Raw genomic sequence first — 56,433 nt, 5'->3', positions numbered from 1 at the left:
GCATCGGAATCGTCGATCGACTGATTCTGGCAGACCATGCAGCGCAGCTCGCGCGACAGCGCGCGGGCGCGCTGCTCCTTGGCGGCATCAGACATGACCTCGTCGGGCTGCACCGCGTGCGCCGCGGGGGCCGCGAGCAGCAGCAGCGCGAACGCGAGGGCGCTGAGAACGCGTCGCATCCGCCCTACTCCGCCGGCTGCATCGCGCGCAGGCCGCGCGCGGGCTGCGGGGCGCCGACACGCAGGCGGCGATCCGACAGCGACAGCAATCCGCCGAACGCCATCAGCACCGGGCCGAACCAGATCAGCAGCACCAGCGGCTTGTGATAGATGCGCACGGCGAGGCCGCCGTCGGCGGTGGTGTCGCCGAGCGAGACGTAGAGCTGGCTGACGCCGCGCGTCATCAGCGCCGCTTCCGTCGTCGACATGCCGCGGGTGGCGAAGCTGCGCTTGCTCGGCGTCATCACGGCGAGCTGCCGGCCGTCCTCGCTGATGACGAAGGTGCTGACGACCTCGCTGAAGTTCGGGCCCTGGCGCTGGGTCATGCCGTCGAACTTGATCTGGTAGCCGGCGAGGTTGCGGACGTCGCCCGGATGGAGCGTAGAGATCAGCTCGCTGTTCCAGGTGGTCTCGCAGACGATGCCGAGCAGGGCGATGCCGAGCCCGGCATGCGCGAACGCCGTGCCCCACACCGAGCGCGGCAGGCCGCGGGTCCGATGCAGCGCGGTCTTGAACGGCACGCGCGCGAGGCCGCTGCGCTCGACGAGGTCGACGATGGCGCCGGTGATGACGAACACGCCGAGACCGATGCCGAGCGGCGCCAGGGCGCTGCCGCCGCGCGCCCACGCCCAGGCGATCGCGATCGCCACCAGCGCGGTGATGCCGGCCGCCAGCAGCCGCTGCATGGCGGCGACGAGATCGCCGCGCTTCCACGCCAGCATCGGGCCGAACGGCACCATCAAGAGCAGCAGCGCGAACAGCGGGCCGAAGGTGAGGTTGTAGAAGGGAGCGCCGACCGAGAGCTTGAAGTCGAGCGCCTCCATGATGACGGGATAGAGCGTGCCGAACAGCACGGTGGCGCAGGACACGGTGAGCAGCAGATTGTTGAGCACCAGCGCGCCCTCGCGCGAGATCGGCGCGAACAGCCCGCCCTGCTTCAGCGCAGTGGCGCGGCCGGCGAACAAGGTCAGGCTGCCGCCGATGAACAGCACGAGGATGCCGAGGATGAACACGCCGCGGGTCGGATCGCTGGCGAAGGCATGCACCGAGGTGATCACGCCGGAGCGCACCAGGAAGGTGCCGAGCAAGGACAGCGAGAAGGTCAGGATCGACAGCAGGATGGTCCAGACCTTGAGCGCGTTGCGCTTCTCCATGACCACGGCGGAATGCAGCAGCGCGGTGCCGGCGAGCCAAGGCATCAGCGAGGCATTCTCGACCGGGTCCCAGAACCACCAGCCGCCCCAGCCGAGCTCGTAATAGGCCCAGTACGAGCCCATGGCGATGCCGAGCGTCAGGAAGATCCAGGCCATCAGGGTCCACGGCCGCACCCAGCGCGCCCAGGCCGCATCGATGCGGCCCTCGATCAGCGCGGCGATCGCGAACGAGAACGAGATCGAGAAACCGACATAGCCGAGATAGAGCATCGGCGGATGCACGGCGAGGCCGATGTCCTGCAGGACGGGATTGAGGTCGCGGCCCTCGATCGGCGGCGTGGCGAGCCGCGCAAAGGGGTTCGAGGTGGTCAGGATGAACAGATAGAAGGCGCTGGCGACCCAGGCCTGCACCGCGAGCACGCGGGCACGCAAGGATAGCGGCAGGTTGTTGCCGAAAGCCGCGACCATCGCGCCGAACAGCGCCAGGATCGACACCCACAGCAGCATCGAGCCTTCGTGGTTGCCCCAGACGCCGGTGATCTTGTAGAGCAGCGGCTTCATCGAATGCGAGTTCTCGAACACGTTGGCGACGGAGAAGTCCGAGGTCACGTGCAGCGTGATCAGCGCGATGAAGGAGAGCCCGGCGAACAGCAGCTGCGCCAGCGCGGCGGAGCGGCCGACATTCATCAGCGCGACGTCGCGTTGGGCGGCGCCGAGCATCGGAACGGTCGACTGGATCAGCGCCAGCGCGAGCGCCAGCACCAGGGCATAATGTCCGCTCTCTGCAATCACTGCGTCGCTCCTGCGGCGGTCTTCTCGCCCTCGCGCATCGACACCGGGCTTGGCGTGGCTGCGCCGGCTGGCGTGGCTGCGCCGGCTGGTTTCGCGCCCTGCGGCTTGCCGTAATCGTCCTTCCAATGGCCCTGCTTCTTCAAGGAATCGGCGACTTCCTTCGGCATGTAGGTCTCGTCATGCTTGGCGAGCACGGTGTCGGCCTTGAACACGCCGCTAGCATCGAGCGCGCCCTCGGCGACGACGCCCTGCCCTTCGCGGAACAGGTCCGGCAGGATGCCCTTGTAGGCGACCGGGAGCTTGGCGCCGCCGTCGGCCACTTCGAACGTCACCGCGAGATCGTCGCCGCGCTTCAGCGAGCCCGGCTGCACCAGGCCGCCGAGGCGGAAGCGCTTGCCCGGCGCGACATGCTTCTCGGCGACCATGGTCGGCGTCGAGAAGAACACGATGGAGTCGCGCAGCGCATTCAGCACCAGTCCGGCTGCGACCGCGAGCACGAACAGCGCACCACCGATGATCGTCAAACGCCTCTGCTTGCGTGTCATCCCAACATCCCCGCGGCGGAAGCGCCGCTCATCCATCCAGCCCGAACGTCTTCACGCCCTCGTTGAGCTGCCGCAACCGCTCGGCATCCTTCACGGCCTGCCGCGCATCGGACAACGCCGATCTGGCCTTGTCGAGATCACCCATCACGACATAAGCGCGCACCAGCCGCAGCCAGCCCTCGGCGTCGTCGCCATTCTGCTTCAGCCGCGTCGCCAGCCGCTCCACCATGCCGCGGATCATCGTATCGCGGTCGTCAGCGCTCATGTCCTTGGCGGCCGCCATCGCCTCGCTCGGCAGCGCCGGCACCTCGCCGCCGCCGACGCGGGCGAGCGCGGCGCTGACCAGCGGCCGCCACGGCGCATCCGCCGGGCCCTTGCCCAGCATCCCCCGCCAGATCCCCGCGGCGTCGTCCTTGCGGCCGTCCTGCTCGGCGGCCAGCCCGAGATAATAATTCGCCTTGGGCTCGTCGGCATCGAGCGCATGGGCGCGCTCGAACTCGGCCTTGGCCTCGGCGGTGACGACGCCGCTGGCCGCGGCCGTGATCATCTCCCCGAGATCGGCGCGCTTGGTGGCGCCGTCGCCGGCATAGGCGATGACGTTGCGATAGGCGCGAATGGCGTCCTCGGTGCGGCCGAGCCGCGCCAACACCGGGGCGAGCACGGTCCAGCCGCGGGCGTCGGTCGGGTTCTTCTGCAGGTGCTGCTCGACCTGCGACACCAGCGTCTCCAACGGCTGCGAGCCGTCGGCCGGCTTGGCGCGGGCGGTCAGCGGAAAATCCGGCAATCGCGGCGAGCCGAGCGGCAGATAGACGGCGAGCGCCACGACCGGCAGGCCGATCAGCGCCAGCACCGCGGCGGCGCGGCGCAGCCTAAGGCTCGGCTTGGCCGAAGCCTCGCTTTCCTGGTCCGCCGCGGCCAGCAGCCGCCGGCCGATCTCGACCCGGGCCGCCTCGGCCTCGACCTTGCCGATCAGCCCGCTCTCGACGTCGCGCTCGATCTCGGCCAGCTGGTCCTTGTAGACGGCGACCTCGCGGCCGTCCGAGGGCGTGCGCGCGCCCATGCCGAGCGGCAGCAGGACGGCGAAGATCGCCGCAGCCGTCATCACGGCGAACACGAACCAGAGAGTCATCGGACCCAACGCGTCATCGGACAGAGTTCCAGTCAGCGCCCACCGGCAGGCGTGCGTCGGGGCCGCTTTTAACCAGCACCGTTCCCGGCGGCAATTCACAATTGCCCCCTGGTAGCCCAGCCGGTCGGGCCGAAAAACTCAGGACGATTACGTAACTTAGGACACCTCGAACTCGGCGCTCTTGGCGAGGTAGCTGCCGTGACCGTTGAGGGCAACCAGGAAATAGGTCCCCGGCCTGACACGGTCGGTGAGCCGGATCCGCAACGATCCGACCGGCACCGGCGAGGCAATGGTGGTGATGGTATCCGTCAGCTGTGCCCCGCTCGTCTTGTCGACGAGCACGACCTTGGCCTTGATCATGAGGTTGCGATAGGTCGCGCTGACGACGCGATTCTCGACCTCGACGAAGTTGATTGTCGAAATCATGGTCTTGATGAAATCGTCTGGAACCTGGCGACGGGAACCTATGCGTGGTTCCCGGGTGGGGTCAACCTAAAATTGCGTACGAGAAAACGAGCCTAAGATAACAAAAAATCTAGCCGGCGCGCGAGGATTTTCGCTCGCCGTTCATGGCGTTTTCGGCCGACCTACTCATCAATTGGGCGTAGTCGTTGCCGAACAGCACGTGGCAAAAGCGGATCGCCGCCGACACCTGCGACTGCCGATAGGCGCGCGCCCGCGCATCGCCCGACCGCAGCGACTGCACCAGGGCCTCGGTCGCCTTTTCGACATATTGCTGCAGGTCGGTATAGGTCCGCAGCGTCACCTCGTTAATCGCGAGCTCGCTGGCATAGTTGCGGCACACCGCGACGAACTCGATCAGCGCCGCCACCTCCTCGACCTCGCCGCCGTCGACGCCGGCGCCGGCCGGAATGTCCTTGTCGGCGCGCTGGCGCAGGATGCGGCGGGCGCGGCCGGGCACGCTGTCGATCTCGGATTGCAGCGCGTTGGAGATGTCGGCGCGGATCGCCGTCAGCTGCTTGCCCCAATTGGATTCGGAGCGCAGGTCGAGCTCGGTGCGCAGGCCGCGGACGCCGTCATGCAGCGTCTTCAGCGTGTCGCCGAGATTGGAGAAGTGCCCGCGGCGAATGTCGGCGCGCAGGCTTGCCGCGAGGTTCGCCAGGTCGTTGAGCGCGATGGTGACGGCGACGCCGAACGGCGTCGCCGCGACGCGGATCTCGTCGTCGGAGGCCGCGATCTTGGTGGCCAGGCGGATGATCTGCCAGGGCGCGGCGAGCCGCTGCATCACCAGCGACAGCGCAAAGGGCAGCATCGAGGGCGTCTGCAGCGACGGCACGTTGATGGCGTCGGTGACGGAGGCGATCTGGGAATCGCCGAGCACGCGAATGATACCGGGCAGCCGGCCGTTGAGGCCGTCGAGCGCCTCGCGGTTCTGCAGCACCAGCGCAATCGGCAGCAGATCCTCGATCACGCTGGGCGCCCCGATGCGGGCGAGCAGGCGCTGGCGGTCGCCGGTGGCGTTGGGGCCGACCAGCTTCATCAGTGCCTCGGCGGCGGCGAGCTGCAGCTTGCGCGCGGCGACTTCGACCTCGCGCGAGCTGTCGCTTCCGACCGACATCGCGGCATCGAACTCGGCATAGCGCTCGGGCGCGCCTTCGCGGCCGAGCCACTGCCAGACCGCGAGCAGCGAGGCGCGGCGGATCTGGCCGGGACGCAACGGGCCGGTGGAATCGGTGAGGAATGGCTCCAGCGGCCGGAACAGCCGGCGCGGGCCGTCGCCGCTCTGGCGGCGCTCCTCGCGCGCCTGCGGGCGGGCCTCGATGGGTTGCGGCGGACGCGCCGGCGGAGCGGCCGGCGGCGGTGCAACGGCGGCTGCCGGACGGACCACCTTGCGCAGCTGCTCGAGCACCAGGGTCGCCACGGCGACGTCCTGGCCGCGCTCGATGGCGCGCTCGAACTCGCGCATCAGGAGCGACTGCGCGTTCGGCGGCAGCTGCCCGAGATATTCCCTCAATCGCTCGTGAGCTGTCTGACCCATGCGCCGGCGTGCAAATTTCCACGGCGAGAGCGCACATCGCGCACCCCGGCCCCGACCATAACGTCCGCGGTATTAAGAACACCTTTAGGATGGCGAAATTCGCCGCCCCCGTTAAACGCCGGGCAGCCGCAGCTCGGCCCGGAGCCCCCCGACCGGCGCATCGCCCAGGGTCAGCTGGCCGCCATAGAGGGCCGCCAGATCGCTGACGATCGACAGGCCGAGCCCCGATCCCGGCTTGGACTCGTCCAGCCGCTGGCCGCGCCGCAACACCTGGGCGCGTTCGACCGCCGACAGGCCCCGCCCATCGTCGTCGACGACGATCCGCAGCATCGAGGTGGCCCCCGCCTGGGCCGGCGGCTGCACCGTGACCTCGACCGAGACCCGCGATGCCGCCCATTTGCAGGCATTGTCGATGAGATTGCCGACCATCTCCTCCAGATCCTGGCGCTCGCCGCGAAACCGGGCGGCGGGATCGGCGGTCGCCTCCACGGTCAGGCTGCGCTCGCGGTAGATCTTCTCCATGGTGCGGCGCAGCGCCTCGATCGCCGGCGCCACCTCGGTGACCGTCGAGACGATGGTGACGCGGGCGGCGATCCGCGCCCGCTCCAGATGATGGGCAACCTGGTCGCGCATCACATCCGCCTGCTCCATGACCTTGGCCGCGAACGGATCGGCCGCATGGGTGGTGGCCTCGTTGACGATCACCGACAGCGGCGTCTTGATGGCGTGGGCGAGATTGCCGACATGGGTCCGCGCCCGCTCGACGATCTCGCGATTGGCGTCGATCAGCGCATTGGTCTCGCGCGCCAGCGGCGCGATCTCGACCGGAAATTCGCCCTCCAGCCGCTCGGCCCGGCCGGAGCGGATATCGGCGATCGACTCCGAAATGCGCTTCAAGGGCGCGAGGCCATAATTGACCTGGAAGACCGTGGTGAGCAGCAGCACGATGCCGAGCGCCGTGAAGGTGCCACCGAGGTAATAGTCGAAGCTGCGGGTCTCGTCGAAGATCTCGGTGGCATCGCCGGCGACGCTGACGAGGAATTTGCCGTCGGAGCCGAGATCGACCGGCCGTTCGACCATGCGCAGATCCTGGTTCTCCGGTCCCTCGACATAGCCGATCCGGATACCGGCGGCGGTCAGCTCGATCCCCTGCTCCTCCAGCTTGGGAAGCTTCTTGTCCCACAGCGAGCGCGACGCCCGCACCTCCGGCTTGTCGGCGTCGGTGCGGGTGATCTGCCAGTACCAGCCGGACAGCGGCAACTCGAACAGCGGCTCGCCGAGCGACTGGAATTGCCGGTCGGGCGGATCGTCGGGGGTGGCGACCTCCGCGATCAGCGTGCGGAGATAAAGATTGAGCCTACGGTCGAACGCACGCTCGGTCGCGTTGCGATAGACCGAGGACAGCACGATGCCCGTGATGGCGAGGATGACCACGAGCCATGCGGTCGCGGACAGGAACAACCGGGTGGCAAGTGAACTCTGGCGCATGACCGCAAACTAGCGAAACGGCCGGCGCCCGGCCACCTCAATGGCAGGCGCCGGACACCGATCAGGCCCCCGCGGCCGGCGGCGGGGTCAGCAGATAGCCGAGCCCGCGCACGGTCTGGATCACGTCGCAGTCCAGCTTCTTCCTGATACGGCCGACGAACACTTCGATGGTGTTCGAGTCGCGGTCGAAGTCCTGGTCGTAGAGATGCTCGACCAGCTCGCTGCGGGAGACGACGCGGCCGGAATGGTGCATCAGATACGACAGCAGGCGGTATTCGTGTGAGGTCATCTTGACGGGATTGCCCGACACGCTGACTTTACCCGTACGGGTATCGAGCGTGACGGGCCCGCAGGTCAATTCGCTCTGGGCATGGCCGGCGGAGCGGCGCAGCAGCGCGCGGATGCGCGCCAGCACCTCCTCGAGATGGAACGGCTTGGCGACGTAGTCGTCCGCGCCTGCGTCGAAGCCCTGCACCTTGTCGCTCCAGCGGTCGCGCGCGGTCAGGATCAGGACCGGCATCGCCCGGCCATTGCGCCGCCAGGCCTCCAGCACCGAGATGCCGTCCATCTTCGGCAGGCCGATGTCGAGCACCACGGCGTCATAGGGCTCACTGTCACCCAGGAAATGCCCCTCCTCACCGTCGAACGCACGGTCCACGACGTAGCCGGCGTCGCTCAGGGCCGTGGTGAGCTGACGGTTGAGATCCGGATCGTCCTCGACAACGAGCAGACGCACGCTTGCCTCCAAAGCTGAACTGCACGATTTCCGCCCTCAAGATGAACCGGAGGGCCGTGAACCGCGCATGAACGGAACCCGACCGACCAAGTTACATTTTGGTCATCTCGATCGGGGCCGCCGGCAAGGGCCGGCAGAATTGGGGCGGATATAAGCTCTGGGGAGTGACGATGAAAAGCCCGGCCATGCGGCCGGGCTGGGTCGTAGGGAAGCGGCAGGCTCGGGCGGGTGACGCGGGCTACGACCGGTCATTCCGCGCCGCCCCGCTCCGGGTATCATCAGGTGTGGAAGAACACGAACCACACCAGACCCAGGACCAGCAGCGCCAGCCCGGTGGAGATGGCCAGCATCGCCAGGACTGACGGGCCCGGCTCACCCTGCCTCGCTTCGGTGGGAGTTTCGACGATCTGCGACTGTCGTCTCGTGGCCATGGCGCCCTCAGCTCGCTGGTATTCACATTCGAACGCGGTATCGCGCTCTCTTCGTTGCTCCCGTTGGCAACGTCGGCCGCCACATGATGTTCCGGCGGCCGGCCCGGCTGCGACCAGTTAACGCCGCTCTCAGAATCTCTGGGCACACTTGTTGAATCCGCAGCCTGCGATGTTATCCTCGCGGCCGCCGCGAGAACTACATGCGCAGCAGCCCGGTCCGGGGAGCACGCCCGTCAGTTTGCAGTTGAGTGGAGTAGATCATGGCCCCGCGCGCCAATTGGAAGGGTTTTCTGCGGCTGTCGCTCGTGACCTGTCCGGTCGCGCTCTATCCGGCGACGTCGGAGTCCGAGAAGGTCTCCTTCAACCAGATCAACCGCAAGACCGGCCACCGCATCAAATACAGCAGGGTCGACGCCGAGACCGGCGAGGAAGTCGCCAATGACGACATCGTCAAGGGCTACAAGGTCGACACCGACACCTATATCGAGGTGACCAAGGACGAGCTCGACGACATCGCGCTGGAGTCCACGCACACGATCGAGATCGACGAGTTCGTGCCGCGCACCGACATCGACAGCCGTTATCTGATCCGTCCCTACTACCTCGTGCCCGACGGCAAGGTCGGTCACGATGCATTCGCGGTCATTCGCGAGACCATCCGCAGCATGGACAAGGTCGCGATCGGCCGCGTGGTGCTGACCAACCGCGAGCACATCATCGCGCTGGAGCCGCTCGGCAAGGGCCTCATGGGAACGCTGCTGCGCTACCCCTACGAAGTGCGCAATGAGCAGGACTATTTCGACGACATCCAGGACGTGAAGATCACCAGCGACATGCTGGATCTCGCCAAGCACATCGTCGAGAAGAAATCGGCCGACTTCCAGCCGGAGAATTTCGAGGATCACTACGAGGAAGCGCTGATCGAGCTGATCAACAAGAAGCGCAACGGTGTGACCATAACGGCCAAGGCGGCGCCGAAGTCGAGCGGCAACGTGATCAACCTGATGGACGCCTTGAAGCGCAGCCTTGCCAGCGAGGGCGACAAGGCGCCCGCCGCCGCCCCTGCGCCGAAGGCGAAGGCCAAGAAGCCGAAGAAGCGCGTCGAGGGGCAGCGTGAGATGCTGCTGCCGATCAGCGGCAAGAAGGCCAAGGACGAGCCGAAGAAGGCCGAAGAGCCGAAAAAGTCCGAGAAGCCGGCCAGAGCGCCGGCCCGCTCGCGCAAGGCGAGCTGAGGCCGGGTCCGTCGAAGACCTCCGGCCACGTCGAGCGGCGCACGAGTTCCCTTGGCCCCCCTCGACCTTGGCGCGGCGGGCGAGTTGGCCTCATGCGCACTTCGCACCCGACGCCTGTGTGCATCAGGTGAGTCGAACCGGGAAGCGCCGATCCCGCGATCAGGCGCGGATTTGTGATCGCCCAGACGGGGTTTCGATGCTTGCGGAATGAGCAGGACGCGCCTAGCTCTCCGGCGCGGGTAACGATCCGGTATGGCCTCCTGCGGGACAGGGGAAATACTCGATCGACGATGGTGGGATCGACATTGGCGGAGTGGTCCCTTCTGCGCGACATGACGTTCAGGGGGATGTGGATGTTTCAGTACGACGTGAACCGACGCCCGGTGCAGCGCGCCTAGCGATGGCACGGGTTCAGCTGTCTGAGCTCTCCGCGTTCGCGGCCGTCGCGGATTCGTTGAGCTTCACCAAGGCTGCCGCTCATCTCGGCTGCTCCTTGCCCACCATCAGTCAAACCATCAAGAGCCTCGAGGAGAGGCTGGACGTCAGGCTGTTCAATCGCACGACGCGCAGCGTGGCCCTCACGGAAGCCGGCGAACGCCTGCTGGCGGAAATTCAGCCGATCCTCGAACGTGTCGACCAGGCGATCGAGAGCATCAACGCGTTCCGCGACAAGCCGATGGGCACGTTGCGCCTGACCGTATCACGCGTGTTCGCCCTGCGAGGGCTTGGCCCCTTGATCAGGTCGTTCCTGGCCGAATATCCGGACATCCACCTCGAGCTGGCTGTCGACGACACCAACAGTGACATCGTGCGCAATCGCTTCGATGCCGGCATCCGAGCCGGCCACCGGGTAGAGCGCGACATGAAGGTCATCCGCGTGTTCGACGAGTGCAGCTTCGTCGCGGTTGCCGCGCCGGCCTATCTCGCGTCACATCCCGCGCCGGCCGTTCCCGAGGACCTCCAGATCCATAATTGCATTCGGCATCGGGTCCCTGCTGACGATACGCTGCAGCCATGGATCTTCGACAAAGGCGGCGAGCGCACCGAAATTGCCGTGGACGGCTCCCTCATCGTCAACGATTTCGATCTCGCCCTGAACGCCGCACTCGACGGCATCGGTGTCGCCTACCTCGTCGAGCCGATGATCGAAGAGCATCTTGCCGAAGGACGGCTGGTGCGGCTGCTGCCCGATTGGGGCTACGCCACGCCCGGGCTGTTTCTGTATCATCCGAGCCGCCGCCAACCGCCGATGCCGCTGCAGGTCTTTCTCGATTTCGTCAAGCGCTGGCGCAGTGGTGCCACTCTGGATGCCATCTCGCGCGCGGCAGAGTACGGCACAAACGGATTGGTTGCGGCGACGTCACATCGACCGCCCATCCACGCCGAGCCCAACCGCCGCTAGTTCGTCAGGCGCAACTCGGAAACTCATCGCGCGGCGCCGACGACGGCGACCGCACGATGACGTCTTGATCGTGAGACCGGGATTATTCGGGATTCCCACCTACCCTATTCACGATTGGCACCATTAACAGAACGACACGCAGAGGCCAAAACGGAGGCGTGCCCACGGCAGAGTCGGGTCGAGCGAGAGCGCGTTAACGACGATCGCCCGGAGCACGCGCGAACCAGAGCACATTCATCAAATTGAAATCGGCTCATGCACACCTTGTTCAATCGTTCCGCCAGCCGAGCCGATCGGCCGGAAATCAGACGCGGGTGTGAGAGCAGCAGCGATCTGGCGAAGCCAGAGGCGACACGCGGCGGGGACCGTGTGAATCGTCGATCAACCGGAGAAACGGACATGAAGACGTTGAGGGGCCTGCTACTCGGATCGGGAGCAGTGATACTGTCCGCCGTGGCGGCTCAGGCCGCAGACCTTCCCTTGAAGGCCAAGGCTGTCGAATATGTGAAGGTTTGCTCCCTGTACGGCACGGGCTTCTATTACATTCCGGGCACCGACACCTGCATCAAGCTCGGCGGCTATCTGCGCGCCGAGACCGCGATGTGGACAAACAGCAACTATGGCGGCGCCTATAGCGGCGTGGCCGGCGCCGACAATCGCCTGAGCAACCGCTATCAGACCCGAGCACGCCAGGACGTCAACATCGATACGCGCACCGCGACCGAATACGGTGTGGTGCGCACCTATTTCGATGCCGTCTTCAGCTGGACGGGGGGATCTACTGCGGGGACCGGCTCCGGCACCGGCGCGACCTCCTACACCGGCGACGCCATCTCGGGCGGCATCGTCGGGGTCTACTACGCCTTCATTCAGTTCGCCGGCTTCACGATGGGCAAGGCGGTGTCGACCTTCGACGCTCCCTGGACCAATTATCCCGGCAACAATTTCGACGGTCTCGTCGGCGGCAGCGGCTCCAACAACGGCGTCAACCAGCTCACCTACACGGCCGATCTCGGCCAGGGCATCACCGCCGCGGTCTCGCTGGAGGACCAGACGCAGTTCTTCACCACCAACATCTGGAACACGTCCGGCATCACCGCATCCGGCGTGCTCGGCGGCAACTACGGCTCGAGCGCGTTCGGCGGCACGGTCGCGCCCGACATCATCGGCATGGTTCGCGTCGACCAGGCGTGGGGCATCTTCCAGGCGTCATTCGCCGCGCATGACAATCACGCCGCCTATTACGGCGCGAGCGAGACCTCGGGTCACCCCTCGGACAAATGGGGCTGGGCCGCGCAGCTGGCGTTGTCGATCAAGAACATCCCGACCGGTCCGGGCGACGTCATCAACCTGCAGGCGGTCTATACCGACGGCGCGAGCCGCTACAACTTCCAGAGCCTCGCCAACACGACCTATTCGATGTATGGCGGCACCAACGTGGCCGGCGCCTATCAGAGCATCGGCTTCGCAGGCGTCGGCGACGCGGTGTTCGGCACCGGCACGGGCCTGTCGACCGTGCAGACCTGGGGCATGCGCGGCGCCTTCACCCACAATTGGGATCCGCGCTGGAATTCGGCGTTGTACGGCGCCTACGCCCAGGTGCGCTATGGCCAGACGGGATCGAGCCTCATCTGCGCCGGCATCGCCGCGACCGCGATGCTGACCGCAGGTTCCACCTGCAATCCCGACTTCAATCTCGGGCAGATCGGCGTCATCACCCGCTGGACTCCGGTCAAGGGCCTGACCTTCTCGGCCGATGTGACCTACAGCCATCTCGACCAGAAATATTCGGGGGCGGTGATCGCTCCGGCCGTCGCCAGCACGGCCAAGCCGGCCGCGATCTACCAGCTCAAGGACCAGGACACGGTGAGCATGCTGCTGCGCGCCCAGCGCAACTGGTGACGCCGATCCGTTGAACCTCCGACGGCTCCACGAGCTTCCGGCGATGCCCCCGCCGGAAGCTTCGTTCGTGGCGGCAGGCGACACGCGACATACGGCAAAAAGGGAATGGGGCGGAGGAACGGGAGCAGACTGCAGCAGGCGTCGTGCAGCATCACGACGCCTGTGACTTGATCGATCGGTGACGATCGACTGGCCGATCCGATCAGCCGGCTACTTGATCGAGCTGTTGATCGAGCTGAACTTGCTGCTCAAGCCGGAGCCGAGACCATTGACGGCCGCAAGGATCACGATGCTCAATCCACCGGCAATGATGGCGTATTCGATCGAGGTCGCGCCAGCCTGATTCTTCAGGAAGCTCGCAATCAACTGCCGCATCTACCACTCCGGTCGGGCTCGATCAGCTGACGCGCCGGACGGCGCGCGCAAAGGCCGGGACGGACGCCCCACGGAAACCCTGGGCCATCGGCTTGAACAATCGGTTAACCCGATCAGGGAGCCGCAGAGCTCGAATTCGGACAGCGCAGCTGAACGCGCGCCTTCCCCGGCGCTCAGCCGTTGTGATCAAAGCAGACCGCAACACCATGATTCCCCTACTCTTTGTTGTTCGTTGCCCCCCGGGCCCGCGGCCCGAGGACGGATGCGCCGCGTCCGAATTTCCGCCTAACACATTCAGAAAAAATTCGGCTTGTCCGGCAGATGGCGCGGCATGATCTGGGTCAACCATCCTGGCAACGGCCGGCATAAGCTTTATCGTGCCGACCATGATCATTGCAGATTCTGCCCGCCCTCAGCTCAAGATCCGCAGCGTTGCGCTCGATACGGGCCGCGAGAACGTGGTCGTGATCTCGCGCCGTTCCAAGGCGTTGCGGCCCGAAGTGTTCCGCGGCTTCAGCCGGGTCGAGCTGCGCTGCAACTCGCGAACGCTGCTGGCGACCCTTCTGATCACCGACGACGATGCGCTGGTCGGTCCCGACGAGATCGGCCTGTCGGAGCCGGCGATGCGCCGCTTCGCCGAAGCTCCCGGCACGCTGGCGACGGTGTCGCCGGCCACCCCGCCCGAAAGCCTGGAAGCGGTCCGCGCCAAGATCCGCGGCGAGACCTTGAGCGACCAGGCGATCGCGGCCGTGATCGACGATCTCGCCCATTACCGCTATTCCGACATGGAGATCGCGGCCTTCCTGATCGGCTCTGCGAGCTTCATGACCTCGGGCGAGCTGCTGGCGCTGACCCGCGCGATGGCCAATGCGGGCACTCAGTTGAAATGGCCCGAGCCGGTCGTGGTCGACAAGCACTGCATCGGCGGCATTCCCGGCAACCGCACCTCGATGGTGGTGGTGCCGATCGTCGCCGCGCACGGCCTGACCATTCCGAAAACCTCCTCCCGCGCGATCACCTCGCCGGCCGGCACCGCCGATACGATGGAGGTCCTGGCGCGGGTGAATGTCGGCGCCGACGAGATGAAGTCGATCGTTGCCGCCTGCAATGGCTGCGTGATCTGGGGCGGCCACGTCAATCTGTCGCCGGCGGACGACATCCTGATCTCGGTCGAGCGTCCGCTCAGCCTCGACACCCGCGAGCAGATGGTCGCCTCGATCATCTCGAAGAAGCTCGCCGCCGGCTCGACGCATCTGCTGCTCGACCTGCCTGTCGGCCCGACCGCCAAACTCACCAGCGGCGCGGAGGCGATGCGCCTGCGCAAGCTGTTCGAATTCGTCGGCGACCGGTTCGGCCTCAAGGTCGAGGTGATCACGACCGACGGCCGCCAGCCGATCGGCAACGGCATCGGTCCGGTGCTGGAAGCGCGCGACGTCATGGCCGTGCTGGGCAACGAGCCGTCAGCCCCGGCTGATCTGCGCGAGAAGTCGCTGCGGCTTGCGGCGCATCTGCTCGAATACGACCCGAAGCTGCGCGGCGGCGCCGGCTACAACAGGGCGCGCGAGCTGCTCGACAGCGGCGCGGCGCTGAAGCAGATGCAAAAGATCATCGATGCCCAGGGGCCGTCGGAGTGCCGCAGCGAACTCGGCGATCTCGCTTTCGACGTCCGGGCGGAGCGCGACGGCGTCGTCTCCGCGATCGATTGCCTGCGGCTGAACAGGCTGGCGCGGACCGCCGGCGCCCCCGTCAACAAGGGCTCCGGCATCAGGCTGTTCAAGAAGATCGGCGACCGCGTCGACCAGGGTGAGCCACTTTATCGCGTGTTCACCTGCGACCCGTCGGAGCATGATCTGGCCGCGGCGGCAGCCGGCGCCAATCACGGCTATTCCTTCGCCGGCGTGGCAAACGGTCCTCCGTGATCGGCCATTGCCGCACATCGATGCATCGTTCATGGGAGACCGCCGCATGAGTGTGACCGTTCGCTTCTGCGGTGCCGCGCACACCGTCACCGGGTCCTGCTATCTGGTGCGGAGCGGCAAGAGCCAGTTCCTGATCGATTGCGGCCTGTTCCAGGGCCAGAAGACGCTGAAGGAGCTCAACTATGGTGACTTCCCGTTCCGCCCTGAAGACATCGACGCGGTGCTGCTGACGCATGCGCATATCGACCATAGCGGCCTGCTGCCGAAGCTGGTTCGCATGGGCTTCGACGGCAAGATCTTTGCCACGCGCGGGACCATCGATCTCTGCTCATGGATGCTGCCCGATGCCGGCAACATCCAGGAGCAGGAGGTGCTGGCGCTGAACCGCCGCAACATCGCACGCGGACGCGACGAGGTCAGCCCGATCTACACCCAGGCCGACGCGATCGCATCGCTGCAATATTTTCAAGCCGTTCCCTACGAGACCTGGACCGACATCATCCCCGGCGTTCGCGCCCGCTATTGGAATGCCGGGCATCTGCTGGGCTCGGCGTCGATCGAGATCGAATTCGCCGGCCAAGGCGCCGATGGCACCCCGCTGCGGCTCCTGGCCTCCGGGGATGTCGGGCCCGATGCCAAGCTGCTGCAGCCGGACCCGAAAGCGCCGGAAGGCTTCGACTACGTGATCGCGGAGGCGACCTATGGCGACCGCATCCGCGAGCCGACCACGCCGGAGCTGCGCCGCAGCCGTCTCGCCGGCGAGGTGCGCGACGCCGCTTCCGCCAAGGGCGCGCTGCTGATCCCGGCCTTTGCGGTGGAGCGGACGCAGGAGCTGATCGTCGATCTCGTCGGCCTGATGGAGAAGGGCGAGATTCCGGCCGCGCCGGTGTTCCTCGACTCGCCGCTCGCCATCCACGCCACCGAGGTGTTTCGCGCGCATACCGAGAGCCTCGATGGCGGCAGCGATGTCGGCCGCCTGTTATCGTCGCCGCATCTGCGCTTCACCGAGACCGTCGACGAGAGCAAGGCGATCGCGAAGCTGACCGGCTTTCACATCATCATCGCGGCCAGCGGCATGTGCGATGCCGGCCGCATCCGCCATCATCTCAAGCGCTGGCTGTGGAACAACCGCGCCACCGTGCTGCTGGTCGGCTACCAGGCCAACGGCACGCTGGGGCGCTTCCTGCAGGACGGCGTCAAGGCGGTGCGCATCCAGGGCGAGGAGATCAAGGTCGCGGCGCGCATCCGCATGATCGACGACTATTCCGGCCATGCCGATGGCGCCGAGATCGCGCGCTGGATCGCGGCCCGCCGTCCGATCGCCCGCGGGCTGTTCCTGTCGCATGGCGAGGAGGCCGCAATTGCAGCGCTGGCAGAGCGCGTCGCCGAGCGCATCGTGCCGGCTGCAAAGGTGTTCTCGCCCCTGCTCGACGACGTCTATGAGCTCACGCAGGCCGTGCCGACGCCGCTCGACGTGGCACGCCGGCGCCGGCTCGCACCGGAAGCCGTGACGCGGCTCGACTGGCACAACGACATGTCGGGCCTGCTGCTCGACATTCACGCGCGTATCGAGCAGGCGGCCGACGACCGCGCCCGCGGCGTCATCATCCGCCGGCTGAAGCGGGCGCTCGAGGAGTGAGGAGACCGACGTCCCCCGCTAAGGCGACGTGACGTCGCGTCCGCCGTCGTCGAACGGTCACACTTTGATCCCACCCTCGACGGATCGGCCATCTGCCGGAAGGCGACCCGAGGAGCACGGCTGCCGAAAATGGCGCCATCTCCGCTTGTGCATAGTCAAGGACACAACGCGCAGACGGCTGGTCTCCAAAGGTGATTCTGTTACGCTCGATCTTGCGGTTCGCGGTGACTGATCGATCCGGGTGAACCGGGCGCAGGTGGGGAAACAGGGGCTCTCACATGCATCAACCATCGAAATGGTGGACGGGACTGATCGCCGTGGCCGTGCTGTGGCTCGTCGCCATCGGCTTCAAGACAACGAGTGTCGAAGAGGATATTGCACCGCGAGCGCGCGCTGCGGTCGCGGCCGCCGCACCCGATACCGCCACGGCGCTGAAGGTCTCCGTCGCCGGGCGCGATGTTCGCATCGAAGGACCGGAGTTCGGGGCCGACCAGTCCGACCGGCTGGAGGAGGCGGCCGCCGTGGACGGCGTGCGGCTGGTCGACGGCAGCTACGACAAGCTGCCGACACCGAAGCCCTACGCATTCCGGGCTGCCCGAAACGCCACGCAGCTGGTGCTCGAAGGCGGCGTGCCGACACCGGCCGCGCGCGATGCACTGCTCAAGGCGGCCCGGGCTGCGTCGGCCGGCGAGGTCGTCGACCGGCTCGGCTATGCGCTGGGTGCTCCGACCGACTACGCCACCATCGCGGCGCATGGCCTGGCGCAGGCCGGCAAGCTCAATGGCGGCACGTTCTCGCTCGCGGACAAGGCCTACTCGATTGCGGGCGCCGCGGCATCTTCGGACATCTATGAGGCGGCGATCGCCGCGACGCGACAGCTGCCCGGCGGCGCCGTGCTCGACAAGGTGGCGATTCTTCCGCCGGAGGCGAAGCCCTTCATCTGGAGCGCGGTGCGCGACGGCAAATCGGTCGTGATGTCCGGCGTCGTTCCGACCGACGAGATCCGGCGCGCGCTCGAAGCGGCCGCGGCCAAAGCGTCGCCTGGCACGCCGGTGATGCATCACATGCAGATCGCGCGTGGTGCGCCGGCGGGCGATTTCAACGCCTACACCGCCTACGCGCTGGCCGAGCTGGCCCGGCTGACCACCGGTCGCGTCATCATTTCCGACGCGACCTACACGATTGCGGGCGAGGCGCCCTCCTCCGCCGCCTATGACGAGGCGATGGCGGCCGTCGGCAAGCTGCCCGCGGGCCTGACCTTGGCGAAAGCCGACATCCTGCCGCCGGAGATCAAACCATATCGCTGGTCGGCAGAGTTCGACGGCACCGGCCTGAGCCTTTCGGGTCTCGCGCCCAGCACAGCCGCACGCGAGGCGATCCTGGGCGCGGCGGGCGGACAATTCGACGGCAAGCCGATCAAGGGCGAGATCGGCATCGCACGCGGGGCGCCCGACGGCGACGTGGCGAAGGCGGGCGCGGGTCTGCTGCAGCAGCTCGCCAGGCTTGCGAAGGGGCGCGCCGAGATCAACGACACGAAGGTCTCGATCAGCGGCGTCGGGCTTGCCAACGTCACCGGCGCCTCGGTGCGTGAGACGCTGGCCGGCGCGCTGCCCGCGCCGTTTGCGCTCGCGGCCGTCGACGTGCGCGACGGCCCGGTCTCGCCCTACGCATTCGCCCTGCAGAAGCAGAACGGCCGCGTCCGGCTGAGCGGCTACGTCCCCGACGACGCGGCGCGCCGCGATCTCGTCGGCGCGGCCAATGCGGCCTTCGTCACCGAGACGGTCGAGGACGGGCTGAAGATCGCGGACGGCGCGCCCAACGATTTCGTCAAGTCGCTGAAGGCGACGTTTCCGGCGCTGGCGCGGCTGTGGTCGGGATCGCTGACCGCGAAGGACGCGACCATCTCGATCGACGCGCTCGCCATCTACGACAAGTCCGCAGAGCAGGTGCGCAAAGAGCTTGCCGACGCGGCCGGCGATCTCAAGCTCGATGCGGTCAAGATCGGGGTCAAGCCCGAGAGCCCGCCTCTGCCCGTCGCAGAATGCCAGCCGGCGTTCGAAGGCCTGCTCGCCAAGGGCCGGATCCGCTTCAGCACCGGGAGCGCCGAGCTCAGCCGCGAGTCGCTGGCGCTGCTCGATCACATCGTCGACGTGGCGCAGCGCTGCAAGGAGGCGGAGATCGCGATCGAAGGCCACACCGACAATGTCGGCAGCGAAGAGGACAACATGGACCTCTCGAAGCGGCGCGCGGCGGCGGTGGTCAGCTATATCAGCGAGGCCGGCATCGACACCTCGCGCATGACCTCGGAAGGCTACGGCCAGACCAAGCCGGTCGTCACCAACGACACGCCTGAAGGCCGCGCGCAGAACCGCCGCATCGAATTCGTCGTGAAGTGAGGCGCTGACATCATGATGTACGACCTGACGACGTTCCTGTTCTGGATCCTCCTCGCGCTCGTGATCGGCGGCGTCGTCGGCTGGAGCACCTGGTCGAATGCCAAGCGCCCCGACTGGCTGCGGAGCTGGCTGTTGCCGGCCACGCTGGCCTTCGCGATCGGCGCGCTGATGGCGATGCTGAGCGTGCTGCCCGGCCGCGCCGGACTATGGCTCGAGGTCGCGCTGCTGATGGTCGGCGCCTATGTGCTCGGCTGCCTGGCCGGCGGCCAGCTGAAGGAATATGCCGGGCTGGGTGACACCAGCGCGATGTCGCCGGGAGGCCCTGGAAACAGCGTCGCCTTCGCCGGCGCGACCGCGGCGGCGAGACCTTGGGCCGACAGCCCATCGCCGGCTGCGCAAGCCGCGGCCAGCATCGAGGCTGATCGCCTCGATGCCGAAGCCGCCGCAAAGGCCGAGGCCGATCGCCTCGCTGCGGAAGCTGCCGCGAAGGCCGAGGCTGATCGGCTCGCCGCCGAAGCTGCCGCAAAGGCCGAGGCCGATCGCCTCGCCGCGGAAGCCGCCGCGAAGGCCGAGGCCGACCGCCTCGCCGCGGAAGCTGCCGCGAAGGCCGAGGCCGAGCGGCTTGCCGCGGAAGCTGCCGCGAAGGCCGAGGCCGATCGCCTCGCCGCGGAAGCTGCCGCGAAGGCCGAGGCCGATCGCCTCGCCGCCGAAGCTGCCGCAAAGGCCGAGGCCGATCGTCTCGCTGCCGAAGCCGCAGCGAAGGCCGAGGCCGAGCGGCTTGCCGCAGAAGCGGTCGCGACAGCAGAAGCGGAGGCCGCCCGCCTGGCGGCTGAGGCCACCGCGAAGGCCGAAGCCGAACGTCTGGCCGCAGAAGCCGCGGCGAATGCCGAGGCTGATCGTCTGGCCGCGGAGGTCGCCGCCGTCGTCGCGGAGCCTGCGTCGCAATCGGCCGCTGCCGAGGATGGCCGTCCACCGGCCCTGCCCGCTCCCGACGGCGCTGCTGACGATCTCAAGCTGATCAAGGGCATCGGGCCGAAGAACGAGGCCATCCTCAACGACATCGGCGTGCATCATTTCAGCCAGATCGCGGATTGGTCGCCGGCCCATGCCGGCTGGGTCGGCCATCACATGGCGTTCCCCGGCCGCATCGAGCGCGAGCATTGGATCGCGCAGGCCAAGCTGCTCGCAGCCGGAGTCGATACCGTGCATTCGACCGCGGTGAAGTCGGGCGCGCTGACGATCGACGAGCGGGCCGACGCGCCCCTGAGCGAGCATGAGGCGAACGATCTCATCGCGCAGCTGCCCGCGCTGATGCCTGCGGTCGAGAACGAGGAGGCCCACGCCGGCAGCCGGCCGCTCGGCCTGGCGTCCCCGCGCGGCGGGCAAGCCGACGATCTCAAGCTGATCAAGGGCATCGGCAAGCAGAACGAGGCGCGGCTGCATGGCCTCGGCATCTGGCACTTCGCGCAGATCGCAGCGTGGAGCGCCGATCACGCCAAATGGGTCGGCTCCTATCTGGCGTTCGCCGGCCGGATCGAGCGCGAGCAATGGGTATCGCAGGCGAAGGAGCTGGCGAGCGGCGGCAGCACCGAGTTCGCCCGCCGCGTCGAGGCCGGACTCGTCAAGTCATCGCTCGACGACGGCTCGCATGGCCAAGACAATGTCGAGGTGGTGCAGCCGCGGGACTAGACGGATGCCTGCGGAGAGCCCTATTCGGCCAGCTCGATCGTCTTGTCGCGCGACGGCCCCGCGAGCGGACGCTCCTCCATCAGGATCATGCTGACCGCGGCAACGGCCAGCATCACGGTGGCCGCGCCATAGACGTAGCGGAAGGCATGGATCATGTCCGCTTCGGCGATGCCGCTGACCGCGCCATGAGCGCCTTCGACGAGCGAGACGTCCGTCCCCAGCGCCATCAGCAGGATGGCGCTGAAGGCCGCAACGGCGAAAGATGACATCATCGAGCGGAAGAAGTTCATGGCCCCCGTGATGGTGCCGATCTGGGCGCGGTCCACGGCGTTCTGCAGCGACACCACCGAGATCGGGAACGCCGTTCCGAGGCCGATGCCGAACACGCAGAGCAACAGCAGCAGCCCCCATAGCGACGGCGTCGTCACGGTCATCGCGACCGAGGCGATGGTGCCGATGATGGTCCCGGCGATGGCGACACGCTTGTAGTGCTTGACCCGGGCCATCGTCCGGCCGGCGAGCGCGGCGCCAAAGGTCGAGATCGCCGCCAGCGGAATGAGGCCGAGCCCGGCCTGGCTTGGCGTGAGGTGATAGACCACCTCGTAATAGAGCGGCAAATGGACCGTCAGCCCGATCATGGCGCCGAGCGCGCAGCCGCCGGCGAGCATGCCGTAGGGCACGACGGTGCCGCCGATCAGCGCCAGCGGCAGGAATGGCTCGTCCGCCCGCTTGGCGTGCCAGACGAAGGCGAGCCCGAGCGCCACGGCGCTGCCGATCATCGCCAGGATGGTCGGCGACAGCCAGGCCAGCTTGTGGCCGCCCCAGGTCAGCACCAGCATGAACACGACGGCCGAGGCCATCAGCAGCAGGCCGCCGGCCCAGTCGACCTTGCGGAGCCGGTGAAAGACCGGCAGCCGGCCCATCTTGGGCAGCAGCAGCGCCAAGGCTGCGACCGCCAGCGGAACGTTGATCCAGAAGATCATCGACCAGTGCAGATGATCGGCGAAGAAGCCGCCGATCACGGGCCCGAGCAGGCCGGCCAGCAGCCAGACGCCGCTGAAATAGGCCTGGTATTGGCCGCGCTCGCGCGGGCTGACCACGTCGGAGATCACGGTCTGCACGACCGGCATGATGCCGCCGCCGCCGAGCCCCTGCAGGCCGCGAGCGAGGATCAGCACCGGCATGCTCGGGGCGAGCGCGCACAGCACGGAGCCGGCCACGAACAGGCTGAGCGCCGCAATGATCATCGAACGCCGGCCATAGATGTCGCACAGCGTGCCGAATACCGGCGCCACCGCGGTGGAAGCGAGGAGGTAGGCGGTGATGACCCAGGAGAGATTGGTGACGTCCTGAAACTCGCGGCCGATGGTCGGCAGCGCCGTCGCGACGATGGTCTGGTCGAGCGCGGCCAGGAACATCGTCAGCAGCAGGCTCATCAGGATGGTGCGCACCTCGGCCGGGGTCAGCGGCACCGGTGGCGCCATCGCAGGCGAATCCTCGATCGCCTGCACCTGCGGCGGGATCGCCGGCAGCTCGGCGGCAATCTCTTCAGGCAAGGATTGGGACACGGCAGGGTAATGGCTCTGCCGATCAAACTTGTTCATGGGAATATTGCTGTGCCGGGCGCGACGCATGCCGCGCGGATTCGCTGAGTAGCGAACTACTTAAGGCATAATTTTCCCTTGTGGCAGCGGGTCCGGCGCATGGGTGCATCCCAACAGCGCCAGACCCGTCGCGCCGAATTGAATTGCTGCGAGCGCGAAGTGATCGACGCCGACAGCGTCTATTTCGGCCGGCGCTTGAGCTTGGCGCGCCTCGGCAGCAGCACCGGCCATTGCACGATGTGATCCTCGAGCTGATCATCCGGCACGTCGTCCTCGGTGCCCTCGACCCGGCCGCGCACCGAGACGCCGGCTTCATGCACCGTCTGAGGATCGCCCGAAATCAGCGGATGCCACCAATAGAGATCGCGTCCTTCGGCCACGAGGCGGTAGCCGCAGCTCGGCGGCAGCCAAGTCAGGGTGCGCACGTTCTCAGGCGTCAGGCGCACGCAATCCGAGACTTGGGCGGAGCGGTTCGGATAGTCCTTGCAGGCACATAGGCCGGCATCCAGAAGCTTGCAGGAAATGTGGGTGAAGTAGATGTCGCCGGTATCTTCGTCCTCGAGCTTCTCCAGGCAGCAGCGTCCGCAGCCGTCGCACAGGCTCTCCCATTCCGCCTCCGACATCTCCTCCAAGGTCTTGGTTTTCCAGAACAATCCCTCCTGACCCGAGGGACGTTTGAGCGGTGCTGTCATGGTTCGATTCCCATCGGGGGCGGCGTGGCTGCCATCTAGGTGCCCGGCCCCGAGCGGCGCAAGGGCCTCGCGCCGGCGGCAGCGCCACGTTAGCTTTGTGCATCAAATTGTGAGCGGAACCATTGGTTTGTGCCCCCCGCTCGGCTAGATAGGTGAGTGAGTCACTGCGGCGCCGGCAACGCGGCTTGGGTGCAGGCATCTCCGGTCGAGATGCCCGAAACTCAGCAGTGCCAACTTTGCGGTGCCTTGGGTTTGCCGCAACAATCGCGCAAGACCCTTCGATGGCCCAGCCGGCGTGCTGAGTGCTTTCGAAGCCCGCTGACACGCTTTCGAAACGACCAGGGTTCCCGTGCGGCAGATCATTCCAGACGATTGGAAGAAGCGGATCAACAATTTCCGCCTGGATCTCGACGCCCGTTTCGATTCGGCGCTGTTCTCCTCGCTGCGTGGCACCCGCGAACTCTACGAGCGCTATTCGGCCTTCATGGACCGCTTCTATGTCGGCGGCTGGAAGCGCTGGGTGTTCGTCGAGCCGTTGTCGGAGGCGGCCACGATCGGCCTTGGCGGTCTGGTGCTGATGCTGGCGCTCGCGATCCCCGCATTCCGGGAGACTGCCGACGAGGACTGGCTGAAGAAGTCCGACCTCGCCGTCACCTTCCTCGACCGCTACGGCAACCCGATCGGCAGCCGCGGCATCAAGCACAACGACTCGATCCCGCTGGAAGACTTTCCGGACAACCTGATCAAGGCGACGCTCGCCACCGAGGACCGCCGCTTCTACGACCATTTCGGCATCGACATCGCCGGCACCGCGCGCGCCCTTGTCACCAACGCCCAGGCCGGCGGCGTCCGCCAGGGCGGCTCCTCGATCAGCCAGCAGCTCGCCAAGAACCTGTTCCTTTCGAACGAGCGCACCATCGAGCGCAAGGTCAACGAGGCGTTCCTGGCGATCTGGCTCGAAACCCGGCTGACCAAGAACGAGATCCTCAAGCTCTATCTCGACCGCGCCTATATGGGCGGCGGCACCTTCGGCGTCGACGGCGCGGCGCATTTCTACTTCAACAAGTCGGTGCGCGACATCAACCTGTCGGAGGCGGCGATGCTGGCCGGCCTGTTCAAGGCCCCGACCAAGTTCGCCCCGCACATCAACCTGCCCGCCGCCCGCGCCCGCGCCAACGTCGTGCTCGACAACCTGGTCGACGCCGGCTTCATGACCGAGGGTCAGGTGTTCGGCGCCCGCCGCAACCCGGCCTTCGCCGTCGACCGCCGCGACGAGAGCTCGCCCAACTACTTCCTCGACTATGCCTTCGACGAGATGCGCAAGCTGGTCGACACGTTCCCGAAGTCCTACACCGAGCGCGTGTTCGTGGTGCGGACCTCGATCGACATGAACGTGCAGCACGCCGCGGACGAGGCGATCGAGAACCAGTTGCGACAATTCGGCCGCGACTATCACGCGACGCAGGCGGCGACCGTTGTGGCGGATCTCGACGGCGGCATCCGCGCCATGGTCGGCGGCCGCGACTATGGTGCCAGCCAGTTCAACCGCGCAGTCGACGCCTACCGGCAGCCGGGATCGTCGTTCAAGCCCTACGTCTACACCACCGCGCTGCTGAACGGCTACAAGCCGACCTCGATCGTGGTCGACGGCCCGGTCTGCATCGGCAATTGGTGCCCTCAGAATTATGGCCATTCCTATTCCGGCTCGGTGACGCTGACCCAGGCGATCACGCGCTCGATCAACGTCGTTCCGGTGAAGCTGTCGATCGCGCTCGGCGGCAAGGACGGCCCGAAGGCCGGCCGCGCCAAGATCGTCGAAGTCGCGCGCCGTTTCGGCCTCAAGGCACCGCTGCCCGACACCCCGTCGATGCCGATCGGCTCGGACGAAGTGACGGTGCTGGAGCACGCCGTCGCCTATGCGACCTTCCCCAACAAGGGCAAGGCGGTGACGCCGCATTCCGTGCTGGAGGTCCGCACCGGCGCCGGCGATCTGGTCTGGCGCTGGGACCGCGACGGGCCGAAGCCGAAGCAGGCCATTCCCGCGTCCGTCGCCGCCGATATGGCGGGCATGATGAGCCACGTCGTCAGCGAGGGTACCGCGCGGCGTGCCGCGCTCGACGGAATTCCGACCGCCGGCAAGACCGGCACCACCAATGCCTACCGCGACGCCTGGTTCGTCGGCTACACGGGTAACTTCACCTGTGCGGTGTGGTACGGCAATGACGACTATTCGCCGACAAACCGCATGACCGGCGGCTCGCTGCCTGCACAGACATGGCACGACATCATGCTCGCCGCGCATCAAGGCGTCGAAGTCAAGGAACTGCCCGGCGTCGGCATGGGCGAGAAGCTGCCGCAGGCCGCGAATGCGGCCATGGCGCAGGCCGGCCAGCCGAAGACGCTCGAGATCAAGCCGGGACCGCCGCCGATCCTGACCCGCCGTGGCGCCGAGGTCCTGGTCCAGGTCGAAAAGATGCTCGACGACGCCGCGCGCGTCGCGGAGAAGGCCGCGCCCGCCGACCCACGCAAGCCGGGCAAGCCGGTATCGTCCAGCGCGCTGGCTTTCCCCGAGAACTACGCCTCGGCGACGGCCGATGGCGTGGCCGCCCCTGCCCTGCGCAAGAACTGACGACAGCGATTTCCCGTGCGGCTGCTCTTCATCACCTTGGTCACGCTCCTGATCGCCACCGGCGTCGGCATCGGCGCGACCTGGATGACCACGACGCGCGGCACCGAATTCGGCACGCTCACGATCGGCGCCTGGACCGCGCGGCCGAAAACCGGCACGGCCGACGTCGACCCCTACGCGCGCGCCACCATTACCCGCAATGGCGAGCTGCCGATCGGCACCGGCGACGGCGTCGCCTTCACCGCCACCACGGACGACAAGAAGAAGCCGCTCGACGGCCGCTGCGACATCCTCGTCAGCGGCGTCACGCCGCCGGCCCGGTTCTGGACGCTCACGCTGTACGACCGCAAGGGCCATCTCGTCGCCAACTCGCTGCAGCGCTACGGCTTCACCAGCCAGGAGCTGGTGCGCGGCGCCGACGGCTCGTTCGAAATTCGCGTGGCCGCGCGCTCGCGCGCCGGCAACTGGCTGCCGACCGGCGGCATCGAGCGCTATGCGCTGATGCTCCGGCTCTACGACACGCCGGTGGGCGTCGCGACCCGCACGCAGCGTGATGCACCGATGCCCTCGATCTCGACCGTGGGCTGTCCATCATGATCCGGCTGTTGTTCACCGTGGTCGTCGGCGTGCTGCTCGGCGGCGTGGTCCACCTCGTCAGCGTGCTGGCGCTGCCGCGGATCTCGACGCAGGACGCCTATTCGCGGCTGACGCCGATGACCAAGCTCAATGCGGTCACGCCGCTGCCGCTCGCCGACCCCGGCAACTCGCCGATGCCGTTCATGGACCCGGCCTTCGCGATGGCGATCTGCCGCTACGATCTGTCCGAGGGCCCGCTGAAGCTCACGGTCCCCGTCAGCCAGGCCTATACGTCGGTGTCGTTCTACACGCGCAACGAGATCGCCTATTACGCCATCAATGATCGCTCCGCGGGCAAGCGCGTCATCGAGCTCGACCTGATGACCGAAACCCAGCACGAGGATCTGCCCGAGGACGAAGAGGTCACGGCTGCCGACCGGCTCATCATCGATTCGCCGACGACGACCGGCTTGATCGTCCTGAAGGCGCTGGCCGCCGAGCCGGGCCTCATGCCGCAGGCGCAGGCCACCCTTGCGGCAGCCAGTTGCGGCTTGCAGGCCGAGACGCCGGCAAAGTCGGAGAAGCCGCGGGGCAAGCGGTAAGGCGCTACGAAGCGCTTGGATGAATTCGACAATGCTCTCTTCATCCTTCGTGGCATAGTAGTCGTCTCGCGCCGCTGCTATGACGTAACAGGACGTCGGAGCTTCGCTCAACATCAGGTCATGCCCCTCGAAATCGAACGGAAGTTTCTCGTCAGGACCGATGCCTGGCGAGATCAGACGACGCACTCAGAACGGCTGCGCGACGGCCTCGTCGCACGTCAGGACGGACTCAAGGTTCGCGTTCGCTGCTACGGCAACCGCACGACGCTTTGCGTGAAGAGCGCCCGTCGCGGCCTGACGCGGGACGAGTTCGAATACGAGATTCCTGCCGATCATGCGGAGGCGATCTTCGCGCATTGCGAGGGGCGCATCCTCGAGAAGACGCGTCACTACGTGCCGGGAGACAGCGGCATCTGGGAGGTCGACGTCTACCACGGCGCGCTCGAAGGCGTCGTCATCGCGGAGATTGAGGTGCCGTCCGAGACGACGAGCGTGACGCTTCCCGATTGGGTCGGCGACGAGGTCACCGGCGATCCGCGCTACAGCAAGGCCAACATGCTGACGGAGCGCTCGCGTGCGGCGACGGTGCGGGAGCTGCGACGCGCCCGTCTTGCAGGCCTGTGATGCGCAGGGTGCGCCGATTGACCCGTGTCAAACCGCCCCGGCAAAGCCCATCTTAAACAGCGCGGGCTTTGGCGGGTCGAAACGTCCGCGCATGGAGTTGGCGGAATGAGCTCATCACAGGTGATGTCGCAGGCGCTGCGCGCCAAGATCATGTCGGCGGATGATGCCGCCGCGCTGGTCGAGCCCGGCAGCCACGTCGGCATGAGCGGCTTCACCGGCTCGGGCTATCCCAAGGCGGTGCCGATGGCGCTGGCGCGCCGCATCGAAGCCGCGCATGCGCGCGGCGAGCCGTTCCGCATCGGCGTGTGGACCGGCGCATCGACGGCGCCCGAGCTCGACGGTGCGCTCGCCAAGGCCAATGGCATCGATCTGCGCCTGCCCTATCAGTCCGATCCGACGACGCGCCAGCGCATCAATGCCGGCAGCATCGAGTACATCGACCTGCATCTCAGCCATGTCGCGCAATTCGTGTGGTTCGGCTTCCTTGGTCATCTCGACGTCGCCGTCATCGAATGCGCCGGCATCCTGCCCGATGGGCGGCTGATCCCCTCGACCTCGATCGGCAACAACAAGACCTGGCTCGACCAGGCCGACCGCGTCATCATCGAGGTCAATTCGTGGATGAACCCGGCGCTGCTCGGCATGCACGATGTCTATTACGGCACGCGACTGCCGCCGCATCGCACGCCGATCCCGATCGTCGCGGCCGGCGACCGCATCGGCGAGACCACCTATCGCTGCAATCCCGACAAGGTCATCGCCATCGTCGAGACCCACGCGCCGGATCGCAACACGACCTTCGCACCGCCGGACGATGTCTCGCGCGCGATCGCCGGTCACATCCTGGAGTTCTTCGCGCACGAGGTGAAGCAGGGCCGCCTGCCGCGCAATCTGCTGCCGCTGCAGTCCGGCGTCGGCAATGTCGCCAATGCCGTCATGGCCGGGCTCGACGAAGGTCCCTTCCCGCATCTGACCGCCTACACCGAGGTCCTGCAGGACGGCATGCTCAATCTCATCCGGTCGGGACGGATGGATCTCGCTTCCGCCACCGCACTCTCGCTGAGTTCGGAGGCTGCGCTCGAATTCAACCGCGAGATCGAGTTCCTGCGCGACCGCATCGTGCTCAGGCCGCAGGAGATCTCCAACCATCCCGAGGTGATCCGAAGGCTCGGCGTCATCGCGATGAACGGCCTGATCGAGGCCGACATCTATGGCAACGTCAATTCGACCCATGTCCGCGGCAGCAGCATCATGAACGGCATCGGCGGCTCCGGCGACTTCGCCCGCAACGCCTATCTGTCGATCTTCATGACGCCATCGACGGCGAAGAACGGAGCCATCTCCAGCATCGTGCCGATGGTGACGCATGTCGACCACACCGAGCACGACGTTCAGATCCTGGTGACCGAACGCGGCCTCGCCGATTTGCGCGGCCTGTCGCCGAAGCAGCGCGCCCGCATCATCATCGAGAAGGCCGCGCATCCGCGCTTCCGCCCGGCCCTGGCTGACTATTTCGAGCGCGCTTGTCGCGATGCGACCGGCAAGCACACGCCGCATCTGCTCGAGGAGGCGTTCAACGTCGTTCGGCCGGATTGAGAGAGGCGGGCCGCAGACCGCAGCGGCACTTCTCGTAGTCGACGGGATCGTGGCTGTTCACGATCGTGACCTGGTCGCCATGATCGCATTTGAGGCGCCGCAGCCGCGCCTGGTTGGCCATGCGCGTCGCACGATCCAGGTCACCCTTGCGCTGAAACAGGCCGAGCAGCAGCGGCATGCGTGGCCGCGCGTCGAGCTGGCCGTGGAAGAAATAAGCGTCGCCCGCGTGCAGCAGCCATGTGTCGCCCCGACGCACGGCAATGCCGCAATGTCCGGGCGTGTGGCCGGGTAGCGGAATGACCAGGATATCGCCGCTGTGCTCGACGGCCGCGCGAACGCCACGGAAGCCGAACCAGTCCTCGCCATCATCGTCGTAGAGCTGCCAGTCGGGGCGATGTCGCCATTGACCCGTCACGTAGCGGCCGCGCGGCGGTGGCGGAGCCCCGTCGACGGCCATCGCGTGCTCCGCACGATGAACGTGCACCTTGGCCTTCGGGAAGTCGCCGATGCCGCCGGCGTGATCACGGTCGAGGTGGGTCAGCAGGATGTGCCTCACATCGTCGGGCGAGAACCCCAGCGCCCTCACCTGCTGCAGCGCCGTTTCAGCCAGATCGAGTTGCGGCGCGGCCTGCCTCACCCAGCGCGGACCCAATCTTGCGGGATCGGCGATGTCGGCGCTGCCGATGCCGGTATCGACCAGCACCAGCCCGTCTTCGTCCTCGATCAGCAGGCAATGGCAGACCAGCCGGGCGCGTGCAAACAGGCCGCCGCTGCCGCTGACCAGCCGGCCTCCTCGCGGACACATCGTGCCGGTGTTGATGTGGTGGACGCGCATCGATCTCCTCCCAGGCTTCAAGCTGCAACATCCAGCGCATGCTTGCGTGCGGGCTTACGATAAGTAAAATATTGTTCTGTGATACCTGGGATAGGCTGTGCCTATGGATATCCGCGAGCTTCGCTACTTCTCCGCCGTGTTCGAGGAACGCAGCCTGACCCGGGCCGCGGCGCGGTGCTACGTCTCGCAGCCGTCGATCTCGCTGGCGATCGCCAATCTCGAGACCGAGCTCGGCGCCGAGCTGTTCCTGCGTCACCGCAAGGGCGTCGTGCCGCTGGAAGCAGCCGAACGTCTGCAGCCGATCGCGCGCCGGATCGTCGACGAGGCCGACGCGGCCCGCAACCTGTTCCGGCATGGCGCACCCAGGCAGGTGCTCAAGCTCGGCCTGATGCGCACCCTTGACGGCCGCCGCGTGACGGCGCTGCTCAAGCCACTCACGGCGCGCGAGGATCTCAGGCTGCACATCGTCGGCCCGACCGAACGGGCCGACGCGCGCATCGTCGCGAGAAGCCTCGCCGGCGATGCCGAGCATTTCCTGTCGCTGTGGAGCGAGCGCTACGTCGCGGCCCTGCCCCTCGCACATCCGCTCACCTTGAAGCCGCGCCTGCGCGCGGCCGATCTCGCCGACGTCGCGATGATCGACCGCTGTCATTGCGAGCACAGCGTGCTGGCCGGCCGCAGCAGCAAGCCGCGCGAGATCGCCGCCATCGCCGAGACGGAAGATTGGGCCCTGGCGCTGGTTGCCGCCGGCGTCGGCGTGGCGATCGTTCCCGAAGGCGTGGTCCAGGACAGACGCGACGTTGCCGTCCGCGAGATCGAGATGACGTTGAAACGTCAGGTCGGACTGGCTTACCCGGCCTCACGCGCGCCGACCGAGGCACTGAGGACGCTGATCGCGACGCTGAGAGCGTCGGCGCTGCAGAGTCCACGCGGGGCGACAAGACCGCCGAAACGAGCACCGGCCAAGCCGGGCCGGCGTCGCAAGGTCGCGCCGGGCTAGCCCCGCGTCGTCAGCGGCCGCTCGATCAAGGGCCGCGCAGCCACCGGCGGATTGGCGGTCTGCGAGGCCAGCTCGGTGATCAGGCGATCGGCCTCGGCGGCCATCCCGTCGGGCGCCTGCAGCACCAGGCGCTCCAGCGCCCAGCGATAGGACGAGACGCGCTGCTCCAGGCTGATCTGCACCCATTGCACGATCAGCGAATTCTCCTGCATGCGCGCGACCGCGTCGGCCTTCTCGCGGGGCGAGAGCTCCGTCATGTATTTCATGCTGGCGTCGCGCTTGCGGTCGAGATCGATGACGCGGATCGCGGAGGCGAAGAACGGCTCGAAGCGCGTGATGTCGTCACGCACGTCGTCGATCAGCTGCGCATAGCGCGAGGCATGCGAGCGATGCGGCTCGTCGATCAGGGCGCGACCATAGGCGGTGCGGTCGAACGCCACCTTCTGGCGCCACGGCGACGGCGACGGCTGATAGTCGCCGAACACCGCCTTCCAGGCGGGGCGCGAATGCGGCGGCTCGATCAGCGGATAAGCGAGGTCGCGCAGCTGGCGCTCATTGTCGGTCAGCTGGAACTGCGATGGCCTGACGCCGACGCTGGCCGTGGCTTCCGCCCCGATCCATTTGTGCATGTCGTCGTTGCGCATGTCGGCGCGCGTGCGGCCGAAATCCCCGCCACTGCAGGCGCCGAGCAACCCGCCTGCGATCAACAATGTCAAGATCGGCGCGGCACGCCAGACCGGAAGCATCATGGCCGGCATTCCCATTCCCCTGAATGTCAGCGGCGACGGCGGCGGCGGCTTGGAGCTGCGCCCTCGCGGGGGCCGCGATCGTCGGTCGTGCTCTCGCGCTCGATCCGAACGACGGGAAGAATCAGGATCGTTCCCATGCCCTCCTGCGGCGCGCCGGTCGCGGCAGGCCGCGCGCGACGCGCAACGTCCGCCGGGAATTCAATGATGGTCGCCATGTCTACTCTCTTTCGTGCCCGAAGTTCTTACCCCCTCAAACTCCCCATCGCCCGAACTTCGCAGGCAAGAGAGCACGCAAAACTGACGATTACGGATGCCCATCGCAACGAGAGACGAAGCGGCATCCAACGCGGCGAGGATCAGGCCGGCGGCGTGACGAGGCCAAGGCGAGATCATCGAACGGATCGATTAAGATCAGGACGTGGTTAAGAGGATATTAATGCGCCGCACCGGAACACGGATGACGTGCATTCGCGCGGGAAATGGCAAGCCGGCGTTGCGCCTTTGTCTCACCGGGAAAATTCGGCCGATCTTCACCGATTGTTTTCCTTAACGGCCCATTAAAACAGTTGGTCTCTAATCGGCGCAACGATTGCCGAAGTTGCGTACCCGACATGACAAGATCATCGCTGTTCCCCGGCTTCGACGGGCTGCTGACGCTCTCGCGCCGCGAGGGCGTCGACATCAAGCCGACCCTGCTGCGCGTCCTGACCGATCTCTACGTTCAAGCGAGCACACATTCTGCGGACGAGGAGCGGCAGTTCGTCGAGCTGGTTTCTCGACTGGTCGATGACGTCGACGACACGACGCGTGCCGCCGTGCGCGCACGCCTCGCCATCTATCCGGGCACGCCGATCGAGATCCTGGACAAGCTCGGGCTGCGGCCGGCGCAGGATGCGCCGATGCCGCCGCTCGCAGGCCTCATTCCGCCTGCGCTCCGCCCGCCATCAGCCAAGGCGCCGGCGCGGGACGCTTCGGCCGCCGCAGGACTGGCGATGCAGCCGAAGGATGCGGCCGAGCTCGCTGAGATGTTCCTGCGCGCCGGTGCGAAGGAGCGCATCGCGATCCTGGAGAATCTGGCGACGGCGCCGCTCAAGCCTGCCGCGCCGACGCCGCAGCATCGCGCGGCGCAGGCCATCGAGGCGCTGGAGATGGCCGCCTTCAACGCCGACGCCGAGACCTTCACCATCGAGATCGGCGAAAGCCTGATCCTGCCCGCGCGCATCACCCAGGATGTCATGAACGACGAGAGCGGCGAGCTGCTCGCCTGCGCCGCCAAGGCGCTGGGCATGCCGGCGCCGGTGTTCGAGCGCGTGCTGCTGTTCCTCAAGCCGGAGATGGGCCAGTCGGTCCACACGGTGTTTCGGCTGTCCCGCTTCTACGAGCGCCTCAGCGAGCGCGCGGCACTGATCATGCTGGCGGCTTGGCGCGGCTCGGCCATGGCGGCGATCCGGGCGAAGCATCGCACCGCGCTGTACGACGACGAACGCCAGCACGTCCGGGGCAGCACCGCGCGGGTCGGCACGACGGGCTCGTCGAAGCCGATCGTGCGCACCGGGACTGACGGCTTCAAGCGGTGACGCCTCAAGGCTGCTCGCGCGCGAGATCGAGGAAGTGGCGGCCCTGCTTGTCCTCGGTCTCGACGATCCAGGCATCGGGGTCGAAGCGCAGCTCCTTGCGGAGACGCTCGTCGACCTCGAATTCAGCGATCGGCTGCGGCCAGGCGGAAACGAAGAGACGTTCGAATGGCCGGCTGTCGTCGTAGACGGCTTGCGGCGCCGGGACGTAGAGCTGGGCCGTGCGATCCATCAGCGCGACCTTGATGAAGACCGCGCCGGCCTCCTCCGCACCGCGGTGGCTGATCGCGCCGAACACGCCGGCCGACTGGCAGCGGCGCAGGTAGGCGCTGACCCAGATGCTCGTCTTCAGTCGCATGATGCTCAGGCCAGATGAAAGCGCGCTGCAAGGGCAGCCGACGGCCTGCTCTATTCGATCGGGTGACCGATGACAATTGCAAGCTCGCGGACCAGCCGATCCGACACCTGCCCCGTCACCGGCAGCTTGCGCTCGCGCTCGAACTTCTGGATCGCGGTCTGGGTGTCGGAGCCGATCATTCCCGTCGGCTTCAATTGACCGTAGCCATATTCGGTCAGCGCACGCTGAACCGCGGCGACACGGCGCGCATTGCCGCCCTGCTGCGTCGGCTGCGGACGCGGCGTGTTGCTCTGGCCGCCGCTGACGGACCTGACGAGATCAGCCAGCGGGTCGGCATATTTCTGATCCGGACGCGCATCGGCCGCACGCGGCTCGGTCACCCGCGGCTCGGTGGCGCGCGTCTCCGGCGGCCGGGTCTCGATCACTTTCGGATCGAACGGAGAAATGCCGGCGTCCAGTGGCCGTGGCCGCGGCAGCGGATTGGAACTGGCTAGCACCGGCGGAATGGTGACGATGGAACCGAACATCGGCGCCGGGTGCGGCCCCGATTGCAGGAACACCGCGTTGACGATGATCGCGCTTCCGGCAGCGCAGGCCAGCAGGCCGGCAAGCAGATCCTTCGGGCTGTAGAGCATCGCGCGCATCAGCCAGCCGCGCTCGTCGGCCGCGTCGACGACGGCGGCAGCCGCAGTGGCGCGCTTGCGACGGCGCGGCGGCGCCGGATCATCGTCTGCAACTCGTCTAGGCACTCTTCTTCACCTGGATCATCTGCCCCGGCTGGGCCGACCGCGAGGGCGACAGCGGCGTGATCGTGGCGCCCGTCGCCTCGGCGACGAAATTGATCGGCAGCGCGACCGAGACCGTCGTCCCCTCGTCGAGCTTGCTTTCTATCGACATTTCGCCGCCGTGCAAGTTCACGAGGCTCTTGACAATCGAGAGACCGAGTCCGGTTCCCTCATGCCGACGCTGATAGGTCTTGCCCGCCTGGAAGAACGGATCGCCGATCCGCTTGAGATCGTCGGCGGCGATGCCGACTCCATTGTCGGTGATTCGCATCAGCAGACGCTGACCATCGACGCCGGCGGACACCGTGACCCGGCCGCCACGCTCGGTGAACTTGATGGCATTGGAGACGAGGTTGAGCACGATCTGCTTGAAGGCGCGCGGATCGCCGGTGATGACGGGCAGATCATGCGGCGCATCGGCCGACAGATCGACACCGTTCTCGCGCGCGCGCAGCGCCAGCAGGTTGCAGCAATTGAACAGCGCGGCGCGCGGCGCGAACGGCTCCGGCGTGATTTCGAAATTGCCGGACTCCATCTTCGACATGTCGAGGATGCCGTTCACCACCGACAACAGATGCTGGCCGGAATCGTTGATGAGTTGCGCGTATTCGCGACGCCGGGCCGCGTTCAACACCAGCACCTGCTCCTGCATCAGCATTTCCGAGAAGCCAATGATCGCGTTCAGCGGCGTGCGCAGCTCGTGGCTCATTGTGGCGAGGAACCGCGTCTTGGCCGCGTCGGCGCGCTCCGCCGCGTTGCGCGCCAGCTCGAGCGCCTGCTCCTGCAGCTTGCGATCGGTGACGTCGCGCATGACCGCGACCACCTCCTGCTCCGATCCAGCAGGCGTCAGGCCCGCGCGATCGAGCGGCCGGCAGCGCATCTCGACCCAGATGAAGTCGCCCGGATGCTGCGCTCCGCGAACCTCGCCCGCCCCATCGCGCCGCAGGCGGAACTCGACGCTCGACGCCTCGCTGCCGCTGGCCGCCTCGGAGAGCGCCGTGAGATAGGCCGGACGGTCTGCGACGTGGACGCGTTCGAACAGGCCATGCCCCTGCAGCTGGGCAATCGACGCTCCGAGCAACGTCTCGGCAGCAGGAGAGATGAACATGACGGCGCCGTTGCGGCGGTGACGGGAGATCACGTCGCTCATGTTGCGCGCGAGCAGACGATAGCGCTCCTCCTCCATCGACAGCAGCGTCACGCTGGTGCGCGCCAGCGTGTCGGCGGCGAAGGCCAGCACGGCGGCGTAGAGCGTGGCGGAGGCGACACCGAAGGCGAGCAGGCCGGTGCGCAATGCCGGATTCGTCTCCGGCTTCGGCAGCCAGCCGAGATGACCGATCAGGATCAGCAGCAGCGCGCAGGACAGCGCAAGCGCGGCGGAGAACACGACGACGCGGCGCGAGGCCGAGAACGCGGCCTCCAGAGGAACGACGATCAGCCACACCGCGGCGAAGGACTCGATGCCGCCGGTCTCGACCGACACGGCCATGATCAGCGCCGACAGCGCCAGCGACGACAGCGCGCAGGCGCTCTCGTAGCGGCCGGTGCGCGACAGATACCAGGACAGCAGGATCGGCGCGATCAGCCAGGCCAGCGCGCCGACCTCGAGTGCGCTCGGAGCGCCGCGCATCGCGAGATAGGCCGGGAACACGGCGAAGGCGGCAAGGCTGCCGAGCAGGCGCGGCGCGATGAAGGCGCGATGGCGCGCGCGCGTCATCGCATCAGTTCGAGCCGATGGATGCAGCAACGCATCAAGACTATCGCGGATGATACTCAACACACTCACGGCTCTCGCGCCTCGGCCTGTCGGTCGTTCTCAGCAAAGAGAGAGAACGCGCCGGGACGCCCCCTGTCGTCGGTAGTCACCGTGTCAGACTCGCATTAAGCGAACGCTAAGGGCCTGACTGCGGCGACGAGCCCATTCGGCAGGGATGGTGAATGCATCGTTTCCAGCCGCGCCCTCGGTTGCGAAAGCGTCGCGATCTACAGCCGGTTGCAAGCGGCATTCGTTGCGCGCCAACCAAAAATTTACGCCGAAAAAAGTTCGAGGGTCAGGTTCGGGAATTCTCAACCAATTAAGCCCAATGCAAGCAGTCGCGACGTAGAACAAAAGCAGCTGCGATCCCGGTTGCGCGATTCAGGGACAGAACGCGGGATCAGCAGCACGGTCGGGGTTGCGTGATGTTCTTTCTGCTTCGGATGGCATTCTGGCTCGGGCTCGTGCTTGTGCTGCTGCCGCGTGAAAAGAGCCCTGACACGGACAAGCTGCCGCAGATCAATGCGCACGAAGCGGTGCAGGCCGCGACCGCTGCCGTCTCCGACATGAGCCAGTTCTGCAAGCGCCAGCCGCAGGCCTGCGAGGTCGGCGGCCAGGCCGCGACCGTGATCGGTCACCGCGCCCAGGAAGGCGCCCGCAAGATCTATCAGATCATCACCGACAAGCCGGAGGCGGCCGAGAAGCCGAGTGCGGCGGACAAGCTCATCGGCCCGGTGAAGCCCGCCAGCCTCGACAAGCGTGGCAACGATCATACCGGCTCGATCGACGCCCCCGTGCTCGAGGAGGTTCCCACCAGCGAAGCGCCGGTCGATACGCTTTCGGCCGACGATCTCACGGCCGAATGGCAGTTGCCGCCGACGCCTTGATCGCGCGGGAACCGGCTGTCGCTTTCGTCGCGCCGAACCCCTATATGAGGGTTCGGACGGGACCGAAGAGCATCATGACAATCGACGAGATTCGCGACAATTTTGCCCTGCTGGACGATTGGGACGACCGCTACCGCTACGTCATCGAGCTCGGCCGCACGCTGGCGCCGATGCCCGAGGACGAGCACTCCGCAGTCAACAAGGTCCAAGGCTGCGCCAGCCAGGTCTGGCTCTCCAAGCATGCCGATCACAGTGGCGCCGTTCCGGTGCTGAACTATCTCGGCGACAGCGACGCGCACATCGTCCGCGGCCTGATCGCGATCCTGCTGACGCTGTATTCCGGCCGCACGCCGCAGGAGATCCTCACCATCGATGCGCCTGCAGTGTTCGACGAGCTCGGATTCCGCGAGCATCTCACGCCCCAGCGCTCCAACGGCCTGCGCTCGATGGTCGAGCGCATCCGCTCGGACGCGCGCGAAGCGCTCACTGCGGCGTCCTGACCGGTCTCAGCTACTTCTCGCGCTCGGGGCGCTGCTGCCCCAGGCCCATCTTCTTGGCGAGCTGCGAGCGGGTCACCGCGTAGTTCGGCGCCACCATCGGATAGTCCGGCGGCAGGTTCCATTTGTCGCGGTACTGCTCCGGCGTCATGTTGTACTGCGTGCGCAGATGCCGCCGCAGCGACTTGAAGCGCTTGCCGTCCTCGAGACAGACCAGATAGTCCGGATGGATCGACTTCTTCACCGGCACCGCCGGGCGGGCCGGCTCGGGAGCAGGCTCGCTCCGTCCGGCCGCGACCCGGGTCAGCGCCGCATGCACCTGGCTGATGAGGGATGGAATCTCGGCCGCAGGCGTCGGGTTGTTGCTCAGATAGGCCGAGACGATGTCGGCGGTCAGATCGATAAAGCTCTTGCCGGCCCCTTCGGTCATCGAAAACCCACCCCGCCCCCAACCACTGACTTTCCGTCGCAAGTATCACCCAAACCGGGTGAACGCGTCATCTGTCATTTCTCCAAGCAATATGGGCGAATGACTGGCAAAATGACAATAAGGTGAGGACTTCTTCTTGAGAAGTCTGCCCTCGCCTCAGTACTGTGTACCGTATGCCAGTCTTCCGGATCGCCAAGCGCGTCAGGCGCGGCCTTCGAGGTGCGTGCGCAGCTCGTCGATCGATGCAAAACGCATCATCCCTTCCGGCATCTGCGCTTCGATCGAGCCATCCGAATAGAGCGAGTAGGCCATCCCGTCGACGACGCCCGACTTGATGATGGTCGCTGCCGGCGGATCCATGTCCTGCGGCTCGGGAGCCGGTGTCGGCTCGGGCTCCACGAAGGCCGGCGCGGCGCGCGCCAGCCGGCGAGGGAACGGCGGCCGCAGCGATTCGGAGGGGCGTGCCCGCTCGGGCCGCGACCAGCTGTCCTCCAGACCCGGAGAAGCGGGCTCGGACGCCGGCTCATCGAGCGGCATGGCGGGGGGCTCGCTGAGCGGCGGCGACCGAAAATCCGTCGGCATCGGCTCGGCCGCGCGCTTTTCGGCGCGCTCACGCTCACGTCGCGACGACGAGGCGAACAGCAGGTTGCGCCGCGGCCGCTCGGCGGGCTCCGCAGCCTGCTCATCCGTCTCCTGCTCAGGGAGGGGATTGCGCAAGGACGCGGGCAACGGAGGCGACAGCGGTGCGGAGGTCGACGACAAGGGCGAGGACAGGTCCGGCATCCGCGGCCGGGGCCGCGGTGAGCCGCCCTCACGCCACATATCTTCTGCGGGCGGGACCGGAGACGAGTCGAGCTCGGCCTTGCTGCCGGCGCCCGGCAGTTGCAGGGTCCTGACCTCGGTCTCCGCTGCGGTGCGCGTTCGCAGCCGGTGGGAAATGACCTTCAGCTCGCTCAGGAGCGCCGAAAGCCCAAACAGGATGAGCCCGCTGCACACGCCGAGAGTTCCCGACAGGATCAGCGTGTTGCCCACGCTGAACTCCTTCACCGGAATTCCCCAAGCGATCGCTCCAAGCCCGGCCAGAACGGCCAAGGCTCCAGCGGCCAACATAGCACTCATCATTCGAACCCATCCCCTAATGCGTCGGTTCCGGACGGCGTCCTACCGATATCACACTAGTTAGCTGCGGATGCCCCGCGTCCCTTGAATCCCGGTTCTAGTCGAAATCCGCGACAATTTGCAGCAGAAGTTCGGCCGGAGCCGTTTCCCTCCCCGGCAGAGAAGCTCAACGCGCCACGATCAAGCCACATTCGCTCCCGCCAACCCACGGAACCGTCTCGGGTTCCTCCGGGTTCTTGCGGGGTCTCCCGGTTCAGGACGCGTTCATGTCACTGTGCCAATATGGCGCCAAGCAGCCGAAAATCGGGCTCCTGCTGCACTGCGATGGTCGTCGGACGTTCATATTTCCAACACCTCGGAAACCGTGGCGCGCTATACGCAAACGGGGAAAAGCAGGCCTGAAGCGCGGAAGCGGGGTCGTTAGGGGACGCCGGGTCACCATCAGCCATGACATCGATAACCACTTCGGTCCTCGAGACGCCGATCCGGCGAACACTCGAACGGACTTGTGACGATCTCGCCATGTTCGTGCTCGCCGCCGTCGCGGTCGTGGCCGGACTGACATTCCGGGATTATGGCCTCGGCTGGGATGATTACACCCATGCCGAATATGCCGATCTGTTGCTGCGCATGTACGGTTCCGGGTTCAGGGACCAGGCGGCGCTGTCGTTCGCCAATCTCTATATGTACGGCGGCGGGTTCGACATGGTTGCAGCCCTGCTGCACAAGATCCTGCCACTGGAATTGTTCGAAACCCGGCGCTTGGTCGGCGCCCTGGTCGGCCTGATCGGGCTGGCCGTGACCTGGCGCCTGGCCCGCCGCATCGGCGGCGCGGTCGCCGGCCTGTCGGCCCTGCTGCTGCTGGCGCTGTGCCCGATCTTCTACGGCCACATGTTCATGAACCCGAAGGATGCCCCTTTCGCGGTCGCCATGGTCGTGCTGCTGATGGGGCTGGTCCGGCTCGCCGATGAATACCCCTACCCCTCGCCGCGCACCATCCTGATCCTTGGCCTGGGCGCCGGCTTCTCGATCGGCTCGCGCATCCTGGGCGGCATGGCGGTGGTCTACGCCATGGTCGGCTTCATGCCGCTGTTCATGGAGGAATACCGCACGCAAGGCACCCGCGAGGCGGTCCGCCGCTTTGCCTCCGTGCTCTATATGCTGATCCCCGGCCTGATCCTGGGCTACCTGATCATGGGCCTGATCTGGCCGTGGTCGATCATCGAGCCCGCCAACCCATTCCGGGCCCTGACCTACTTCTCGCACTTCTTCGAGAAGCCGTGGAAGGAGATGTTCGACGGCGCACTGGTTTCGGTACCGGACATGCCATGGTCCTACCTGCCGACGCTGTTCGCGCTGCAGCTGCCCGAGCTGATGATCGCATTGTTCGTGGCCGGCGCCGTCGCCTCGATCATGTCGCTGTCGCGGCCCGACATGCCGGCGCGGCAGAAGAGCATCCTGCTGATGCTGACCCTGGCGGCGACACTGCCGATCCTGATCGCGATCGTCAAACGCCCGGCGCTGTACAACGGCATCCGCCACTTCGTCTTCGTGATCCCGCCGATGGCCCTGCTCGGAGGCGTCGCCTTCTCCTGGCTGCTGTCCTGGCTCAACAATGACGAGCGCCGCAGCTGGCAGCCGGTGGCCATCGCCGCCTTCTGCTTCGGCCTGTTGCTGCCGCTGGCGGAGATGATCCGGCTCCATCCCTATCAATACACCCACTTCAACTACATCGCCGGCACGGTGCGCGAGGCCGACACCCGCTTCATGCTGGACTATTGGGGACTGGCACTGAAGCAGGCGTCGGACGGCCTGAAGGAACAGCTCGACGAGCGCCAGGAGGTGCCGCCGATCGGGCACAAGTGGAAGGTCGCGGTGTGCGGCCCGCAGCGACCGGCCCAGGTCGCGCTCGGCCCTGACTTCACCATTGGCTGGGACAGCCATGCGGCCGATTTCGCGATGACGCTCGGCGAGTTCTACTGCAAGGGACTGACCGCGCCCGTGATGGTCGAGATCAAGCGCGACGACGTCGTGTTCGCCCGCGTCTACGACATCCGCGGCCGCAGCATCTCGAGCCTGCTGTCGATTCCGGCGCCCTGAGGCTCAGGCTCGGCCAAACGACATGACTGCCTCCCCGCCTCCGCGCCTTGTCGCGCGGGGGCGGGCCGCTTAGTCTCCGGCCACCCCACGCCGTCGGAGAATGCCATGTCGCCAGCCGAAGCACGCCTCAAGGAAGTGCCGTCCAACATGACCGAGGCCGAATGGTCTCAGCGGGTCAATCTCGCCGCCGCCTACCGGCTGGTGGCGATGTTCGGCTGGGACGACCTGGTCGACACCCACATCTCGGCCCGCGTGCCCGGCCCCGAGCATCACTTCCTGATCAACCCTTACGGCCTGCTGTTCGAGGAGATCACCGCCTCCAGCCTGATCAAGGTCGACCTCTACGGCAACCAGCTGTCCGAGAGCGAGTACAGCATCAACCCGGCGGGCTTCACCATCCATTCCGCGATCCACGAGGTCCGCGAGGATGCCGGCTGCGTCATCCATCTGCATACGCTCGACGGCGTCGCGGTATCCAGCTGTGCCGACGGCCTGCTGCCGCTGAACCAGATCGCGCAATACGTCACCCACGACCTTGCCTATCACGACTATGAAGGCGTCGCGCTGGACCACGACGAGCGGCCGCGGCTGCAACGCGATCTCGGCAGCAAGAACCACATGCTACTGCGAAATCACGGCACGCTGACGGTGGGCCGCTCCGTCGCCTCCGCGTTCGAGCGCATGTATCACCTCGAGCGTGCCTGCTCGATCCAGGTCCGCACCCGCACGCTCGGCCCCTCGGCCTATCCGGTGCGCGACGAAGTGATCGACAAGAACGCCAAGCTGTTCGACAACGAGGAGCGCGTCGAGCTCCGCTCCAACCAGCTCGTCTGGCCGCCGCTGCTGCGCCGGCTCGACCGCGTCAATCCGGGCTACCGGAATTGATTTTCACGGGCTGGTCAGCTAAACAGAAGCCATCATCCTCTACGCTATCGTGAATGAAACGCCGTCCAATTCCGGGCGGCGTTTTTGCGTTTGGGTCATGCCGGCGGAAGGAAGCGCGGCGTCAGTCGGCGCTGCATTCGATCTTGCCCTGCACCTCCCGCTTCGTGCCTGCCTTTTCGTCCGGCAGATGAGCCACGAGCTGGTACTGCCCGCGGTAAGGCGAATCGTCGCCGCGGACACGGCGAGTCTTGATGATCAGGGTCAGTTCGGGCGAAGGCTCCTTGCCGTCCTTGATCCAGCTGACGGCGAGCCTGATCTCGCGATCATCGTACCAGGTCTGGGTCAGGTGCTCGGCTTCGAAGGTGACGCGCCGCGCGGCCGGCGGCATCCAGGGCACCTTGAATTCAGCCTCGCCGCCGAACCCTCCGATCGCACTGCCGACGGAGCGCCCGGCAGATCCATGCAATTCCACGTCGATGGCCTTGTCCTTGGCGTAGCAGATCACGGTGCTGCTCGCCTGCGCCGAGACGCTCAAAAGGCAGGTCAGCGCCGCGAGAGTGACGCTCACTCCCCCTGTCGTGATGGCCATCAACGTGTTCTCCGTCCGGTCGACCCAATGCTTCGGCATTGGTCGCCTGACGGGCGTATCTGGTTTGATGGTGAGGAGGACACCAGCCGATGACGAACGCCGCCCGGGTCGGGCGGCGTCGGGGACGTGCGGGTCTTTGATCCGTCGCTCCGCTCACACCAGGCTCGCGCGCTCCCCTTCGGGCCACTCGCGCGCCGCACCGAGCCCTTGCAGCTCCGCCGCCAACCGCCGTTCGACGAAGCGGCGCTCATGGTCGGCGAGCTTGGTCGCCAGCAACCGACGATAGCGCCGCACATTCGCCTCGCGAGAAAACCGCATGCGAGCGGCAGGCCGCATCCGGATCCCCGCTCCCCGGAGTGCATGATCGATTGCGGCACCGTCCGCCTCCACGTCGATCCGCGGAACGACGCGCATCGCGGCGCCGCCGCGCGGGCGCGGCGGCTGATCCTCGCGATCGAGCTGCCGCAGCGCGCCGAGAATGTCGGCGAGATGAAGCGGCCTGGAGAGGCCCGGAATCTTGCGCAGACCGGGCTGCGACTCGACGGCATACATATCCGACGCCCAGGACGATAGGATCAGCCGCTTCTCGGCCCTGCACAGCTTGCTGTCGTTGAGCAGGTCGGCCGGAGATTCGTAATGCGAGACCGGATGGAAGCCGGCACTGCCCGCGGTGATCGAAATACGATGCTCGTTCATGGCGTGTCTCCTCCTACGCTCCTTTCACGAGAGACAGATGATGCATGGACGCGGGCACAGACGGCCCGCGTCGCGTATCGAACAACTCAGGCCGCCTTCTGCTGCGCGATCTGCTCCACCGGCGCGGTGCTGATGGCGATGCGGCGCGGCTTCATGGCCTCGGGGATCTCGCGCACCAGCTCGATCCGCAACAGACCATTGTCGAACGAGGCGTTCGTCACCTGCACATAGTCGGCGAGATTGAATTGCCGCTTGAAGGGCCGCGACGAGATGCCCTGATAGAGGTACTCGCGGGTCTCCTTGTCAGCCTTGCGGCCTTCCACCGTGAGCACGTTGTGCTCGGCCGTGATGCTCAGCTCATCCGGCGCGAAGCCGGCGAGCGCCAGCGAGATCTGATAGCGGTCGTCGCCGAGCCGCTCGATGTTGCAAGGGGGGTAGTTGTCCTCGACGGCGCGCTGGGTCTCGTCGAGCAGGCTGAACAGGCGGTCGAAGCCGATGGTCGAACGCCACAGCGGGCTGAAATCATACGTCCTCATAGCCAAGTCCTCCAAAGAGCAAGATGGATACGAAGGAGCGCCGGGCCGATGCAGGACACCTCGGGGACCAGACAACGGGTCAGCGCCCAGAGTACAGCCGGGCCCCAAGAGCACCCGGCACCGCCGGAGCGGCGACAAACGACTTAGAAAAACGCAGGCCTATTTCAAGAGCCTGCTCCGAATTTTTCTCACACGACGAACGGCCCTGCCCAAGGCGTCACGCTGCCACGGCGGACAGCCGTTGCAGCCGCATGGTCGCCTCGCGCAAGACGCTGACCAGCCGCTCGCGCTCGCGCGGGTCGATGTCGCCCCGCGACAGCACGGCCTGGCAATGCGCAACGACACGCTGCTCGCTCTCGATCAGGAAACGCGTCAGCCGTCTTGGATCAGCAATGGCCATGACGGATACCGGGTTGGGCGGAGGATGATGATACTGCCAGGCAGGCATGGATGCCCCTGCAAACGCGCGCTGCGCTGCATCGAGACCGGGCGGCGCGACAGCGCCCAACCGCACCTCCCGTCGGCCATCGGCCCGTCGGCAGACCGATCGCTCGCACGATTGTGGCCGGCTCTGGACGGACTGCGGTCGTAGTTCGAATTGATAGCTGCGCGTTGTGGCCGATCCACGGCCGCCGGCCACAGCAACTAATTTTCTTTTGAAGAGCCGTGGCGGAGCCGGCCTCGCCGGTCCGCCACGGCAAGGCGATCAGAAGTCCATCGACGGGGCCGCAGCAGCCGGCTCCGCCTTCTTCGGCTTGTCGGCCACCAGCGCCTCGGTCGTAATCAACAGCGAGGCGACCGAGGCCGCATCCTGCAGCGCGGTGCGGACCACCTTGGCCGGATCGATCACGCCGGCCTGCACCAGATCCTGGTACTCGCCGGTCGCGGCATTGAAGCCCCAGCTATAGGTGTCCTTCTCCAGCAGCTTGCCGACCACCAGCGAGCCATCGTCGCCGGCATTCTGCACGATCTGCCGCACCGGCACCTGGATGGCGCGCCTGATGATGTCGACGCCGGCCTTCTGGTCGGCGTTGGCGGTCTTGACGCCGTCGAGCACCTTGGTCGCGCGCAGCAGCGCCACGCCGCCGCCGGGCAGGATGCCCTCCTCCACTGCGGCGCGGGTGGCGTGCAGCGCATCGTCGACGCGGTCCTTCCGCTCCTTGACCTCGATCTCGGTCGCACCGCCGACCCGGATCACAGCGACGCCGCCGGCGAGCTTGGCCAGCCGCTCCTGCAGCTTCTCGCGGTCGTAGTCGGAGGTGGTCTCCTCGATCTGCAGCCTGATCTGCTGCGTCCGCGCCTCGATGTCCTTCTTGGCGCCGGCGCCGTCGACGATCGTGGTGTTCTCCTTGTCGATCACGACCTTCTTGGCGCGGCCGAGCATCGACAGCGTCACGTTCTCCAGCTTGATGCCGAGATCCTCGGAGATCGTGGTGCCGCCGGTCAGGATCGCGATGTCCTCCAGCATCGCCTTGCGGCGATCGCCGAAGCCCGGCGCCTTGACGGCCGCGATCTTCAGACCGCCGCGTAGCTTGTTGACGACCAGCGTCGCCAGCGCCTCGCCCTCGACGTCCTCGGCGACGATCAAGAGCGGCTTGCCGGACTGCACCACGGCCTCGAGTAGCGGCAGCATGGTCTGCAGGCCCGACAGCTTCTTCTCATGGATCAGGATGTAGGGATCCTCGAGCTCGACCCGCATCTTCTCGGAGTTGGTGACGAAATACGGCGAGACGTAGCCGCGGTCGAACTGCATGCCCTCGACCACTTCGAGCTCGGTGTCGAGGCTCTTCGCCTCCTCCACCGTGATCACGCCCTCATTGCCGACCTTCTGCATGGCCTCGGCGAGGAAGCGGCCGATCTCGTTGTCGCCATTGGCCGAGATGGTGCCGACCTGCGCGATCTCGTCATTGCTGGTGATCTTCCTGGCGTGTGCCTTGAGGTCTTTCACGATCGCGTCGACCGCGAGATCGATGCCGCGCTTAAGGTCCATCGGGTTCATGCCGGCGGCGACGGACTTCGCGCCCTCCTTCACGATGGCCTGGGCGAGCACGGTCGCGGTGGTGGTGCCGTCGCCGGCGAGATCGGCGGTCTTCGAGGCCACTTCGCGCACCATCTGCGCGCCCATGTTCTCGAACTTGTCCTCCAGCTCGATCTCCTTGGCGACCGTCACGCCGTCCTTGGTGATGCGCGGCGCGCCGAACGATTTCTCGATCACGACGTTGCGGCCCTTGGGACCGAGCGTGACCTTCACGGCATTGGCGAGGATGTCGACGCCGCGCAGCATGCGGTCGCGCGCGTCGGTGGAAAACTTCACGTCCTTGGCAGCCATGTTCGTCGTCTCCTTTCTCTAATGACTGTCAGTTCCGAGGAATCACGCGGCCTTCTTCGCCGCGACGGGGGCGTCGATGATGCCGAGCAGGTCGCTCTCCTTCATGATCAGGAGATCCTTGCCGTCGATCTTCACCTCGGTGCCCGACCATTTGCCGAACAGCACGCGGTCACCCGGCTTGACGTCGAGCGGCACCAGTTGCCCCTGCTCATTCCGCGCGCCAGGGCCCGCGGCGACGATCTCGCCCTCCTGCGGCTTCTCCTTGGCGGTGTCGGGAATGATGATGCCGCCCTTGGTCTTCTCCTCGGCATCGATACGGCGCACGAGCACGCGGTCGTGCAATGGACGGAAATGCATGCACATCCTCCTTCACAGTTCAGCGATGTCATAAGCCTCGGGTCCCCTGAGGCCCCCGGGCGGTGAACGACCTAGGAAAGCCGAACTTTTGGTTCAAGAGGGTCACGCAAAATTTTTGGCACTCGGTGGGAACGATTGCCAGGATGGCTCTTGACCGGGACAGCCCTCCTGACCAGTTTTACCAGCGCCGAAATCCGCTCCCCTTCCGTCGAGGAAAAAACGATGCAGCTTCTGCGTTGTGTCCGGCCTTTGGTCCTGATGCCGGCAATCGTGCTCTCCCTCCTGGCTGTCCCTGCCCTCGCCCAGATCCCCGACCTCAAGCTCGGCCGCGTGCCGACCCTGGCGCCGCTGGTGAAGGAAGTGACGCCGGCCGTCGTCAACATCTCGGTCGAGGGCAAGGTCCGGCAGGACAATCCGCTGTATCAGGACCCGCTGTTCCGCGACTTCTTCGACGTGCCCAAGCAGGTCGAGAAGCAGATCAGCGCCACCGGCTCTGGCGTTATCGTCGATGCGCAGCGCGGCTACGTGATGACCGCCAACCATGTCGTCGAGCACGTCACCACGGCGCAGATCCGCACCAAGGACGGCCGCAAGTTCTCCGCCCGTCTGGTTGGACGCGATCCCGCCACCGACATCGCGCTGCTGCAGATCAAGGACCCGAACGAGCTCAGGGCCATTTCGCTCGGCGACAGCGACGCATTGGAAGTCGGCGACTTCGTGATCGCCGTCGGCAACCCGTTCGGCCTTGGACAGACCGTCACCTCGGGCCTCGTCAGCGCGCTCGGGCGCACCGGCCTCGGCAAGCAGGGCTATGAGGATTTCATCCAGACCGATGCGGCGATCAATCCCGGCAATTCCGGCGGCGCGCTGATCAATCTGCGCGGCGAGCTGGTCGGCATCAACACCGCGATCATCTCGCCCGGCGGCGGCAATGTCGGCATTGGCTTCGCGGTGCCGATCAACATGGCGCGGCGGGTCATGGAGCAGCTGGTTGCCAACGGCCGGGTTGATCGCGGCCGCATCGGTGTCACCCTGCTCGATCTGGACTCGCCGGCGGATGGCCGCGTCGTCGGGGCGCGCGTCGCCGACGTGACCGCGGGCTCGCCGGCCGAGCGGGCGGGACTGCGCAAGGGCGACGTCATCGTGAAGGCAAACGACACGCCCGTGCGCAGCGCGACGCAGGTCCGCAACCTCATCGGTTTGACGCCGGTCGGCCAGCGCGTGCGCCTGATCTTCGAGCGTGACCGCGCGCTCGGCAACGCCACCGTCGAGGTCGCGCCGGTGACGGAAGAGCGCGCGCGGGCACGTACGTCCGGATGATGATCGCCGGATTCAACCTGCGTTCGCTGTCTTGCGCCCGCGCCACGTAGAGTAAATTTTTACCGTCCGTCAATCATGGAACTAGACTAAAATACCGCTCTAAAGTCCTGTTAAGCGTCATCCCGCTTAGTGCAACCCCGCGGAGGTAGTGCAATGCGGGATGATGGTCTGGCGTTCAGTTTGCCACGTTGGCGCGTGACGCGCTGGCTGGCGAACCCTGGATATCCGGTATCCGCGGACATCCGTCTCGCACTGGTCGGCGAGCTCTATGGCTGCTGGTCGGTGTTCGCCGGCGGCGCCATCAACACCATCGCCGTTGCCGCCGCACTCGCACTGCGCACTCCGACCGTCCTCTTCATCAGCTGGTTCGTGATGGAGGTCGTGATCTGCCTGTCGCGGCTGATCGTGATGATCATCTCCTACCGCCGCGCCCGCGCACAGCTGACGACGCCGACCGACATCCACATTTTGCTGTCGGTGGCCTGGAGCGCCAGCGTCGGCTTCGGCGTCGGCATCAGCCTGGGATCCGGCGACTGGATCGCAGCGTCGCTGACCTGCATCTCATCGGCGGCCATGGTCGGCGGCATCTGCTTCCGAAACTTCAGTGCGCCGCGCCTCGTCGGCACGATGATCCTGTGCAGCATCGGCCCCGTCATTCCCGGCGTCGCCACGTCGCATGAACCGCTGCTGTTCGCGATGTATCTCCAGATGCCTGTCTATTTCCTCGCCATGACCGGCGCGGCGTTTCGCCTGAACAAGATGCTGGTTGCCGTGATGCATGCCAAGCGCGAGAGCGACGAGCTGGCGCGGCGCGATCCGCTCACCGGCCTGAACAATCGCTCCGGCCTGATCGAGGCGCTGCAGAGCAGGCTCGACGGCAGGACTGGCGACCAGCAGGGTTTCGCCGTCCTCTATCTGGATCTCGACGGCTTCAAGCCGGTCAACGACACCTTCGGCCATGCCGCCGGCGATGAGTTGCTCAAGATCGTCGGCCGAACGCTGCGCGACGTGGTCGCTCCATCCGATCTCATCGCCCGCATCGGCGGCGACGAGTTCGTCGTGCTCACCGGCGATTCCGCGATCGATCGCGCACTGGCGCTCGGCGAGCGCATCATCGAGGTGATGACCGCGCCGATCGCGCTGCCGGGCGGCGCACGCGTCAACATCGGCATGAGCATCGGCATCGCAGCCGCGCCCGATCATGGCATCGACCCCGAAGCCTTGTTGTTTGCTGCGGATGCCGCGCTGTACGAAGCCAAGTCGAGCGGCAAGTCATGCTGGCGGCTGGCCTCCGCCGAAGCCAACCTCGCAGCGCTGCGCAAGATCGCCGGCGACGATCTCGTCGCCAAGTCCGTCGCCAGCGCAGCGTGAACTCAGGCTGACGACCAGCGCCGTCGTAGCCCGGATGAGCGAAGCGACATCCGGGTTCTCAAGCGCTGCGCCGGAGGAGGCGGATATCGCTACGCTCATGCGGGCGACGGGTTACCGCGGCATCTCCGCGAGCGCGGCGAGAATGCGGGCCCAGGAGCGGATGCCCTTGTGGTAGCTCTTGAGGTCGTACTTCTCGTTCGGCGAATGGATGTTGTCGTCGTCGAGGCCGAAGCCGACCAGGAGCGAGTCGAGGCCGAGCGTCTTCTTGAAGTCGGTGACGATCGGGATCGAGGCGCCCGAGCCCATCAGGATGGTCTCCCTGCCCCACTCATCGGTCAGCGCCTGCTTGGCGGCAGCCAGCGGCTTCATGGTCCAGTCGAGCGCGATCGCGGCACCGGCCGAGTGATCCCCGAATTCCACCGAGCAGTCACCGGGAATGCGCGCCGAGACGTAGTCGCGGAACGCCTTGCGAATCCTGAGCGGGTCCTGGCCCTCGACGAGGCGGAACGAGACCTTCGCATGGGCCAGCGACGGGATCACGGTCTTGGAGCCTTCGCCGATATAGCCGCCCCAGATGCCGTTGATGTCGCAGGTCGGGCGCGACGAGATCTGCTCGATCAGCAGGCGGTCCTTCTCGCCGGCCGGAATTGAAAGACCGATCGGCTTCAAAAAACTCTCCGGCGTCAGGTTCAGCTTCTTCCACTGCTCCAGAACCTCCGGCGGCACATCCTTCACGCCGTCGTAGAAGCCGGGAATGGTGATGCGCCCGTCGGCATCGAACAAACCGCCGAGAACCTCGGTCAGCACCCGGATCGGATTGCGCGCGCCGCCGCCGAACACGCCCGAATGCAGGTCGCGATTGGCCGCCTTGATCTTGATCTCTTCATAGAGGAGACCGCGTAGCGAGGTGGTGATCGCCGGCGTGTTGGGATCCCACATGCCGGTGTCGCAGACCAATGCGAAATCGGCCTTGAACTCGTCCTTGTTCTGTTCGAGGAACGGCACGAAGTTCTTCGAGCCGACCTCCTCCTCGCCCTCGATCAGCACGGTGATGTCGAGCGGCAGCTTGCCCGTCACCTTCTTCCAGGCGCGGCAGGCCTCGACGAAGGTCATCAGCTGGCCCTTGTCGTCCTCGGCGCCGCGCGCGACGATGATCTTGCGGCCGTCGGCATGATCGGTGACGACGGGCTCGAACGGCGGACGATGCCACAGATCGAGCGGATCGACCGGCTGCACGTCGTAATGGCCATAGAACAGCACGTGCGGCTTGGCTGCGCCGTGACCGTTGCTCTTGCCGACCACGGCCGGATGGCCGGCGGTCGGACGCACCTCGGTTGCGAAGCCGAGCGTCGCGAGATCCTTGGCGAGATGGTCGGCCGCCGCCTTGCAGTCCTCCGTGTAAGCCGGATCGGCCGAGATCGACTTGATGCGGATCAGCTGGAACAGCCGGTCCAGGCTGTTGTCGAAATCGGCATCGATGTGATCAAGAACGGATTGAAGCTGCGCGTCGGCCATGGCCACGAGTTCCCTCAAGCAAGTGAAGCTGTCGGACCGCTTGTAGCTCCGTTGCGAGGAACGGGCCAGCGTCATGCGCGTCGGCATCACGCCGGCCGTCGATCGTGGCAGGCATCAACGCCGCAGCAATCCTCCGAGCGCGCCGCGCACCAAGGTCCGGCCGATCGAGCTGCCGAGCGAGCCGCCGACCTGCTTGCCGAGGTCGGCGGCGATGCCGCCGACCACCTTGTCGGTGACGGTGCGCGCGACGTTGCGGGCGATCACCTGCGTGGTCGAGAGCTGGCCGCGCTTGACGTTGGTGCCGAAGATCGTTGCCGCGAGATTGCCGATCGTGCCGAGCACGCCGCCGGACGCGCTCTCGGTGGTCACCGCCTTGCCGACGATCCGCTTCTGCAGCAGCTCATAGGCGGATTCGGCATCGATCTCGGTGTCGTATTTGCCCTTGACCGGGCTCGCTGCGATGATGGCCTTGCGCTCCTCCGGCGTCACCGGCCCGATCCGCGCCGACGGCGGCCGGATCAGCGCGCGCTCGACCATCGCAGGCGTGCCATTGCCTTCCAGGAACGACACCAGCGCCTCGCCCTTGCCGAGCTCCGTGATCACCTTCGCGGTGTCGAGCTTCGGATTGGGACGGAACGTGTCGGCGGCGGCGGCGACGGCCTTCTGGTCGCGCGGCGTGAACGCGCGCAACGCATGCTGCACGCGATTGCCCAATTGCCCGAGCACGCGATCGGGAACGTCGAGCGGGTTCTGCGTGACGAAATAGACGCCGACCCCCTTGGAGCGGATCAGCCGCACCACCTGCTCGATCTTGTCCATCAGCGCCTTCGGCGCATCGTTGAACAACAGATGCGCCTCGTCGAAGAAGAACACGAGCTTCGGCTTGGCGAGATCGCCCACTTCCGGCAGTTCCTCGAACAGCTCGGACAGCATCCACAGCAGGAACGTCGCATAAAGCCTGGGGTTCTGCAGCAGTCTGTCGGCGACGAGGATGTTGATCATGCCGCGGCCGTCGCGGTCGGTCTTCATGAAGTCCGTCAGCGAAAGCGCCGGCTCGCCGAAGAATTTCGTGCCGCCCTGGTTCTCGAGCACGAGCAACTGCCGCTGGATCGTCCCGACGGTCGCGCGGGTGACGTTGCCGAACGACTGCGCCGCCTTGCGGATCGGCGCCAACGGATCTTCTGCCGCATCCGCGCCCTTCTTGCCGGCTTCCGGAATGATCGCGTCGAGCAGCGCGCGCAGATCCTTCATGTCGATCAGCGCGAGGCCGTTCTCGTCGGCGACGCGGAAGGCGACGTTGAGGACACCTTCCTGGACGTCGTTCAGGTCCAGCATCCGCGCCAGCAGCAGCGGCCCCATCTCGGTGACGGTGGCGCGCACGGGATGGCCCTGCTCGCCGAACACATCCCAAAATACCGTCGAGAATTGATCAGGCTGATAGGTAAGGCCGAGCTCGCTCGCGCGCTTGAGAATGAAGTCCTTGGCTTCGCCGGTCTGCGAGATGCCGGAAAGATCACCCTTGATGTCGGAGGCGAAGACCGGAACACCGGCACGGGCGAAGCCTTCGGCCATCACCTGCAGCGACACCGTCTTGCCGGTGCCGGTTGCTCCGGTCACGAGGCCATGGCGGTTGGCAAGCGCAAGCGTCAACCAGGCCGGCTGCTCGCCGGCACCTACGAGGATCTTGTCGCCGGTATCAGCCAGGGATTTTCCGGATGGTGCCATGTTGATCCGTCTTTCGAGAATGAGTGTTGCGCATCGCACGTCGTGAACAAACTTTCGTACGTAACATACTTTAGTTTCGCAGGCCGGAACCAGCGTCAGGGTGCCTCAACTCTTCGCAACTTGCGCATCGTCCATACCATTGGTGCTGCGCGATGCGCAGGTTTCATCCGTAGATTCAACATCTGGTCTTGCATGGCTGCAACAGTTCATCGTCGATCGCGAATCGATTCGCGCGCCAGGCGCGCTCGTCGCTTGTAATTCACGGATCGTCCGATCAAGATGAAATCAGCGAGGACGTCCGGTCTTGGGGGACCGGATGACGACGGGGTTCACATGAACGAGCTGATTGAGCCGCTGGCCAGAATGGCCGGCATCGATATCGCCGTGGCTGAAGAGATGTGGCTGACGAGCCCAGACATTTCTGTCCCGACGTCCTTTGCAACGACGCCCCGCGATAGCAGCTGGGTGGTCCGCCGGCCGCGACCGGTCAATGGCCTGCCCTTGAACTTTCCGACTTCGGCAACGACCAAATCGGAACAGACCGGATGGGCACGATGCGGTTGGGCACGCGAGGCCTGAACCAGTTCGCCTGAAGCACCTTCGCGCGCCGAGTATCATGACATATTCGATCTCCGAACTGGAAGGCATGACGACCTTCTATGCCTCCAAGCTGAAAGCCTTGGGCATCCGGACCACCGACGCATTTCTCGAAGCTGCGCGCACCGTCAAGGGACGCAAGCTGCTCGCCGCCAAGACCGGCATCAGCGAGCAGCAATTGCTCGAATGGGCCAACGTCGCCGACTACATGCGCATCCCCGGCATGGGCAAGGCCAAGGTTTGCCTGGTCCGGGCGGCCGGCGTTCCCACGGTCCGTGAGCTGGCCCATCGCAATCCCGCCCGGCTGGCACAGAACATCAAGGAAGTGAACACGCGGCGTCAGCTGGTCCGCATCCTGCCGTCGGAGAAGTCGGTCGGCCAGCTCATCGAAAAGGCGCGCCGGCTGGAGCCCAAGATCAGCTACTGACCAGCCTGTCATGGACTGCGCGCCGCTTGTGCGGCGCGGCATCTTGACTCGCTCGTGGCAACCGCGCAAAGCGGCGCGCATGAGCGCTATTTCGCCGCACTCCGCCTCGGACCTCACGTCGAGCCACCCGCTGCTGCGGGCGTGGCTGGCGCGTCCGTTTCCGGCTGTGATGGGAATCTTGAACGTCACGCCGGATTCCTTCTCCGACGGCGGCCGCTTCGATGCGCCGGAACGCGCCATCGCGCAGGCCAAGAGCATGATTGCGGCGGGCGCTGACATCATCGACATCGGCGCCGAATCCACCCGCCCCTACAAGGGTGCGCAGCCGGTGACGGCCGAGGAGGAACTGGCGCGCCTGCGGCCCGTTCTCCCCGCCATCGTCGCACTCGGTGTGCCCGTGTCGATCGACAGCATGAAATCTCAAGTTGTGGCCCACGCTTTGGAACGGGGCGCGGCCGTCGCGAACGATGTCTGGGGTCTGCAGCGCGACCCGGCGATGGCGGAGACCGTTGCCGCCCATGGTGCGCCGGTCGTCGTGATGCACAACCGGACCGAGGTCGACCCGGAGATCGACATCATCGCCGACATGCTCGGTTTCTTCGAACGCTCGCTCGACATCGCCGCGAAGGCCGGCATTCCCGCCGGCAACATCGTGCTCGACCCCGGCATCGGCTTCGGCAAGACCGCCGAGCAGAGCATGACGGCGCTGGCACGGCTCGACGCATTCGCCCGCTTCGGGCTGCCGCTGCTGGTCGGCGCCTCGCGCAAGCGTTTCATCAGCACCGTGGTGGCGTCGGAGCCGCAGGAGCGGCTCGGCGGATCGATCGCGGCGCATCTGATCGCGGCTCGGCGGGGGGCAGCGATCATCCGGGCGCATGACGTCGCCGAGACGGTTCAGGCGGTGCGCGTGGCAGCGGCAATCGAGGCACAGAGATGACCGATACCATTTTCATCAAAGGCGTCCTCATTCACGCCCGTCACGGCGTCATGGAGCATGAGAGCGAGGTCGGCCAGCGCTTCGTCATCGATCTCGAGCTCTATACGGACCTGTCGGACTCTTCGCGCAGCGACAAGCTTGCGGATACCGTGTCCTACTCCGACGTGGTCGAGACGGCGACGGCGGCCTTCAAGGACGTCAACTACCGCCTGCTCGAACGCGCCGCCGGCGCCGTGGCCGACGCAATCCTGGCGACGTTCGCCCGCATCCGCGCGGTCAAGGTCACCGTGCACAAGCCGCATGCGCCGATCGCCGCGATCTTCGAGGATGTCGGCGTGGTGCTGACGCGCTCGCGGCATCCATGACGGTCATGGCCAGCGCGCTGATCGCCCTCGGCGGCAATGTCGGCGACGTCAGATCGACGTTTCGGAACGCCATTCCCGAGATCGTCAGCCGCGCCCAGGCCACGCTCGTGGTGCGCTCCTCCGACTACATCACCCCACCCTGGGGCGATGAGCAGCAGCCGCCCTTCATCAATGCCTGCATTGCCATCGACACCGCCATCGCGCCGCGCGCGCTTCTCTCCGTCCTGCACGAGGTCGAGCGGATGTTCGGCCGCAACCGTGCACAGGAGACACGATGGGGCCCGCGCACGCTCGATCTCGACCTGATCGCCTACGACGATGTGAGCCTCGACACGCCCGAACTCACGCTGCCGCATCCGCGCCTATTCGAGCGCGGCTTCGTGCTGGTGCCGCTGGCGGAGATCGCCGGGGATCGCCGGATTGCCGGACGCCGGGTCGACGAGGCGCTGCGGGCGGTTTCGCGCGACGGAATCCGGCCGCTGCCCTCAGCCGAATAGCTGACATTCCCGGGCAAACAACCGTTTGGCTTCGCGTTCCCGACGTGGCATTTTGCGCCACAATAATCGCGATAACAGACGCCCGGGAGATGCGAGCCGCATGACGACCGACACCGACACTCTGCGCCTGGCCGCCGACTTCGCGCCGGCCAGCGAAGCGGACTGGCGCAAGCTGGTCGATGGCGTGCTGAAGGGCGCGGCCTTCGAGAAGCTGGTCGGCAAGACCTATGACGGGCTCAAGATCCAGCCGCTTTATCCGCGTGCGAAGAATGCAGCTCCGGTGGCCGGCCGCGCGCCGGCGGCGGCGTGGCAGATCATGCAGCGCGTCGATCATCCCGATCCGGCTAAGGCCAATGCGCAGGCACTGCTCGATCTGGAGAATGGCGCGACCGGATTGACGCTGGTAATCGCCGGTTCGAATGCGGCGCATGGCTTCGGCCTCGCCGCCACCGCCGACGCGCTCGCCCGCGCGCTCGACGGCGTGCATCTCGATGCTGCGATTGCCATCGAATTGCAGCTTGGTGAATCGTCCGCGCCTGCCTCGCTTCTCGCGGACTACGTCAAGCAGCGCGGCTTCAAGCCCGAGGCCTGCGACATCCGCTTCGGCCTCGACCCGATCGGCGATGCGGCGGGCCGCGGCACGACCGCCCATGATGCATCGACGCTCGGCGGCAATTCGGGCTCGCTCGTGAAGCAGCTGCACGACGCCGGCTTCAAGGGCCCCTTCCTCGCCGCCGACGGTCGGGTCGTGCACGATGCCGGCGGATCGGAAGCGCAGGAGCTCGCCTTCGTGCTCGCCTCCGGCATCGCCTACCTGCGCGCGCTCGA

General features: G+C 66.4%; 54 protein-coding genes (2 of these 54 running past the window's edge). 26 read left to right on the top strand and 28 right to left on the bottom strand.

What is annotated here, in order from left to right; genetic code table 11:
- The 9 genes from QX108_RS21940 to QX108_RS21900 all read right to left on the bottom strand — a co-directional run.
- Positions 1-179, bottom strand: partial view of a cytochrome c-type biogenesis protein gene (locus QX108_RS21940; protein ID WP_315782378.1) — the start only. The gene continues 310 nt to the left of window position 1, outside the view; 179 of the gene's 489 nt are visible here — the first part of the coding sequence; its start codon is at positions 177-179; the stop codon falls past the left edge of the window.
- 5 nt (positions 180-184) lie between these two features.
- Positions 185-2,164: a heme lyase CcmF/NrfE family subunit gene (locus tag QX108_RS21935; RefSeq protein ID WP_315782380.1), complete on the bottom strand. Its 1,980-nt coding sequence runs from the start codon at positions 2,162-2,164 to the stop codon at positions 185-187.
- The gene (ccmE, locus tag QX108_RS21930; RefSeq protein WP_315719306.1) at positions 2,161-2,709 is read right to left on the bottom strand and encodes a cytochrome c maturation protein CcmE; all 549 of its coding nucleotides are present in this window, start codon (positions 2,707-2,709) and stop codon (positions 2,161-2,163) included. Before ccmE ends, QX108_RS21935 begins: the two co-directional genes overlap by 4 nt.
- A gap of 28 nt (positions 2,710-2,737) precedes the next feature.
- Complete coding sequence (gene ccmI, locus QX108_RS21925; protein WP_315782382.1) at positions 2,738-3,838, bottom strand: c-type cytochrome biogenesis protein CcmI; 1,101 nt, start codon at positions 3,836-3,838, stop codon at positions 2,738-2,740.
- 156 nt (positions 3,839-3,994) lie between these two features.
- Positions 3,995-4,264, bottom strand: coding sequence for a hypothetical protein (locus tag QX108_RS21920; RefSeq protein ID WP_315782384.1), 270 nt, complete (start codon positions 4,262-4,264; stop codon positions 3,995-3,997).
- 109 nt (positions 4,265-4,373) lie between these two features.
- Positions 4,374-5,837 (bottom strand): hypothetical protein, encoded by a 1,464-nt coding sequence (locus tag QX108_RS21915; protein ID WP_315782386.1) that lies wholly within the window; start codon positions 5,835-5,837, stop codon positions 4,374-4,376.
- Between the two features lie 111 nt (positions 5,838-5,948).
- On the bottom strand, positions 5,949-7,325 hold the full coding sequence (locus QX108_RS21910; RefSeq protein ID WP_315782388.1) for a sensor histidine kinase: 1,377 nt from the start codon (positions 7,323-7,325) through the stop codon (positions 5,949-5,951).
- 61 nt (positions 7,326-7,386) lie between these two features.
- Positions 7,387-8,061 (bottom strand): response regulator transcription factor, encoded by a 675-nt coding sequence (locus QX108_RS21905; RefSeq protein WP_172113703.1) that lies wholly within the window; start codon positions 8,059-8,061, stop codon positions 7,387-7,389.
- Positions 8,062-8,339: 278 nt separating this feature from the next.
- On the bottom strand, positions 8,340-8,492 hold the full coding sequence (locus QX108_RS21900; RefSeq protein ID WP_172113702.1) for a hypothetical protein: 153 nt from the start codon (positions 8,490-8,492) through the stop codon (positions 8,340-8,342).
- 260 nt (positions 8,493-8,752) lie between these two features.
- Between QX108_RS21900 and QX108_RS21895 the strand changes: the two genes are divergently transcribed.
- From QX108_RS21895 to QX108_RS21885, 3 genes are all read left to right on the top strand, one after another.
- A complete protein-coding gene (locus QX108_RS21895) occupies positions 8,753-9,724 on the top strand; it encodes a Ku protein (protein WP_315782390.1) in 972 nt (323 codons plus the stop codon).
- Between the two features lie 400 nt (positions 9,725-10,124).
- Entirely contained in the window at positions 10,125-11,126 is a 1,002-nt protein-coding gene (locus QX108_RS21890) for a LysR family transcriptional regulator (RefSeq protein ID WP_172113869.1), read from the top strand.
- A gap of 399 nt (positions 11,127-11,525) precedes the next feature.
- Positions 11,526-13,028: a porin gene (locus tag QX108_RS21885; RefSeq protein WP_315782394.1), complete on the top strand. Its 1,503-nt coding sequence runs from the start codon at positions 11,526-11,528 to the stop codon at positions 13,026-13,028.
- A gap of 210 nt (positions 13,029-13,238) precedes the next feature.
- Here QX108_RS21885 and QX108_RS21880 read toward each other — a convergent pair whose 3' ends face one another.
- Positions 13,239-13,403 carry a Flp family type IVb pilin gene (locus tag QX108_RS21880; RefSeq protein ID WP_172131041.1) on the bottom strand — a complete coding sequence of 55 codons (165 nt, stop codon included), beginning with the start codon at positions 13,401-13,403 and terminating at the stop codon, positions 13,239-13,241.
- A 386-nt stretch (positions 13,404-13,789) separates the two neighbouring features.
- Here QX108_RS21880 and QX108_RS21875 point away from each other — a divergent pair, with 386 nt between their 5' ends.
- The 4 genes from QX108_RS21875 to QX108_RS21860 all read left to right on the top strand — a co-directional run bounded on the left by QX108_RS21875 (position 13,790) and on the right by QX108_RS21860 (position 21,046).
- The gene (locus tag QX108_RS21875) at positions 13,790-15,322 is read left to right on the top strand and encodes a thymidine phosphorylase family protein (protein ID WP_315782397.1); all 1,533 of its coding nucleotides are present in this window, start codon (positions 13,790-13,792) and stop codon (positions 15,320-15,322) included.
- Between the two features lie 46 nt (positions 15,323-15,368).
- Positions 15,369-16,961 carry an MBL fold metallo-hydrolase gene (locus QX108_RS21870; RefSeq protein WP_315719301.1) on the top strand — a complete coding sequence of 531 codons (1,593 nt, stop codon included), beginning with the start codon at positions 15,369-15,371 and terminating at the stop codon, positions 16,959-16,961.
- A gap of 278 nt (positions 16,962-17,239) precedes the next feature.
- On the top strand, positions 17,240-19,357 hold the full coding sequence (locus QX108_RS21865) for an OmpA family protein (RefSeq protein WP_315782399.1): 2,118 nt from the start codon (positions 17,240-17,242) through the stop codon (positions 19,355-19,357).
- 12 nt (positions 19,358-19,369) lie between these two features.
- Positions 19,370-21,046: a cell envelope biogenesis protein TolA gene (locus QX108_RS21860; protein ID WP_315782401.1), complete on the top strand. Its 1,677-nt coding sequence runs from the start codon at positions 19,370-19,372 to the stop codon at positions 21,044-21,046.
- A 20-nt stretch (positions 21,047-21,066) separates the two neighbouring features.
- On the opposite strand, the gene QX108_RS21855 is transcribed toward QX108_RS21860, so the two are convergent.
- Together QX108_RS21855 and QX108_RS21850 are read right to left on the bottom strand one after the other, a co-directional pair.
- Positions 21,067-22,650 (bottom strand): MDR family MFS transporter, encoded by a 1,584-nt coding sequence (locus QX108_RS21855; protein ID WP_315782403.1) that lies wholly within the window; start codon positions 22,648-22,650, stop codon positions 21,067-21,069.
- A 179-nt stretch (positions 22,651-22,829) separates the two neighbouring features.
- Positions 22,830-23,342, bottom strand: a complete 513-nt coding sequence (locus QX108_RS21850) for a YcgN family cysteine cluster protein (RefSeq protein ID WP_315719296.1) — start codon at positions 23,340-23,342, stop codon at positions 22,830-22,832.
- A 349-nt stretch (positions 23,343-23,691) separates the two neighbouring features.
- On the opposite strand from QX108_RS21850, the gene QX108_RS21845 reads away from it, so the two are divergent.
- The 5 genes from QX108_RS21845 to QX108_RS21825 all read left to right on the top strand — a co-directional run bounded on the left by QX108_RS21845 (position 23,692) and on the right by QX108_RS21825 (position 29,369).
- A complete protein-coding gene (locus tag QX108_RS21845) occupies positions 23,692-25,971 on the top strand; it encodes a PBP1A family penicillin-binding protein (RefSeq protein ID WP_315782405.1) in 2,280 nt (759 codons plus the stop codon).
- Between the two features lie 15 nt (positions 25,972-25,986).
- Positions 25,987-26,568, top strand: coding sequence for a DUF1214 domain-containing protein (locus tag QX108_RS21840; protein WP_315719294.1), 582 nt, complete (start codon positions 25,987-25,989; stop codon positions 26,566-26,568).
- On the top strand, positions 26,565-27,149 hold the full coding sequence (locus tag QX108_RS21835) for a DUF1254 domain-containing protein (RefSeq protein WP_315719293.1): 585 nt from the start codon (positions 26,565-26,567) through the stop codon (positions 27,147-27,149). The genes QX108_RS21840 and QX108_RS21835 overlap by 4 nt, the downstream gene beginning before the upstream one ends.
- Before the next feature lie 120 nt (positions 27,150-27,269).
- Positions 27,270-27,773, top strand: a complete 504-nt coding sequence (locus QX108_RS21830; RefSeq protein ID WP_315782919.1) for a CYTH domain-containing protein — start codon at positions 27,270-27,272, stop codon at positions 27,771-27,773.
- Between the two features lie 105 nt (positions 27,774-27,878).
- Positions 27,879-29,369, top strand: coding sequence for an acetyl-CoA hydrolase/transferase family protein (locus QX108_RS21825; RefSeq protein WP_315782408.1), 1,491 nt, complete (start codon positions 27,879-27,881; stop codon positions 29,367-29,369).
- Here QX108_RS21825 and QX108_RS21820 read toward each other — a convergent pair.
- The gene (locus QX108_RS21820) at positions 29,347-30,204 is read right to left on the bottom strand and encodes an MBL fold metallo-hydrolase (protein WP_315782409.1); all 858 of its coding nucleotides are present in this window, start codon (positions 30,202-30,204) and stop codon (positions 29,347-29,349) included. The two genes, QX108_RS21825 and QX108_RS21820, sit on opposite strands and share 23 nt — an antisense overlap.
- A gap of 103 nt (positions 30,205-30,307) precedes the next feature.
- Here QX108_RS21820 and QX108_RS21815 point away from each other — a divergent pair, with 103 nt between their 5' ends.
- The gene (locus tag QX108_RS21815; protein WP_315782921.1) at positions 30,308-31,204 is read left to right on the top strand and encodes a LysR family transcriptional regulator; all 897 of its coding nucleotides are present in this window, start codon (positions 30,308-30,310) and stop codon (positions 31,202-31,204) included.
- Here the strand turns inward: QX108_RS21815 and QX108_RS21810 are convergent.
- Together QX108_RS21810 and QX108_RS21805 are read right to left on the bottom strand one after the other, a co-directional pair.
- The gene (locus QX108_RS21810) at positions 31,201-31,950 is read right to left on the bottom strand and encodes a hypothetical protein (RefSeq protein WP_315782923.1); all 750 of its coding nucleotides are present in this window, start codon (positions 31,948-31,950) and stop codon (positions 31,201-31,203) included. The genes QX108_RS21815 and QX108_RS21810 overlap by 4 nt on opposite strands.
- A gap of 29 nt (positions 31,951-31,979) precedes the next feature.
- Positions 31,980-32,168: a hypothetical protein gene (locus QX108_RS21805; RefSeq protein ID WP_172112141.1), complete on the bottom strand. Its 189-nt coding sequence runs from the start codon at positions 32,166-32,168 to the stop codon at positions 31,980-31,982.
- A gap of 396 nt (positions 32,169-32,564) precedes the next feature.
- Here QX108_RS21805 and QX108_RS21800 point away from each other — a divergent pair, with 396 nt between their 5' ends.
- A complete protein-coding gene (locus QX108_RS21800) occupies positions 32,565-33,530 on the top strand; it encodes a DUF2336 domain-containing protein (protein WP_315782412.1) in 966 nt (321 codons plus the stop codon).
- Between the two features lie 4 nt (positions 33,531-33,534).
- Here the strand turns inward: QX108_RS21800 and QX108_RS21795 are convergent, their stop codons facing one another.
- The 3 genes from QX108_RS21795 to QX108_RS21785 are packed head-to-tail and all read right to left on the bottom strand — an operon-like array spanning position 33,535 to position 36,387.
- Complete coding sequence (locus QX108_RS21795; RefSeq protein ID WP_172112139.1) at positions 33,535-33,885, bottom strand: DUF1491 family protein; 351 nt, start codon at positions 33,883-33,885, stop codon at positions 33,535-33,537.
- Positions 33,886-33,935: 50 nt separating this feature from the next.
- Positions 33,936-34,634: a peptidoglycan-binding domain-containing protein gene (locus tag QX108_RS21790; RefSeq protein WP_315719288.1), complete on the bottom strand. Its 699-nt coding sequence runs from the start codon at positions 34,632-34,634 to the stop codon at positions 33,936-33,938.
- A complete protein-coding gene (locus tag QX108_RS21785; RefSeq protein ID WP_315782415.1) occupies positions 34,627-36,387 on the bottom strand; it encodes a PAS domain-containing sensor histidine kinase in 1,761 nt (586 codons plus the stop codon). Before QX108_RS21785 ends, QX108_RS21790 begins: the two co-directional genes overlap by 8 nt.
- 464 nt (positions 36,388-36,851) lie before the next feature.
- Between QX108_RS21785 and QX108_RS21780 the strand changes: the two genes are divergently transcribed.
- Complete coding sequence (locus tag QX108_RS21780) at positions 36,852-37,313, top strand: DUF5330 domain-containing protein (protein WP_315719286.1); 462 nt, start codon at positions 36,852-36,854, stop codon at positions 37,311-37,313.
- Between the two features lie 74 nt (positions 37,314-37,387).
- On the top strand, positions 37,388-37,813 hold the full coding sequence (locus QX108_RS21775; RefSeq protein ID WP_315719285.1) for a SufE family protein: 426 nt from the start codon (positions 37,388-37,390) through the stop codon (positions 37,811-37,813).
- A 10-nt stretch (positions 37,814-37,823) separates the two neighbouring features.
- Here QX108_RS21775 and QX108_RS21770 read toward each other — a convergent pair whose 3' ends face one another.
- On the bottom strand, positions 37,824-38,240 hold the full coding sequence (locus QX108_RS21770) for a MucR family transcriptional regulator (protein WP_006614570.1): 417 nt from the start codon (positions 38,238-38,240) through the stop codon (positions 37,824-37,826).
- A gap of 201 nt (positions 38,241-38,441) precedes the next feature.
- Positions 38,442-39,362 (bottom strand): hypothetical protein, encoded by a 921-nt coding sequence (locus tag QX108_RS21765; protein ID WP_315782418.1) that lies wholly within the window; start codon positions 39,360-39,362, stop codon positions 38,442-38,444.
- A 444-nt stretch (positions 39,363-39,806) separates the two neighbouring features.
- Between QX108_RS21765 and QX108_RS21760 the strand changes: the two genes are divergently transcribed.
- Positions 39,807-41,459 carry a glycosyltransferase family 39 protein gene (locus QX108_RS21760; protein ID WP_315719283.1) on the top strand — a complete coding sequence of 551 codons (1,653 nt, stop codon included), beginning with the start codon at positions 39,807-39,809 and terminating at the stop codon, positions 41,457-41,459.
- Positions 41,460-41,564: 105 nt separating this feature from the next.
- Complete coding sequence (locus QX108_RS21755) at positions 41,565-42,344, top strand: class II aldolase/adducin family protein (protein ID WP_315719282.1); 780 nt, start codon at positions 41,565-41,567, stop codon at positions 42,342-42,344.
- Positions 42,345-42,465: 121 nt separating this feature from the next.
- Here the strand turns inward: QX108_RS21755 and QX108_RS21750 are convergent, their stop codons facing one another.
- The 6 genes from QX108_RS21750 to groES form a co-directional block, all read right to left on the bottom strand.
- Entirely contained in the window at positions 42,466-42,912 is a 447-nt protein-coding gene (locus tag QX108_RS21750; RefSeq protein ID WP_315782420.1) for a hypothetical protein, read from the bottom strand.
- Positions 42,913-43,086: 174 nt separating this feature from the next.
- A complete protein-coding gene (locus tag QX108_RS21745; protein WP_315782423.1) occupies positions 43,087-43,629 on the bottom strand; it encodes a hypothetical protein in 543 nt (180 codons plus the stop codon).
- A gap of 86 nt (positions 43,630-43,715) precedes the next feature.
- The gene (locus tag QX108_RS21740) at positions 43,716-44,165 is read right to left on the bottom strand and encodes an Hsp20 family protein (protein WP_315719279.1); all 450 of its coding nucleotides are present in this window, start codon (positions 44,163-44,165) and stop codon (positions 43,716-43,718) included.
- 217 nt (positions 44,166-44,382) lie between these two features.
- Positions 44,383-44,565, bottom strand: a complete 183-nt coding sequence (locus QX108_RS21735; protein ID WP_315719278.1) for a hypothetical protein — start codon at positions 44,563-44,565, stop codon at positions 44,383-44,385.
- A 306-nt stretch (positions 44,566-44,871) separates the two neighbouring features.
- A complete protein-coding gene (groL, locus tag QX108_RS21730; protein ID WP_315782425.1) occupies positions 44,872-46,494 on the bottom strand; it encodes a chaperonin GroEL in 1,623 nt (540 codons plus the stop codon).
- Positions 46,495-46,536: 42 nt separating this feature from the next.
- The gene (gene groES, locus QX108_RS21725) at positions 46,537-46,851 is read right to left on the bottom strand and encodes a co-chaperone GroES (protein WP_012043173.1); all 315 of its coding nucleotides are present in this window, start codon (positions 46,849-46,851) and stop codon (positions 46,537-46,539) included.
- Between the two features lie 222 nt (positions 46,852-47,073).
- On the opposite strand from groES, the gene QX108_RS21720 reads away from it, so the two are divergent.
- Together QX108_RS21720 and QX108_RS21715 are read left to right on the top strand one after the other, a co-directional pair.
- Positions 47,074-48,171 carry a trypsin-like peptidase domain-containing protein gene (locus QX108_RS21720; RefSeq protein WP_315782428.1) on the top strand — a complete coding sequence of 366 codons (1,098 nt, stop codon included), beginning with the start codon at positions 47,074-47,076 and terminating at the stop codon, positions 48,169-48,171.
- Positions 48,172-48,324: 153 nt separating this feature from the next.
- Positions 48,325-49,542, top strand: a complete 1,218-nt coding sequence (locus tag QX108_RS21715; protein ID WP_315782430.1) for a GGDEF domain-containing protein — start codon at positions 48,325-48,327, stop codon at positions 49,540-49,542.
- A 111-nt stretch (positions 49,543-49,653) separates the two neighbouring features.
- Here the strand turns inward: QX108_RS21715 and QX108_RS21710 are convergent, their stop codons facing one another.
- Both QX108_RS21710 and QX108_RS21705 read right to left on the bottom strand, forming a co-directional pair.
- Positions 49,654-51,057, bottom strand: coding sequence for a M20/M25/M40 family metallo-hydrolase (locus tag QX108_RS21710; protein WP_315782431.1), 1,404 nt, complete (start codon positions 51,055-51,057; stop codon positions 49,654-49,656).
- A 114-nt stretch (positions 51,058-51,171) separates the two neighbouring features.
- Positions 51,172-52,782, bottom strand: a complete 1,611-nt coding sequence (locus tag QX108_RS21705; protein WP_315782433.1) for a helicase HerA-like domain-containing protein — start codon at positions 52,780-52,782, stop codon at positions 51,172-51,174.
- A 333-nt stretch (positions 52,783-53,115) separates the two neighbouring features.
- On the opposite strand from QX108_RS21705, the gene QX108_RS21700 reads away from it, so the two are divergent.
- The 6 genes from QX108_RS21700 to QX108_RS21675 all read left to right on the top strand — a co-directional run.
- On the top strand, positions 53,116-53,361 hold the full coding sequence (locus QX108_RS21700; protein WP_315782435.1) for a hypothetical protein: 246 nt from the start codon (positions 53,116-53,118) through the stop codon (positions 53,359-53,361).
- Between the two features lie 37 nt (positions 53,362-53,398).
- Positions 53,399-53,806, top strand: a complete 408-nt coding sequence (locus tag QX108_RS21695; RefSeq protein WP_315719271.1) for a DUF4332 domain-containing protein — start codon at positions 53,399-53,401, stop codon at positions 53,804-53,806.
- A gap of 79 nt (positions 53,807-53,885) precedes the next feature.
- Positions 53,886-54,743 (top strand): dihydropteroate synthase, encoded by an 858-nt coding sequence (folP, locus tag QX108_RS21690; protein ID WP_315782924.1) that lies wholly within the window; start codon positions 53,886-53,888, stop codon positions 54,741-54,743.
- The gene (gene folB / locus QX108_RS21685; protein ID WP_315719269.1) at positions 54,740-55,108 is read left to right on the top strand and encodes a dihydroneopterin aldolase; all 369 of its coding nucleotides are present in this window, start codon (positions 54,740-54,742) and stop codon (positions 55,106-55,108) included. Before folP ends, folB begins: the two co-directional genes overlap by 4 nt.
- A 5-nt stretch (positions 55,109-55,113) precedes the next feature.
- Positions 55,114-55,605, top strand: coding sequence for a 2-amino-4-hydroxy-6-hydroxymethyldihydropteridine diphosphokinase (folK, locus tag QX108_RS21680; protein ID WP_315782926.1), 492 nt, complete (start codon positions 55,114-55,116; stop codon positions 55,603-55,605).
- 100 nt (positions 55,606-55,705) lie between these two features.
- A protein-coding gene (locus tag QX108_RS21675; protein ID WP_315782438.1) for a methylmalonyl-CoA mutase family protein crosses the window boundary here: on the top strand, positions 55,706-56,433 show its beginning. The gene runs 1,135 nt beyond the window's last position; the window shows 728 of its 1,863 coding nt (coding positions 1-728); the start codon lies at positions 55,706-55,708; the stop codon falls past the right edge of the window.

The organism is Bradyrhizobium sp. SZCCHNR1002 (assembly GCF_032381435.1).
Lineage (GTDB): Bacteria > Pseudomonadota > Alphaproteobacteria > Rhizobiales > Xanthobacteraceae > Bradyrhizobium > Bradyrhizobium aeschynomenes.
The sequence above is the reverse complement of the archived record's forward strand: the minus strand, read 5'-3'. Positions and strand labels throughout refer to the sequence as shown.

What these genes read in the sequence shown, in the direction of transcription:
- QX108_RS21755 (WP_315719282.1), top strand. Translation starts at nt 41,565, where the DNA reads ATGTCGCCAGCCGAAGCACGCCTCAAGGAAGTGCCGTCCAACATGACC.
- QX108_RS21825 (WP_315782408.1), top strand. Translation starts at nt 27,879, where the DNA reads ATGAGCTCATCACAGGTGATGTCGCAGGCGCTGCGCGCCAAGATCATG.
- folK (WP_315782926.1), top strand. Translation starts at nt 55,114, where the DNA reads ATGGCCAGCGCGCTGATCGCCCTCGGCGGCAATGTCGGCGACGTCAGA.
- QX108_RS21795 (WP_172112139.1), bottom strand. Translation starts at nt 33,885, where the DNA reads ATGCGACTGAAGACGAGCATCTGGGTCAGCGCCTACCTGCGCCGCTGC.
- QX108_RS21815 (WP_315782921.1), top strand. Translation starts at nt 30,308, where the DNA reads ATGGATATCCGCGAGCTTCGCTACTTCTCCGCCGTGTTCGAGGAACGC.
- QX108_RS21870 (WP_315719301.1), top strand. Translation starts at nt 15,369, where the DNA reads ATGAGTGTGACCGTTCGCTTCTGCGGTGCCGCGCACACCGTCACCGGG.
- QX108_RS21805 (WP_172112141.1), bottom strand. Translation starts at nt 32,168, where the DNA reads ATGGCGACCATCATTGAATTCCCGGCGGACGTTGCGCGTCGCGCGCGG.
- QX108_RS21765 (WP_315782418.1), bottom strand. Translation starts at nt 39,362, where the DNA reads ATGATGAGTGCTATGTTGGCCGCTGGAGCCTTGGCCGTTCTGGCCGGG.
- QX108_RS21865 (WP_315782399.1), top strand. Translation starts at nt 17,240, where the DNA reads ATGCATCAACCATCGAAATGGTGGACGGGACTGATCGCCGTGGCCGTG.
- folP (WP_315782924.1), top strand. Translation starts at nt 53,886, where the DNA reads ATGAGCGCTATTTCGCCGCACTCCGCCTCGGACCTCACGTCGAGCCAC.
- QX108_RS21720 (WP_315782428.1), top strand. Translation starts at nt 47,074, where the DNA reads ATGCAGCTTCTGCGTTGTGTCCGGCCTTTGGTCCTGATGCCGGCAATC.
- QX108_RS21920 (WP_315782384.1), bottom strand. Translation starts at nt 4,264, where the DNA reads ATGATTTCGACAATCAACTTCGTCGAGGTCGAGAATCGCGTCGTCAGC.
- QX108_RS21800 (WP_315782412.1), top strand. Translation starts at nt 32,565, where the DNA reads ATGACAAGATCATCGCTGTTCCCCGGCTTCGACGGGCTGCTGACGCTC.
- QX108_RS21820 (WP_315782409.1), bottom strand. Translation starts at nt 30,204, where the DNA reads ATGCGCGTCCACCACATCAACACCGGCACGATGTGTCCGCGAGGAGGC.
- QX108_RS21785 (WP_315782415.1), bottom strand. Translation starts at nt 36,387, where the DNA reads ATGACGCGCGCGCGCCATCGCGCCTTCATCGCGCCGCGCCTGCTCGGC.
- QX108_RS21740 (WP_315719279.1), bottom strand. Translation starts at nt 44,165, where the DNA reads ATGAGGACGTATGATTTCAGCCCGCTGTGGCGTTCGACCATCGGCTTC.
- QX108_RS21875 (WP_315782397.1), top strand. Translation starts at nt 13,790, where the DNA reads ATGATCATTGCAGATTCTGCCCGCCCTCAGCTCAAGATCCGCAGCGTT.
- QX108_RS21810 (WP_315782923.1), bottom strand. Translation starts at nt 31,950, where the DNA reads ATGCTTCCGGTCTGGCGTGCCGCGCCGATCTTGACATTGTTGATCGCA.
- QX108_RS21910 (WP_315782388.1), bottom strand. Translation starts at nt 7,325, where the DNA reads ATGCGCCAGAGTTCACTTGCCACCCGGTTGTTCCTGTCCGCGACCGCA.
- QX108_RS21880 (WP_172131041.1), bottom strand. Translation starts at nt 13,403, where the DNA reads ATGCGGCAGTTGATTGCGAGCTTCCTGAAGAATCAGGCTGGCGCGACC.
- folB (WP_315719269.1), top strand. Translation starts at nt 54,740, where the DNA reads ATGACCGATACCATTTTCATCAAAGGCGTCCTCATTCACGCCCGTCAC.
- QX108_RS21895 (WP_315782390.1), top strand. Translation starts at nt 8,753, where the DNA reads ATGGCCCCGCGCGCCAATTGGAAGGGTTTTCTGCGGCTGTCGCTCGTG.
- QX108_RS21855 (WP_315782403.1), bottom strand. Translation starts at nt 22,650, where the DNA reads ATGAACAAGTTTGATCGGCAGAGCCATTACCCTGCCGTGTCCCAATCC.
- QX108_RS21900 (WP_172113702.1), bottom strand. Translation starts at nt 8,492, where the DNA reads ATGGCCACGAGACGACAGTCGCAGATCGTCGAAACTCCCACCGAAGCG.
- QX108_RS21745 (WP_315782423.1), bottom strand. Translation starts at nt 43,629, where the DNA reads ATGAACGAGCATCGTATTTCGATCACCGCGGGCAGTGCCGGCTTCCAT.
- QX108_RS21885 (WP_315782394.1), top strand. Translation starts at nt 11,526, where the DNA reads ATGAAGACGTTGAGGGGCCTGCTACTCGGATCGGGAGCAGTGATACTG.
- QX108_RS21735 (WP_315719278.1), bottom strand. Translation starts at nt 44,565, where the DNA reads ATGGCCATTGCTGATCCAAGACGGCTGACGCGTTTCCTGATCGAGAGC.
- QX108_RS21700 (WP_315782435.1), top strand. Translation starts at nt 53,116, where the DNA reads ATGAACGAGCTGATTGAGCCGCTGGCCAGAATGGCCGGCATCGATATC.
- QX108_RS21830 (WP_315782919.1), top strand. Translation starts at nt 27,270, where the DNA reads ATGCCCCTCGAAATCGAACGGAAGTTTCTCGTCAGGACCGATGCCTGG.
- QX108_RS21705 (WP_315782433.1), bottom strand. Translation starts at nt 52,782, where the DNA reads ATGGCACCATCCGGAAAATCCCTGGCTGATACCGGCGACAAGATCCTC.
- QX108_RS21780 (WP_315719286.1), top strand. Translation starts at nt 36,852, where the DNA reads ATGTTCTTTCTGCTTCGGATGGCATTCTGGCTCGGGCTCGTGCTTGTG.
- QX108_RS21915 (WP_315782386.1), bottom strand. Translation starts at nt 5,837, where the DNA reads ATGGGTCAGACAGCTCACGAGCGATTGAGGGAATATCTCGGGCAGCTG.
- groL (WP_315782425.1), bottom strand. Translation starts at nt 46,494, where the DNA reads ATGGCTGCCAAGGACGTGAAGTTTTCCACCGACGCGCGCGACCGCATG.
- ccmE (WP_315719306.1), bottom strand. Translation starts at nt 2,709, where the DNA reads ATGACACGCAAGCAGAGGCGTTTGACGATCATCGGTGGTGCGCTGTTC.
- QX108_RS21860 (WP_315782401.1), top strand. Translation starts at nt 19,370, where the DNA reads ATGATGTACGACCTGACGACGTTCCTGTTCTGGATCCTCCTCGCGCTC.
- QX108_RS21850 (WP_315719296.1), bottom strand. Translation starts at nt 23,342, where the DNA reads ATGACAGCACCGCTCAAACGTCCCTCGGGTCAGGAGGGATTGTTCTGG.
- QX108_RS21760 (WP_315719283.1), top strand. Translation starts at nt 39,807, where the DNA reads ATGACATCGATAACCACTTCGGTCCTCGAGACGCCGATCCGGCGAACA.
- QX108_RS21710 (WP_315782431.1), bottom strand. Translation starts at nt 51,057, where the DNA reads ATGGCCGACGCGCAGCTTCAATCCGTTCTTGATCACATCGATGCCGAT.
- QX108_RS21890 (WP_172113869.1), top strand. Translation starts at nt 10,125, where the DNA reads ATGGCACGGGTTCAGCTGTCTGAGCTCTCCGCGTTCGCGGCCGTCGCG.
- QX108_RS21835 (WP_315719293.1), top strand. Translation starts at nt 26,565, where the DNA reads ATGATCCGGCTGTTGTTCACCGTGGTCGTCGGCGTGCTGCTCGGCGGC.
- ccmI (WP_315782382.1), bottom strand. Translation starts at nt 3,838, where the DNA reads ATGACTCTCTGGTTCGTGTTCGCCGTGATGACGGCTGCGGCGATCTTC.
- QX108_RS21715 (WP_315782430.1), top strand. Translation starts at nt 48,325, where the DNA reads ATGCGGGATGATGGTCTGGCGTTCAGTTTGCCACGTTGGCGCGTGACG.
- groES (WP_012043173.1), bottom strand. Translation starts at nt 46,851, where the DNA reads ATGCATTTCCGTCCATTGCACGACCGCGTGCTCGTGCGCCGTATCGAT.
- QX108_RS21775 (WP_315719285.1), top strand. Translation starts at nt 37,388, where the DNA reads ATGACAATCGACGAGATTCGCGACAATTTTGCCCTGCTGGACGATTGG.
- QX108_RS21770 (WP_006614570.1), bottom strand. Translation starts at nt 38,240, where the DNA reads ATGACCGAAGGGGCCGGCAAGAGCTTTATCGATCTGACCGCCGACATC.
- QX108_RS21695 (WP_315719271.1), top strand. Translation starts at nt 53,399, where the DNA reads ATGACATATTCGATCTCCGAACTGGAAGGCATGACGACCTTCTATGCC.